This window comes from Mesorhizobium sp. M0968, from assembly GCF_040319065.1.
Taxonomy (GTDB): domain Bacteria; phylum Pseudomonadota; class Alphaproteobacteria; order Rhizobiales; family Rhizobiaceae; genus Mesorhizobium.
In genome coordinates, this window is the sequence record NZ_JAMYNL010000008.1 from 166,585 (window position 1) to 220,750 (window position 54,166).

59 protein-coding genes and 1 tRNA gene (2 of these 60 running past the window's edge) are annotated in these 54,166 nt (G+C 64.0%); 20 read left to right on the forward strand and 40 right to left on the reverse strand.

The genetic code is table 11. The annotated features are described in order from the left end of the window. The 4 genes in view from NKH67_RS16900 to NKH67_RS16915 are tightly spaced (each overlapping or abutting the next) and all read right to left on the reverse strand, a layout consistent with a single transcriptional unit that may run on beyond the window. On the reverse strand, positions 1-470 hold the 5' portion of the coding sequence (locus NKH67_RS16900; RefSeq protein WP_353031350.1) for a UPF0280 family protein. Its footprint begins 406 nt before the window's first position; the window shows 470 of its 876 coding nt (coding positions 1-470); it begins with the start codon at positions 468-470; its stop codon lies off the left edge, out of view. Further along, positions 467-2,011 carry a 6-hydroxynicotinate reductase gene (locus NKH67_RS16905; RefSeq protein WP_352769453.1) on the reverse strand — a complete coding sequence of 515 codons (1,545 nt, stop codon included), beginning with the start codon at positions 2,009-2,011 and terminating at the stop codon, positions 467-469. The genes NKH67_RS16900 and NKH67_RS16905 overlap by 4 nt, the downstream gene beginning before the upstream one ends. Continuing rightward, the gene (locus tag NKH67_RS16910) at positions 2,008-4,764 is read right to left on the reverse strand and encodes a molybdopterin-dependent oxidoreductase (RefSeq protein WP_353031352.1); all 2,757 of its coding nucleotides are present in this window, start codon (positions 4,762-4,764) and stop codon (positions 2,008-2,010) included. The genes NKH67_RS16905 and NKH67_RS16910 overlap by 4 nt, the downstream gene beginning before the upstream one ends. Further along, a complete protein-coding gene (locus tag NKH67_RS16915) occupies positions 4,764-5,624 on the reverse strand; it encodes an FAD binding domain-containing protein (RefSeq protein WP_352539932.1) in 861 nt (286 codons plus the stop codon). The genes NKH67_RS16910 and NKH67_RS16915 overlap by 1 nt, the downstream gene beginning before the upstream one ends. 272 nt (positions 5,625-5,896) lie before the next feature. Here NKH67_RS16915 and pncA point away from each other — a divergent pair, with 272 nt between their 5' ends. Then, entirely contained in the window at positions 5,897-6,496 is a 600-nt protein-coding gene (pncA, locus tag NKH67_RS16920; protein WP_023676971.1) for a bifunctional nicotinamidase/pyrazinamidase, read from the forward strand. Between the two features lie 40 nt (positions 6,497-6,536). Then, a complete protein-coding gene (locus NKH67_RS16925; protein WP_353031354.1) occupies positions 6,537-7,964 on the forward strand; it encodes a sodium:proton antiporter in 1,428 nt (475 codons plus the stop codon). Here NKH67_RS16925 and NKH67_RS16930 read toward each other — a convergent pair whose 3' ends face one another. The 8 genes from NKH67_RS16930 to gcvA (NKH67_RS16965) all read right to left on the reverse strand — a co-directional run bounded on the left by NKH67_RS16930 (position 7,965) and on the right by gcvA (NKH67_RS16965) (position 16,870). Then, positions 7,965-8,684: an ABC transporter ATP-binding protein gene (locus NKH67_RS16930; protein ID WP_353031356.1), complete on the reverse strand. Its 720-nt coding sequence runs from the start codon at positions 8,682-8,684 to the stop codon at positions 7,965-7,967. After that, positions 8,677-9,405 (reverse strand): ABC transporter ATP-binding protein, encoded by a 729-nt coding sequence (locus tag NKH67_RS16935; RefSeq protein ID WP_353031358.1) that lies wholly within the window; start codon positions 9,403-9,405, stop codon positions 8,677-8,679. Before NKH67_RS16935 ends, NKH67_RS16930 begins: the two co-directional genes overlap by 8 nt. Next, entirely contained in the window at positions 9,402-10,364 is a 963-nt protein-coding gene (locus NKH67_RS16940; RefSeq protein ID WP_353031360.1) for a branched-chain amino acid ABC transporter permease, read from the reverse strand. Before NKH67_RS16940 ends, NKH67_RS16935 begins: the two co-directional genes overlap by 4 nt. Continuing rightward, the gene (locus NKH67_RS16945) at positions 10,361-11,242 is read right to left on the reverse strand and encodes a branched-chain amino acid ABC transporter permease (RefSeq protein ID WP_352539929.1); all 882 of its coding nucleotides are present in this window, start codon (positions 11,240-11,242) and stop codon (positions 10,361-10,363) included. The genes NKH67_RS16940 and NKH67_RS16945 overlap by 4 nt, the downstream gene beginning before the upstream one ends. Before the next feature lie 86 nt (positions 11,243-11,328). After that, positions 11,329-12,633 carry an ABC transporter substrate-binding protein gene (locus NKH67_RS16950; RefSeq protein ID WP_353031362.1) on the reverse strand — a complete coding sequence of 435 codons (1,305 nt, stop codon included), beginning with the start codon at positions 12,631-12,633 and terminating at the stop codon, positions 11,329-11,331. A gap of 162 nt (positions 12,634-12,795) precedes the next feature. Beyond that, entirely contained in the window at positions 12,796-14,235 is a 1,440-nt protein-coding gene (locus NKH67_RS16955) for a hypothetical protein (RefSeq protein WP_353031364.1), read from the reverse strand. Between the two features lie 163 nt (positions 14,236-14,398). Beyond that, positions 14,399-15,703 (reverse strand): nicotinate phosphoribosyltransferase, encoded by a 1,305-nt coding sequence (pncB, locus tag NKH67_RS16960; RefSeq protein ID WP_353031366.1) that lies wholly within the window; start codon positions 15,701-15,703, stop codon positions 14,399-14,401. A 192-nt stretch (positions 15,704-15,895) separates the two neighbouring features. Beyond that, the gene (gene gcvA / locus NKH67_RS16965; protein WP_023676980.1) at positions 15,896-16,870 is read right to left on the reverse strand and encodes a transcriptional regulator GcvA; all 975 of its coding nucleotides are present in this window, start codon (positions 16,868-16,870) and stop codon (positions 15,896-15,898) included. A 183-nt stretch (positions 16,871-17,053) separates the two neighbouring features. Between gcvA (NKH67_RS16965) and speB the strand changes: the two genes are divergently transcribed. The 4 genes from speB to NKH67_RS16985 all read left to right on the forward strand — a co-directional run bounded on the left by speB (position 17,054) and on the right by NKH67_RS16985 (position 20,380). Beyond that, positions 17,054-18,115 carry an agmatinase gene (gene speB, locus NKH67_RS16970; RefSeq protein WP_023676981.1) on the forward strand — a complete coding sequence of 354 codons (1,062 nt, stop codon included), beginning with the start codon at positions 17,054-17,056 and terminating at the stop codon, positions 18,113-18,115. Positions 18,116-18,251: 136 nt separating this feature from the next. Beyond that, the gene (locus tag NKH67_RS16975; protein WP_353022204.1) at positions 18,252-19,061 is read left to right on the forward strand and encodes a transporter substrate-binding domain-containing protein; all 810 of its coding nucleotides are present in this window, start codon (positions 18,252-18,254) and stop codon (positions 19,059-19,061) included. Positions 19,062-19,067: 6 nt separating this feature from the next. Further along, a complete protein-coding gene (locus tag NKH67_RS16980; RefSeq protein WP_352539925.1) occupies positions 19,068-19,736 on the forward strand; it encodes an amino acid ABC transporter permease in 669 nt (222 codons plus the stop codon). Then, positions 19,733-20,380 carry an amino acid ABC transporter permease gene (locus NKH67_RS16985; RefSeq protein ID WP_352539924.1) on the forward strand — a complete coding sequence of 216 codons (648 nt, stop codon included), beginning with the start codon at positions 19,733-19,735 and terminating at the stop codon, positions 20,378-20,380. The genes NKH67_RS16980 and NKH67_RS16985 overlap by 4 nt, the downstream gene beginning before the upstream one ends. Before the next feature lie 16 nt (positions 20,381-20,396). Here NKH67_RS16985 and NKH67_RS16990 read toward each other — a convergent pair whose 3' ends face one another. Beyond that, complete coding sequence (locus tag NKH67_RS16990) at positions 20,397-21,800, reverse strand: MATE family efflux transporter (protein WP_352615069.1); 1,404 nt, start codon at positions 21,798-21,800, stop codon at positions 20,397-20,399. 232 nt (positions 21,801-22,032) lie between these two features. Between NKH67_RS16990 and NKH67_RS16995 the strand changes: the two genes are divergently transcribed. Continuing rightward, positions 22,033-22,614, forward strand: a complete 582-nt coding sequence (locus tag NKH67_RS16995; protein ID WP_352682424.1) for a histidine phosphatase family protein — start codon at positions 22,033-22,035, stop codon at positions 22,612-22,614. Positions 22,615-22,627: 13 nt separating this feature from the next. Here NKH67_RS16995 and NKH67_RS17000 read toward each other — a convergent pair whose 3' ends face one another. The 9 genes from NKH67_RS17000 to gcvA (NKH67_RS17040) form a co-directional block, all read right to left on the reverse strand. Next, positions 22,628-24,214 (reverse strand): FGGY-family carbohydrate kinase, encoded by a 1,587-nt coding sequence (locus NKH67_RS17000; protein ID WP_353031368.1) that lies wholly within the window; start codon positions 24,212-24,214, stop codon positions 22,628-22,630. Further along, the gene (locus NKH67_RS17005) at positions 24,211-24,894 is read right to left on the reverse strand and encodes an HAD family hydrolase (protein ID WP_352472386.1); all 684 of its coding nucleotides are present in this window, start codon (positions 24,892-24,894) and stop codon (positions 24,211-24,213) included. The genes NKH67_RS17000 and NKH67_RS17005 overlap by 4 nt, the downstream gene beginning before the upstream one ends. Positions 24,895-24,909: 15 nt before the next feature. Further along, the gene (locus NKH67_RS17010) at positions 24,910-26,388 is read right to left on the reverse strand and encodes a mannitol dehydrogenase family protein (protein ID WP_353031370.1); all 1,479 of its coding nucleotides are present in this window, start codon (positions 26,386-26,388) and stop codon (positions 24,910-24,912) included. Between the two features lie 71 nt (positions 26,389-26,459). Beyond that, entirely contained in the window at positions 26,460-27,230 is a 771-nt protein-coding gene (locus tag NKH67_RS17015) for an L-iditol 2-dehydrogenase (RefSeq protein ID WP_352769561.1), read from the reverse strand. Then, on the reverse strand, positions 27,227-28,231 hold the full coding sequence (locus NKH67_RS17020) for an ABC transporter ATP-binding protein (RefSeq protein ID WP_023676991.1): 1,005 nt from the start codon (positions 28,229-28,231) through the stop codon (positions 27,227-27,229). Before NKH67_RS17020 ends, NKH67_RS17015 begins: the two co-directional genes overlap by 4 nt. Before the next feature lie 51 nt (positions 28,232-28,282). Next, complete coding sequence (locus NKH67_RS17025; protein ID WP_023676992.1) at positions 28,283-29,107, reverse strand: carbohydrate ABC transporter permease; 825 nt, start codon at positions 29,105-29,107, stop codon at positions 28,283-28,285. Positions 29,108-29,314: 207 nt separating this feature from the next. Further along, positions 29,315-30,187 (reverse strand): carbohydrate ABC transporter permease, encoded by an 873-nt coding sequence (locus NKH67_RS17030; RefSeq protein ID WP_031195183.1) that lies wholly within the window; start codon positions 30,185-30,187, stop codon positions 29,315-29,317. A gap of 114 nt (positions 30,188-30,301) precedes the next feature. Continuing rightward, positions 30,302-31,612: an ABC transporter substrate-binding protein gene (locus NKH67_RS17035; protein WP_353031372.1), complete on the reverse strand. Its 1,311-nt coding sequence runs from the start codon at positions 31,610-31,612 to the stop codon at positions 30,302-30,304. 212 nt (positions 31,613-31,824) lie between these two features. Continuing rightward, on the reverse strand, positions 31,825-32,736 hold the full coding sequence (gene gcvA / locus NKH67_RS17040; RefSeq protein WP_292662413.1) for a transcriptional regulator GcvA: 912 nt from the start codon (positions 32,734-32,736) through the stop codon (positions 31,825-31,827). Between the two features lie 110 nt (positions 32,737-32,846). Between gcvA (NKH67_RS17040) and NKH67_RS17045 the strand changes: the two genes are divergently transcribed. Continuing rightward, a complete protein-coding gene (locus NKH67_RS17045; protein ID WP_352996095.1) occupies positions 32,847-33,032 on the forward strand; it encodes a hypothetical protein in 186 nt (61 codons plus the stop codon). Between the two features lie 75 nt (positions 33,033-33,107). Here the strand turns inward: NKH67_RS17045 and NKH67_RS17050 are convergent, their stop codons facing one another. Then, on the reverse strand, positions 33,108-34,067 hold the full coding sequence (locus tag NKH67_RS17050) for a sugar-binding transcriptional regulator (protein ID WP_352701860.1): 960 nt from the start codon (positions 34,065-34,067) through the stop codon (positions 33,108-33,110). A 361-nt stretch (positions 34,068-34,428) separates the two neighbouring features. Here NKH67_RS17050 and NKH67_RS17055 point away from each other — a divergent pair, with 361 nt between their 5' ends. Then, positions 34,429-35,061 carry an HAD family hydrolase gene (locus NKH67_RS17055; protein WP_352997695.1) on the forward strand — a complete coding sequence of 211 codons (633 nt, stop codon included), beginning with the start codon at positions 34,429-34,431 and terminating at the stop codon, positions 35,059-35,061. Positions 35,062-35,083: 22 nt separating this feature from the next. Here NKH67_RS17055 and NKH67_RS17060 read toward each other — a convergent pair whose 3' ends face one another. The 7 genes from NKH67_RS17060 to ureC form a co-directional block, all read right to left on the reverse strand. Further along, on the reverse strand, positions 35,084-35,851 hold the full coding sequence (locus NKH67_RS17060; protein ID WP_352997694.1) for a class II aldolase and adducin N-terminal domain-containing protein: 768 nt from the start codon (positions 35,849-35,851) through the stop codon (positions 35,084-35,086). A gap of 81 nt (positions 35,852-35,932) precedes the next feature. Beyond that, positions 35,933-36,574, reverse strand: a complete 642-nt coding sequence (gene ureG, locus NKH67_RS17065; protein ID WP_353031374.1) for an urease accessory protein UreG — start codon at positions 36,572-36,574, stop codon at positions 35,933-35,935. After that, the gene (locus tag NKH67_RS17070) at positions 36,571-37,011 is read right to left on the reverse strand and encodes a DUF3995 domain-containing protein (RefSeq protein WP_353031376.1); all 441 of its coding nucleotides are present in this window, start codon (positions 37,009-37,011) and stop codon (positions 36,571-36,573) included. The genes ureG and NKH67_RS17070 overlap by 4 nt, the downstream gene beginning before the upstream one ends. After that, positions 37,008-37,703: an urease accessory protein UreF gene (locus NKH67_RS17075; RefSeq protein ID WP_352709118.1), complete on the reverse strand. Its 696-nt coding sequence runs from the start codon at positions 37,701-37,703 to the stop codon at positions 37,008-37,010. The genes NKH67_RS17070 and NKH67_RS17075 overlap by 4 nt, the downstream gene beginning before the upstream one ends. Continuing rightward, a complete protein-coding gene (locus tag NKH67_RS17080; RefSeq protein WP_352474741.1) occupies positions 37,690-38,265 on the reverse strand; it encodes an urease accessory protein UreE in 576 nt (191 codons plus the stop codon). The genes NKH67_RS17075 and NKH67_RS17080 overlap by 14 nt, the downstream gene beginning before the upstream one ends. A 57-nt stretch (positions 38,266-38,322) precedes the next feature. Then, complete coding sequence (locus NKH67_RS17085) at positions 38,323-38,916, reverse strand: hypothetical protein (protein ID WP_352970245.1); 594 nt, start codon at positions 38,914-38,916, stop codon at positions 38,323-38,325. A 47-nt stretch (positions 38,917-38,963) separates the two neighbouring features. Beyond that, positions 38,964-40,676, reverse strand: coding sequence for an urease subunit alpha (ureC, locus tag NKH67_RS17090; protein ID WP_502893760.1), 1,713 nt, complete (start codon positions 40,674-40,676; stop codon positions 38,964-38,966). A gap of 179 nt (positions 40,677-40,855) precedes the next feature. On the opposite strand from ureC, the gene NKH67_RS17095 reads away from it, so the two are divergent. Both NKH67_RS17095 and NKH67_RS17100 read left to right on the forward strand, forming a co-directional pair. Beyond that, on the forward strand, positions 40,856-41,239 hold the full coding sequence (locus NKH67_RS17095) for a hypothetical protein (protein ID WP_023677006.1): 384 nt from the start codon (positions 40,856-40,858) through the stop codon (positions 41,237-41,239). A gap of 126 nt (positions 41,240-41,365) precedes the next feature. After that, positions 41,366-41,860 carry a hypothetical protein gene (locus NKH67_RS17100; protein WP_352449488.1) on the forward strand — a complete coding sequence of 165 codons (495 nt, stop codon included), beginning with the start codon at positions 41,366-41,368 and terminating at the stop codon, positions 41,858-41,860. A gap of 26 nt (positions 41,861-41,886) precedes the next feature. Here NKH67_RS17100 and NKH67_RS17105 read toward each other — a convergent pair whose 3' ends face one another. From NKH67_RS17105 to NKH67_RS17125, 5 genes are read right to left on the reverse strand one after another with little or no spacing between them, the layout of a single operon-like run. Further along, complete coding sequence (locus NKH67_RS17105; protein ID WP_023677008.1) at positions 41,887-42,192, reverse strand: urease subunit beta; 306 nt, start codon at positions 42,190-42,192, stop codon at positions 41,887-41,889. 7 nt (positions 42,193-42,199) lie between these two features. Next, positions 42,200-42,793, reverse strand: a complete 594-nt coding sequence (locus NKH67_RS17110) for a HupE/UreJ family protein (RefSeq protein WP_353031412.1) — start codon at positions 42,791-42,793, stop codon at positions 42,200-42,202. Between the two features lie 28 nt (positions 42,794-42,821). Next, positions 42,822-43,079, reverse strand: a complete 258-nt coding sequence (locus tag NKH67_RS17115) for a DUF1272 domain-containing protein (RefSeq protein WP_353031378.1) — start codon at positions 43,077-43,079, stop codon at positions 42,822-42,824. 19 nt (positions 43,080-43,098) lie between these two features. Next, the gene (locus NKH67_RS17120; RefSeq protein WP_023677011.1) at positions 43,099-43,401 is read right to left on the reverse strand and encodes an urease subunit gamma; all 303 of its coding nucleotides are present in this window, start codon (positions 43,399-43,401) and stop codon (positions 43,099-43,101) included. 28 nt (positions 43,402-43,429) lie between these two features. Beyond that, positions 43,430-44,272 carry an urease accessory protein UreD gene (locus NKH67_RS17125; protein ID WP_353031380.1) on the reverse strand — a complete coding sequence of 281 codons (843 nt, stop codon included), beginning with the start codon at positions 44,270-44,272 and terminating at the stop codon, positions 43,430-43,432. 202 nt (positions 44,273-44,474) lie between these two features. On the opposite strand from NKH67_RS17125, the gene NKH67_RS17130 reads away from it, so the two are divergent. From NKH67_RS17130 to NKH67_RS17140, 3 genes are all read left to right on the forward strand, one after another. After that, on the forward strand, positions 44,475-44,729 hold the full coding sequence (locus NKH67_RS17130; protein WP_353031382.1) for an acyl carrier protein: 255 nt from the start codon (positions 44,475-44,477) through the stop codon (positions 44,727-44,729). A 4-nt stretch (positions 44,730-44,733) separates the two neighbouring features. Continuing rightward, positions 44,734-45,942 carry a beta-ketoacyl-[acyl-carrier-protein] synthase family protein gene (locus tag NKH67_RS17135; RefSeq protein WP_353031384.1) on the forward strand — a complete coding sequence of 403 codons (1,209 nt, stop codon included), beginning with the start codon at positions 44,734-44,736 and terminating at the stop codon, positions 45,940-45,942. 135 nt (positions 45,943-46,077) lie between these two features. Further along, a complete protein-coding gene (locus NKH67_RS17140) occupies positions 46,078-46,782 on the forward strand; it encodes a glutathione S-transferase family protein (RefSeq protein WP_353031386.1) in 705 nt (234 codons plus the stop codon). Positions 46,783-46,803: 21 nt separating this feature from the next. Here the strand turns inward: NKH67_RS17140 and NKH67_RS17145 are convergent, their stop codons facing one another. The 4 genes from NKH67_RS17145 to NKH67_RS17160 form a co-directional block, all read right to left on the reverse strand. After that, positions 46,804-46,932 (reverse strand): hypothetical protein, encoded by a 129-nt coding sequence (locus NKH67_RS17145; RefSeq protein ID WP_302893450.1) that lies wholly within the window; start codon positions 46,930-46,932, stop codon positions 46,804-46,806. Continuing rightward, positions 46,919-47,179, reverse strand: coding sequence for a hypothetical protein (locus tag NKH67_RS17150; RefSeq protein ID WP_352750554.1), 261 nt, complete (start codon positions 47,177-47,179; stop codon positions 46,919-46,921). The genes NKH67_RS17145 and NKH67_RS17150 overlap by 14 nt, the downstream gene beginning before the upstream one ends. 70 nt (positions 47,180-47,249) lie before the next feature. Beyond that, on the reverse strand, positions 47,250-47,870 hold the full coding sequence (locus NKH67_RS17155; protein WP_352682349.1) for a nucleoside triphosphate hydrolase: 621 nt from the start codon (positions 47,868-47,870) through the stop codon (positions 47,250-47,252). 76 nt (positions 47,871-47,946) lie between these two features. Beyond that, positions 47,947-49,053 (reverse strand): hypothetical protein, encoded by a 1,107-nt coding sequence (locus NKH67_RS17160; RefSeq protein WP_352682351.1) that lies wholly within the window; start codon positions 49,051-49,053, stop codon positions 47,947-47,949. Between the two features lie 237 nt (positions 49,054-49,290). Between NKH67_RS17160 and NKH67_RS17165 the strand changes: the two genes are divergently transcribed. After that, complete coding sequence (locus NKH67_RS17165) at positions 49,291-50,181, forward strand: D-alanyl-D-alanine carboxypeptidase family protein (RefSeq protein ID WP_352682353.1); 891 nt, start codon at positions 49,291-49,293, stop codon at positions 50,179-50,181. 33 nt (positions 50,182-50,214) lie between these two features. Here the strand turns inward: NKH67_RS17165 and NKH67_RS17170 are convergent, their stop codons facing one another. Beyond that, on the reverse strand, positions 50,215-51,021 hold the full coding sequence (locus NKH67_RS17170; protein ID WP_352682355.1) for an AraC family transcriptional regulator: 807 nt from the start codon (positions 51,019-51,021) through the stop codon (positions 50,215-50,217). 198 nt (positions 51,022-51,219) lie between these two features. On the opposite strand from NKH67_RS17170, the gene NKH67_RS17175 reads away from it, so the two are divergent. The 5 genes from NKH67_RS17175 to NKH67_RS17195 all read left to right on the forward strand — a co-directional run. Continuing rightward, positions 51,220-52,140 carry a zinc-binding dehydrogenase gene (locus NKH67_RS17175; RefSeq protein WP_352682358.1) on the forward strand — a complete coding sequence of 307 codons (921 nt, stop codon included), beginning with the start codon at positions 51,220-51,222 and terminating at the stop codon, positions 52,138-52,140. 163 nt (positions 52,141-52,303) lie between these two features. Then, positions 52,304-52,380, forward strand: a tRNA-Arg gene (locus NKH67_RS17180). Positions 52,381-52,627: 247 nt separating this feature from the next. Next, positions 52,628-53,617: a DUF2332 domain-containing protein gene (locus NKH67_RS17185; protein WP_352682361.1), complete on the forward strand. Its 990-nt coding sequence runs from the start codon at positions 52,628-52,630 to the stop codon at positions 53,615-53,617. A gap of 226 nt (positions 53,618-53,843) precedes the next feature. Further along, entirely contained in the window at positions 53,844-54,053 is a 210-nt protein-coding gene (locus NKH67_RS17190; RefSeq protein WP_352474763.1) for a hypothetical protein, read from the forward strand. A 38-nt stretch (positions 54,054-54,091) separates the two neighbouring features. Next, positions 54,092-54,166, forward strand: the 5' portion of a protein-coding gene (locus tag NKH67_RS17195) for a hypothetical protein (protein ID WP_352474765.1). Its footprint extends 159 nt past the window's final position; only the first 75 of its 234 coding nucleotides appear in the window; its start codon is at positions 54,092-54,094; its stop codon lies off the right edge, out of view.

Genomic DNA, 54,166 nt, shown 5'->3' on the forward strand with positions numbered 1-54,166 from the left:
TCTTCGGGGCGGATCGTGAGACGATCTGCCAACCCATGACCTGTCCCGGCAATGGCAAGCATCATCGACTGCCCGTGGCCGAGATAGATCGCGCTGTCGCCGCCATTATTGACATAGGCGCGCTCGAGCCGGCGGCCGGCAAGCAGCGCGCCAAGCACTTCGTCGGCTACCGAGCCGGCGACGGCCGCCATCGGCGTGATGAATTGTTTCGCTAGCGGAACGACCGCCACTTCCATGCGGCGCGCCGTCGGGCCAGCGAAAGCACGTGGCCGCGAGGCGGCCGGGCGCCGCAGTTCGGGCAACTCTTCGACCAGTTCAACCAGGATTGTCTGGAAGCGCGCCACTGCCTGGCGATATGCGGCGCTGCATTCACTCGCATCGCCGAATGCCTCGACGATCAGATCGATCGGCCCATGATTGAGGTGAAGCCTCCGGCCGTCCTCGAGCCAATGCGCCTGCGGGCCGTTCATCGCCCGGCCCCGTTTGCGGTCGCGCGACGCAACTGCGCCAGCGGCGGCCAGGGATTGTCACGGGGTGCGGCCGTGCCGCGGCGCGGATTGAGATATTCGCCGCCCTTGGCCAGGATATCGTCGACGCTGCGGATTTCGCCTTCGTAGCCGCCAAGCCTGACATAATCGTCGCGGCGCATGGTGAACTCGATCGGCGCCACCAGCGCCGGCGTCGGCACATAGCCGAAGGCGCCTTCCGGGACGCGGGTGACGTCGACCATCAGCGTGATGCCGCCGCCCGGCCAGACATAGACCGGCGCGCCGCCGACCGTCACGTAGGTCGTCAAGCCCTGCACCGAGCGGGTCAGATTGACCGGGTTCTCGGTGACGCCGGCGCGCAGCGAGCCGCCGGCGCCGCCGACGAAAAGCACGGTGCAGAGCGCCGGCTCGCAATTGTCCTCGATCAGTTCGACCGACTTCCGCAGCCGCTCCGGGAACGGTTTCTGGACCGGCTTCAATTCGTCGTCGAGCTCGTAATAGGCGAATTGCTCACCGGTGGTCGAGACCATCAGCAGCGACATGCCGGGGCGCGCACCCTTTTTGGCGTTCCATTCACCAAGGATCGACAGCGGGTCGGAAATGCTGGTGCCGCCCCAGCCGAGGCCGGGCTCCGACACCTTGAAATAACGGCCCGGCGTCGAACGGCGGCCGATGATCTTGATGCCGGTATCCTGCCAGCCAAGCACCTTGCCGGCCTGATGCTCGGAGACGACGCCGGTGATGTGGTCATCGACCACCACCACCTCGTCGACAAGGCCGCGCCATTGGGTCGCGAACATGCCTATGGTAGCCGAACCGCAGCCGACGCGCATGCGCTGCTCGAGCTTGCCGTCGATGACCGGCGGCTTGCCGGCTTCGACGATGACGGTGGCGCCGCCGTCGATGACGAGTTCAACCGGTTTGCGGTTGCACAGGGCGAGCATGGCGTCGCAGGTGGCGCGCCCTTCAGCCTTCGAGCCGCCGGTCAGATGATGTACGCCGCCCAGCGACAGCATCTGCGAGCCGTATTCGCCGGTCGTGACATGGCCGATCGCCTCGCCTTGGGCACGGACCGTAGCCGTTTCGGGGCCGATATGACGGTCGGTGTCGATCTTCACCTTGACGCCGCAATAGGAGAAGATGCCCTCGGTGACGACGGTGACCAGATCGACGCCCTCGACCTCCTGGCTGACGATGAAGGGCGCCGGCTTGTAATCGGGATAGGTGGTGCCGGCGCCGATGGCGGTGACGAAGCGGCGGCCGGTGTTGACCAGTTCGCCGTCCCATGCCTCGCCTTCTTCGGCAAAGGGTACGATTGCGGCGCCGGTCTCGGCCGCGTGGTCGAGGATGGTCAGTGGATCCATCCGCACGATCCTGCCGCCAACATTGCCGTAGCGGTCGCAGGCGCCGGTGCGGCCATCGGCGATGTAGCACATGACTGGACAGGCATCGCAGCGGATCTTCTCGGCCACCAGCTTCTCGCCGGGATCGTGGGTCTCGAAGCGTTCGGCAAGCTCGCTCATCGGCGCGCCTCCTTGTCGAGGATGGCGGCGCGGATGCGGGTCGGCGTCGCCGGAATTTTGGTGACCAGCACACCGGTGGCGTGGCGGATGGCGTTGAGGATCGCCGGCGCCGTCGGGATCAGCACATGCTCGCCCAAACCCTTGGCGCCGAAGGGTCCTTCCGGATCCGGAACTTCTATCAGGATGGTCTCGATCGGTGGCACGTCGCCGATCGTCGGGATCAGATAATCGTGCAGGTTTTCGGTGCGCCCGGGGATGAATTCCTCCATCAGCGCCATGCCGATGCCCTGGGCGATGCCACCCTCGATCTGGCCCTCTGCCAGTAAAGGGTTGATGGCCTTGCCGACATCGTGAGCGGCGGTGATTTTTATAAGCTTCACGGTGCCGAGCCTGAGGTCGACCTCCAGTTCGGCGATCTGCGCGCCATAGCCATAGACGGCATAAGGCTTGCCCTGGCCCTTGGCATCGAGCGGCAGCGTCGGCGGGTCGTAGCTTTCCTCGGCGCGAAAGACAAAGCCTTCGGGGTCTGCCTTCAGCGAGGAAAGATCGACGCGGCGGGTCGCTTCGCCTTCCCTGATGCTCAGGCTTGTGCCGTCCAGCGCAATCGCCGCCTTTTCCGAGACATTGGCGAAACGCAAGATCTCCTCGCGCAAGGCGCGGCCGGCCTTTTCGGCGGCCTTGCCGGTGACGAAGGTCTGGCGCGAGGCCGAGGTCTTGCCGGCGTCGGGGGTGATCGCCGTGTCGGCGCCTTTCAGCATGAATTTTTCGAGCGGAAGACCCAACGCATCGGCGCAGATCTGCGCGATGACAGTGTTCGAGCCTTGCCCGATATCGACCGCACCCTGATGCAGGACGACTGCGCCCGATGCCAAGATGCCGACCTTGATGGTCGACGGATTGGGCAGCGAGGTGTTGCCGCAGCCGTACCAGCAAGAGGCGACGCCGACGCCGCGTTTTCTTTCGCTGCTGCTACGGGCGTTGAACGCGTCGGCGTCAGTTAGGGCACGCTGCCAATGTGAACGGAGGGCCTCGAGGCAGTCGGCGATGCCGACGCCCGACTCGAGCCGCTGCCCGGTGACTGTTTCGGATCCGTTTCGAAGGCAGTTCTTCAGGCGAACGTCGAGCCGATCCATGCCGAGCTTGTCGGCCAGGTCGTCATAGAGGGTCTCCTGCATGATCGTCGCCTGCGGCACGCCGAAACCGCGAAAGGCGCCGGCAATCGGGCCGTTGGTGTGGATGGCGCGGCCTTCGGCGCGATAGTTCGGCGTGGCATAGGGGCCGGAGGCGTGCACCGGCACGCGGTTGGCGACCGTCGGCCCCCAGCTGGCATAGGCGCCGGTGTTGAAATCGCCGGCGAAGACCATGCCGGTGACGCGGCCGTCGGCATCGGCGCCGATGCTCGCTCTCATCAGAGCCGGATGGCGCTTGGTGGTCGAGATCATCGATTCGGTACGGCTGTAGGCGAGCGCCGCCGGCCGGCCGGTTTTCATGGCGACGAGGCCGATGAGCGGTTGCAGCGAGACGTCGAGTTTGGAGCCGAAGCCGCCGCCGGTGGCGGTCGGCACGATGCGCACCCTTTCCGGGGCAAGGCCGAGCACTTTTGCCGTGTCGTCGCGGTCCATATAGGGCGCCTGCGTGCAGGCGACGACCACCAGCGTGTCGCCGTCCATGAAGGCATAGCCGGCTTCCGGTTCGATATAGGCGTGCTCGACATAGGAGGTGTCGATGGCGCCGGAAACGACGAAAGCCGCACCGGCAAGCGCGGATTCCGGGTCGCCACGCTCGACGAAGCCGGAGGTGAGCAGGTTGGAGGGCCGGTTTTCATGGACCAGTTGCGCACCGCCGGCCTGCGCTTCGCCAGTTTCCAGAAAATGCGGCAACTCGGTCCAACTGACAGGAAAATCGGCAAGGTCGAGATCGAGGATAGCCTCGCGTTCGCCGGCAACCAGGGCCACCGCCTCACCGCGAAAGCGCGAAACCCCTTCGGCCAGCGCCGGCTGGTCGGCGAAGGGCGCGATGACGCCGAAACAATTCTTTCCCGGAATGTCGGCGGCGGTGAAGACGCCGGCAATGCCAGGACGGGATTTCACCCAGCTGCCGAGATCGCCAAAAGTGAAAGCGGCATGATAATGCGGCGAGCGGACCACCAGCACCGACAACGCGTCGGCCGGGAATGAATCACCGCCGAATTTTTCGTCGCCGGTGACTTTCGGCAGGCCATCGAGGCGGATCGGGGAGGAGCCGACGGCATGACCAGAGGATGGCATGCGCTGATCGAGGCCGTCGGTGTGGCGCCAAGCATCCATCACCGCGGTGACGATCTTGCGGTAGCCGGTACAGCGGCAGAGCACGCCGCCCAGTGCATCCTGCGTTTCGGCCTCGCTCGGGCAAGGCGTCCTGTCCAGGAGTGCCGTTGCCGCGACCAGCAGGCCGGGCGTGCAGGCGCCGCATTGCGCTGCGCCATGGCTGAGGAACGAAGCCTGCAGCGCCGACAACCGGCCATTGGCGAGGCCTTCGACTGTCGTCACCACGGTGCCGGAGGCGGAAGCCGCGGGCATCAAGCAGGCGCAGACCGGCTCGCCGTCGACCAGCACCGTGCAGGCGCCGCAATCGCCGGCATCACAGCCGATCTTGGTGCCGGTCAGCCGCAACTCGTCGCGCAGCACCGCGGACAGCCGCCGCACCGGCGGCACACAAACGCTGACGTCGGCGCCGTTGACTTCGAAGGCGATGTCGGCGCGCTCCATGCCCATCAGGCCGCCGCCCTTTCGTCGGGAACAGCGCCCATCGCACCAAGCACGGCGCGGGCGACGATCTCGCGCGCAGCGTCCAGTCGATATTCGGCGCTGCCGCGCACGTCGCCGATCGGCGACAGCTCGTCCATCGGTGCGGATTGGATCGCAGTGGCCAGCGCGTGGCCGACGGGCCGGCCGCGTAGCGCCGCCTCGACACCCGCCAGGCGCCTGGCGACAACCGAGCAGGAACCGACGGCGACGGCCGCGTTCCTGACCATACCATCTTCGACGGCCAGGCGTGCGGCGGCCATGGCGATGGAGATGACGAGATAACGCCGCGCGCCGAGTTTCACGAAGGCGGAGCTGCCGGCGGTCGCGGGTTTGGGAATGCGGATTGCCGTGACCATTTCGCCGGGCTGCAGTGCGGTGCGACGGTTGCCGAGGATGAATTCTGCAAGGGGCAGATGCCGGGTCGCCACAGCGGAACGCAGTTCGACTTCGGCATCGAGCACCAGCAGCGCCGGCACGCCGTCGGCGGCCGGCGAGGCGTTGCAGAGATTGCCGGCAATCGAGGCAACGTTCTGGATCTGCACCGAGCCGACTTCCCGCGCCGCCTGCTTCAGCGCGTCGAAAGCCGCCGGCAGAGGATGGCGGACGAGATCGGTCCAGGTGGTGCGCGCGCCGACGAGCCAATGGTTTTCGGCTTCGGCAATGCCGCGCAATGCCACCAGGCCATTGATATCGAGGACATTGTCGCGGAAAGGCTTGCTGCCCTGTGCCGGATAGAAGTCGGTGCCGCCGGCGAGGATGCGCCATTGCCCTTCGCCCAGCAAAGCGAGGGCGTCGTCGACCGTGGTGGGTTTTGCGTAACGGATCACGCTTTGCCTTCCCAGAATGGGCTTCCCGAGAGGGGATCCTGCCGAAAGATTTTCCCGAGCATTCAAGGCAGGAAATTCATTCGTATGCAAATGATATCAAGCCGGCAGGAATTGTCAAAGCCAGAGTTTGCACGGCTGTTGGCCCCGGTGCACCCGGAACGCATTTGTTATGCCATGAGAGGTTGACGCAGCCGGCCATCTGGTCAAGTTTCTGCGTCCGGTCGCGTTTTCATTGGAGCCTAAGCTCAAGACCAAGAAAATAAGGAGGCTCCATGGCCGACGAAGCGCTTGTCGTTATCGACCTGCAGAACGATTTCTGCCCGGGTGGCGCCCTTGAAGTGGCCGGTGGCGACGAAATCGTGCCGTTGGTCAATGACCTAATCCGGCGGACCGAGCACGTCCTGCTGACGCAGGACTGGCACCCTGCCGGCCATTCGAGCTTTGCCTCCAGCCACCCCGGCAAGCACCCGTTCGAAACGATCGACGTGCCTTATGGCCACCAGACGCTGTGGCCGGATCACTGCATCCAGGGCAGCCTGGGATCGGATTTCCATTCGGGCCTCGCCTGGAGCAAGGCCGAGTTGGTGATCCGCAAGGGGTTCCGTCCTGCGATCGACAGCTATTCCGCATTCTTCGAGAACGACCGGACGACGCCGACCGGCCTTGCCGGCTATCTCCGGGATCGGAACATCGAGACGCTGACCCTGGTCGGCCTGGCGACGGATTTCTGCGTCGCCTTTTCGGCGCTCGACGCGGTCAAGCTCGGTTTTGAGACGTCCGTGCGGCTCGACGCCTGCCGCGGCATCGATCTCAACGGCTCTGTGGAGAGGATGCTGGGCCGGATGCGCGATGCCGGCGTGACACTGATTTGAACGTCATCCAGCCGAACCTGACAGACTTTTGAGGGGCTTCATGCGGTTTGCGGCGTTGACGGCAAGTGCTGCACTTATTGCAGCAATCTTTTCTCCGAATGCGGTTCTCGCGGCCGAAGCGCACGAATTGCCGGGCGCCGCCATGTCGCTTTGGTGGGTGCTGCCGTTTGCCGGGCTATTGCTTTGCATCGCGACCGGCCCGCTGCTGTTCCATCATGCTTGGGAGCACCATTACGGCAAGATCGCTGCCTTCTGGGCAGCGTTGGTGATCGGGCCGCTGGCCATCGCCTTCGGCATCCCGTCCGCCACGCAGGCAGTGCTGCATGCGCTGCTCACCGAATACATGCCGTTCATCATCCTGCTGTTTGCGCTGTTCACCATTTCGGGCGGTATCTTCGTTGCCGGCAACATACACGGCACGCCGCTGGTCAATGCCGGGCTGTTGCTGGGAGGGGCGCTGCTTGCCTCGATCATTGGCACAACCGGCGCCTCGATGATCCTGATCCGGCCGCTCATCCGCGCCAACGACAACCGGCGCTTCAACGCCCATGTCGTCATCTTTTTCATCTTCCTGGTGTCCAACATCGGCGGGTCGCTAACGCCGCTGGGCGATCCGCCGCTGTTCGTCGGCTTTCTGCGCGGCGTCGATTTCTTCTGGACGACAGTTCACCTGCTGCCCGAGACGCTGTTCGTCGCCGGCGTGGTGCTGGCTGTTTTCCTGGCGATCGACATCATCATGCATCGCCGGGAGGAAGGCGCGCCGAAGATCAAGGATCCGACGCCCGACAGCAAGGTGCGCATTCGCGGCCTGGCCAACATCCCGCTGCTGGCCGGCGTAATCGCCGCGATCCTGATTTCCGCTGCCTGGAAGCCGGGAGTGAGTTTCTCTTTTCAGGGCGTCAGCCTCGAGCTGCAGAATCTGGTGCGCGACGCCGCCATCCTGATACTGGCCTTCACGTCGCTTGTCGTCTCGCCGAAGGAGTTTCGCGGCGCAAATGCCTTCAACTGGGGGCCGATTGCCGAGGTAGCGAAGCTGTTCGCTAGCATCTTCATCTGCATCGTGCCGGTCGTCGCGATATTGCGGGCCGGGCTCGACGGCGCGCTGGCGCCGTTGGTGCTGCTGGTCAGTTCGCCGACCGGCGCGCCGGACAACCTTGCCTATTTCTGGCTGACCGGAGCGCTGTCGTCCTTCCTCGACAATGCGCCGACCTATCTGGTGTTCTTCGTGCTGGCTGGCGACGATGCGCAGCATCTGATGACCGAGCTCGCCTCGACGCTGGCGGCGATCTCGGCAGGCGCGGTGTTCATGGGCGCCAACACCTATGTCGGCAATGCGCCGAATTTCATGGTCTATGCCATTGCCAGGCATCGCGGCATCAAGATGCCAAGCTTCTTTGGCTACATGGCGTGGTCGGGCGCCGTGCTGATCCCGACTTTCCTGCTCGCCGGTTTGCTGTTCTTTGCCTGATCAGCCGACGCCGACATAGCGGCGGACCGCCGAGGGATCGGCACGCAGCTCCTCAACGTCGACCGTCTCGCGGTTGCGGCCGTTTTCGATGAAACAAACGCGGTCTGCGACCGAGAGCACGGCATCGACGCGCTGCTCGACAAGAATTGTCGACACGCCAAGCGCACGCAGCTTCGACACGGTTTCGCGGATCTTGGCGATCATTGACGGCATCAGCCCTTCGGTCGGTTCGTCGAGCAGGAGCACCTGCGGTTCCAGACACAGGGCGCGGGCCATGGCCAGCATCTGCTGCTCGCCGCCGGATAGCGTGCCCGAACGCTGCCTGAGGCGCTGGCGCAACAGCGGGAAGAGATCGAGCACGTTTTCGCGCGTCGCCTTGCCCTTGTTGCGGGCCATCAGGCCGATATCGATATTTTCCGCCACCGTCATCTCGGCGAACAGCCGCCGGCCCTGCGGCACGTAGGCGACGCCGGCCTTGGGCACCTCGTGCGCCGGCAAGCCGCTCAATTCCCGCCCTTCGAGCCTGATCGAGCCGGAGCTTACCGGCACCAGGCCCATGATTGCCTTCAGCGTCGTCGTCTTGCCGGCGCCGTTGCGGCCGAACAGGCAGAGCACTTCGCCCTCGTTCAAGACAAGATCGAGGCCATAGAGCACCTGGACCTCGCCATAGAAGCAGTCGACCCCGGAGATCGTCAGTGCCTTGGACTGGGCCTCAGACATGGGTCGTCCCCAGATAGGCGTCCTGCACCGCGGCATTGGCGCGGATCTGCTCGGGCGTGCCTTCAGCCAAGATCCTGCCGGCGTTGAAGACGGTGATGCGGTCGGCGAGCCGCATGACCACCGGCATGTTGTGCTCGATCAAAAGCACGGTGGCGCTATCGGCGATCTCGCGCACCAGCTCGATGAAATTGTCGATCTCGCTGTCGGCAAGCCCTTGCGTCGGTTCGTCGAGGATCAGCAGCCGCGGCTTCAGTGCCAGTCCCATTGCCACTTCCAGCAACCGCTGGTGACCGTAGGACAATTGCCCGGCAGGCATTTGCGCCCGGTCGGCAAGGCCGGTGCGCTCGAGAGCCGCCATGACGCCGGTGTGAACCGCGCCCTTCGAGCGGCCGTCGGTCAGCGTGCGCTGCACCGGCAGGGCAACATTGTCGTAGGCGCTGAGATTGGCAAAGACGCTGGTGATCTGGAACGTATAGGCGATGCCGAGGCGAACCCGGGCGTAGGCAGGCAGGCTGGTGATGTCGGCGCCGTCGAAGACGATCATGCCCGACGAGGGCTGGATGCGGCCGCTGACCAGGCTGACGAAGGTGGTCTTGCCGGCACCGTTGGGGCCGATAATGGCGCGAATCTCGCCCGGTATCAGCGCGAAGTCGACGCCGTCGACGGCACGCAAGCCGCCGAAACTGCGCGACAGGCCTTTGGTGGTGAGCAGCGGCATCATGGCAACCACCCGAGCCAGCGCTGGCGGATGCTGCCGAGAATGCCTCTCGGGAAGAACAGCACCAGCAGGATGAGCGCTATGCCGACGACCAGCAGATAGGCCGAGGTGTAGCCGCTGGCGACGTCGATGACATAATACATGAACAGCGTGCCGATCAGCGGACCGAGCGTGGTGGCGGCACCGCCCAGCAGCACCCAGAGCAGCGGCAGGATGGAGTATTGCACCGAGGCGAAGCTCGAGCCGACATAGCCGAACAGCAGCGCATAGGCCGCGCCGGAAGCCGCGCAGATGCTGCCGGAGATGACGACGGCGGCGAGCTTGCTGGAGAACGTGTCGTAGCCAAGCATCTTGGTCCGCTCCTCGTTCTCGCGGATGGCGACCAGCACGCGACCGCAGCCGGAGCGGACTATCGCCAGGCTTATGAGCAGCACGATCGAGAACAGTGCCAGCGCGCTCATATAGCGCACGGTCGGGTTGGTGAGGTCGAGTGACGTGCTGCCCAGGACAAGGACACGCATCGGCTGCGGCACGACCATGCCCTGGTCGCCACCGGTCCAGGCAGCGAAATAAAGAATGACGAGATAAAATACCTGAGCGAACATCATGGTGACGATCATGAAGGCGACGCCGGAGGTGCGCAGCGCCAGCAGCCCGATCACCAGCGCGAGAAGCGCGCCGCAGGCAAGCCCGGCTGCGAAGGCGGCCGGCACGCTCCAGCCGAGATGGATGACGGCAAGGCCGGCGCCATAGAGCCCGGCTGAAAAGAACATGGCATGGCCGAGGCTGAGCAGCCCGACATAGCCGAACAGCAGATTGTAGCCCATGGCGAAGACCGCCAGCACCATGATGCGGGCGAGCAGGCCGTGATGGTATTCCGGCAGGACGAAGCTAAGCCCGAAAAGCAGGGCGATGACGCCGAGGTGCAGCGCATATGGCTTTGCCGGCGAAGCATCCTTCATCGTGATGTCGTCCCGAACAGGCCCTGCGGCCGGAACACCAGCACCATGGCGACGAGCAAGGTGGCGATGATCTTGGCCAGCGTCGGTGAGAAGAACACCGAGATGATGCCGTCGGAAAGGCCGATCAGCACCGCGGCGACGACCGTGCCGCGCAGCGAGCCGAGGCCGCCGATGATGACGACGATGAACGACAGCAACAGCGGGTCCTGTCCCATCAGATAGTGGGCCTGGCTGATCGGCACGATCAGCACCGCGGCGACAGCAGCCAGCATGGCGCCGAGCGCGAAAACACTGGCATAGACTCTGGTCACCGGAATGCCGAAGGCCTGCGCCGTCTCGCTGTCATATTGCGTGGCGCGCATGACGAGGCCGATTTTCGTGCGCGTCAGCACCAGCCAGGTCGCGACCAGCAGCAGCGCCGACGCGGCGATGATCGACAGCTTGTAGCCGGAATAGCCGAACCACGGCAGGAGGATGCGGTAGCTGAACGGCGGCTCCACCGGCCGCGCCTCCGGGCCGTAGAAGGTCAGCGCCAGTTGCTGGATGATGTAGAGCATGCCGATGGTGGCGACGATGGTGGCTTCCGGATTGTAGTTGAGCCGGCGCAGCACCAGCCGTTCGGCGAGCAGCGCGATCAGGCCGACGATCAGCGGCGCCAGCACCAGGGCGGCCAGGAAGCCGAGCGCCGGATGGCCAGATACCGCCGTTGAGATCGCCCAGGCAAGCACCGCGCCCAGCATGAAGAACTCGCCATGCGCGACATTGACGACGCGCATGACGCCGAACACCAGCGACAGCCCAAGCGCCGTCAGCGCCAGCACGGCGGAGGTGACGAGGCCTTCGAGAGCGGCGAGGAGCAGGTGAGGTCCGAAGTGCATCGGCTAAGCACCGGCGGATGCGCGAAGCACCCCCCTCTGGCCAGAGGGGGGTATCTTGGCGCTCACGCTTGCTGCAGCAGCCAAGCTCACAGCGTCTGCGTCGTGTAATCCCCCTCAGGCTCGTAGAGGCCGTCCTCGATCTTGGTCTTGTGGACGACATTCAGCCGGCCGCCTTCAACCTTGGAGATGTTCTGGATGCCAAAGCACTGGTGGATCTTGCCGTTGAAGGTTTTCGGCCCCTGCGGATGCTCCGGCCCCTCGGCGAACTCGGTCAACGCCTCGGTCGCCTCGACCAGCTTGGCGCGGTCTTCCGGGCCCTTGTAGCCGGCATCCTCCATCGCCTTCTTGACGACGTAGAGCGTTTCCCAGCAGCCGAACATATGCGCGGCGGTGGAGACGTCCTTGGGGTCGCCGACGGCGGCACCATTGTCGTCGATGCCGACGGCGGCGCGGTAGGCTTTCTGCGCAGGGGAGTCATCGGGCTGCGCATAACGCGGCGAGCCTTCCCAGAAATGGCTGCCGTCGAGGAATTCGAGGCCGGGGCTGTTGATGTCGGTGGCTTCGAGCGAATCGATGAAGCCGAACAATTGCGGCCGATTGGAGCCGTAGAACTCGCCGAGCTCCTTGACGAAGGTGAGCACCGCCGGGCCGACCATGACGTGGTAGATCACGTCGGTCTCCGCGGGGATCTGCGGGAAATATTTAGTGAAGGAGGATTCCGTCGGGGGGATGGCGATCTGGGCGATAACCTCGGCGCCTTGCGCTTTCAGGGCCGGCGGCAGGTAGTCGCGATGGTCGTAGCCGAAGGCGAAATCGGGAAATATCTGCGTCACCTTCTTGCCGGCATTGGCGGCAATCCACGGCGCCATCGACTGGATCTGGCTCTTCACATCGGTGATGCCGGGCTGGAAGACGTAGCGGTTCAATTTGGTCGACGCGACATGGTGGCCTTCGCTGACAACAAAATAGGGCATCTTGGCCTCGCCGGCGGCCGGCGCCGAGCCGATGACGACATGCGAAAACAGCGTGCCGTAGACGATATCGGTCTTGTGCTGAGACGCGAACTTGCCGACGACTTCGGCGCCCCGGCCGGGATCGGTGCCGTCATCCTCGATGATCACCTCGACGGGTCGGCCGTTGATGCCGCCGGCATCGTTGATCGCCTTGACGGCAGCCGCTGTGGTCTTCTCGTACCAGCGGCCATAGGCGGCGCCGATGCCGGTGCGGTGCGACTGGAAGCCGATCTTGATCGGCGCCGAGCTCTGCGCCTGGCTGTAACGCACGAAACCCGGCGCGACGGCAAGACCGGCGCCGGCGGCAAGGCCCTTCAGCGCAGTGCGGCGGGTGAGAGCGGATCTGGAGAGATCGAAAAACCCATTGTTGTCAGTCACGGCAGTTCCCCTTGTTTTTGAGCTTTGACCAATGGCTGTAGCAGGCAGGCCACTCTTGTTAAGAGGGGCGAAAATTGCATGTGTACAAACTAAATCACCAAAGCTCTGACGTGGCAAGCGAGCTTTCCCCAAGGTTCGATTGACGGCCATCGCACACCTCGTTCATCCGGCGCTCGGCGTCGCAAGCAGCCATAAGCCGAGGACGGTGTAGGCGATCATCAGCACGGTGAGCGGGAACTGGCTGAGCGCGGCGCGAGCCGGAATGGCGTGCAGCCGCCAGGCCAAGCCATGGGCGACAAGCACAGCAAGCATGTGGCCGCCAATGATGACGCCGGCCTGGAGGTTCCACAGCCACCACGCCGAGCCGGCGCCGGCGACAACGCCGGCTTGAATTGACATGTCTGCGGTACCGAACAGGTTCCAGCCAAGCGCAAACGGGTCTGAGAGAGCGGCAATCGCATATTGGTCGTCGACCAGCAGCGCCGTCAGATAATGCGCGAAGTGGTAGGCGAGCGCGATCGGTACGATCGACCAGGCCAAAAGCCCGGCGGCGTGACCGAGCGAATGGTTGCTGCCGGCAAGGTGCTGGCCAAGAAAGACGGCGAGCGCGAACACGGCCGCAAGCACGGCAAAGCTCAGCACAAGACCGAAACTGCCGATGCCGATCAAAGCGGTGCGTCCCGGAAATTCCAGCGGATTGATGCCGAACCAGCCTAGCCAGAAGAAGGTTTTCGACAGGCCGTCGAAGGACACCGACGACAGCGCAAGCAGCAGGAAAGCGATGCCGCTGAGCGGTACCGGCGAGCCACCGAGCAGCTTGGCACCCGGCCAGCAGAGTTTGAGCCGGCCGTCTTCGTTGCGCTCGACGATGGCGAAGTGCGCTACCATGGAAAAGAACACCGTCAGGAACTCACCGCGCAGGCTCCAGTCGCGGTATCCGACGACCTGCATAGCGGCAAAGGTCAGCAGCCAATAGGCGCCGGCGGCCCAGGCCAGCCGCGCCGGATCGTCTGGCGCAGGGTCGATCAGCTCGAACCAGGCGAAGGCGAAGAACAGCAGGAAAGCCGGCCAATAGCCGAGCCGTTGGGGGAGCAGATTCGGCTGCGTTCTGCCGGACAGGCGCGAGGCGACGCGGCATGGCCCGTACCAGGGGTTGAGCCACGACCAGAGATCGCCGGCGAGCCCCTGCAACAGAGCCAGGCCAACCCAGAGCAGCGTCCACACGGTCAGCGGCAGCGGATTGGAAAGCGGATCGCGGCTGCCGAACAGGCCGGCGGCAATCAGAATTGCAAAGCCGACAAAGGATACCAGGCTGACGGCAGTCCGCGCGCCGTCGCCGAAGGTAAAAAGCGGCAGGCGTTTGCGCCAGAAGCGGTCGAGGGAGTCCGGCGGCAGTAGAGCCAGGACAAGGAAGCTGGCGGCAACCGCGAGCGCGCCACCGACGACGTAGTAGCCGGTGGGAAGCAGCAGGACATGGCCGCGGTCGGAGGCGTGGGCGAAGGCGGGCGTGGATGGGAATGCCAAGGAAGCGACGAGGCCGGGAAAGGGCCTGATTGCCGAAATGCAGCGCTCTACAGCGCCCCCCTCTGTCCTGCCGGACATCTCAAGCGGGGAGATCGGCGGTTCCGCCGTCGGCTCTCCTTCTGCAACTTCAGCAATTGGCGAAAGCAGCAATGAGGGCGCAATCTCCCCCCTCGCGGGGAAGATGTCCGGCAGGACAGAGGGGGGCGCGAAGGAACTCATACTACGCAAGAGTTCCCCTACTTCACACCTTCACCAACTGCTCCACGCGGTCCTTCTGGCCGAAGATGCGCAAATAGCGCTCGATCTCTTTCTCGTCGCCTGTCGACTTGGCCGGATTGTCGGAAAGCTTGACCGCCGGCCTGCCGTTGGCTTCGGTGACCTTGCAGACCAGCGAGATGGCGTCTAGCCGGTTGGTCTCGGTCGGCGCGCAGCCCTCGAAATCGTTGGTCAGGTTGGTGCCCCAGCCGAAGGACATGCGCACCTTGCCGCGGAAATGGCGATAGGTTTCCTCGATGGTCTCGACCTCCAGCCCATCCGAGAAGATGAGCAGCTTCTGCTTGGGGTCCTTGCCCTTTTCGCGCCACCAGGAAATGATTTTCTCGCCGCCTTCGATCGGCGGCGCGCTGTCGGGGCGGAAGCCGGTCCAGTCGGCGACCCAGTCCGGTGCATCGCGCAGGAACGCCGCGGTGCCGAAGGTGTCCGGCAGTACGATCAGCAGGTTGCCGCCGTAGTAGCGCTGCCAGTCCTGCAGCACGTTGTAGGGCGACCGTTTCAATACCTTTTCCGAATTGGTGAGCGCGGCGAACACCATCGGCAGCTCATGCGCGTTGGTGCCGAGCGCCTCGAGATCGTTGTCCATGGCGAGCAGCACGTTGGAGGTGCCAGTGAAGGCCTCGCCGATGCCCTCCTTCAACGCTTCGACGCACCAGCGCTGCCACAGGAAAGAATGACGGCGGCGGGTGCCGAAATCCGAGATGCGGATGCCGGGCAGCGCCTTCAGCCGCTCGGTCTTGGCCCACATCTTGGCCTTGGCGCGGGCATAGAGCACGTCGAGCGCGAACGGCCCGAACGCCCGCATGGCCGCGCGAGATCGAAGTTCATTGATAATTGCCAGCGCCGGGATCTCCCACAGCGTCGTGTACATCCACGGACCGCTGAAGGCGAGTTCGTATTGGCCGTCGCGCTTGGAAAGCTCGTATTCGGGCAGCCGGAAATTTTCCAGCCAGGCGAGGAATTCCGGTTCGAATATCTGCTTGCGGCCATAGAAGGTGTTGCCGCCGAGCCAGATCATCTCTTTCTTAGAGAAGCGCAAGGTGCGGGCATGGTCGAGCTGCTCGCGCAGCTCCGTCTCATCGATCTCCTCGGCAAGGCGGACCGAGGTGGTGCGGTTGATCAGCGAGAAGGTGGCGTCGACCTTGGGATACATGCCCCAGATCATCTGCAGCATCAGAAGCTTGTAGAAATCGGTGTCGAGCAAGCTGCGGACGATCGGGTCGAGCTTCCAGGTGTGATTGTAGACGCGCCGCGCTATATCGGTCTTTGCCATCGCTTAATGCGCCTTCGTTGCTCGCTCTAGCTTTTGTCTAGCGCAATTCCGGACGGAAAACCGCTGCGCACTTTTCCTGGAATTGCTCCAAATGCCTCTTAGCATCGAATTTTTGAACGCGCCTCCCGCTTTGCGGGCTGGCCCGACAAAAAGAAGCCCCTGCTGCAAGCGGCGCCTACGGCAGTTTCGGCCTCAGGATGCGGTCTTGGCGCCGACCACCTTGAGCGCCGGACGCTTGCGGCGAATGCCGATGCGGCCTGCCACCGGTGCGTCAGCGCGGCGGTCGGCCTGTTCTTTCTCGGCAAACAGCCAGTCGATGAACAATTGCACGATCGGCGCCGACCGCATCTCGTTGCGGCAGACGACGTAGAAATCGTCGACGGCCGGCACGGAAAGACTGAACGGGGCGACAAGCAGGCCCCTGGCGAGCAGTCCGCTTGCCGTCACCGTATCGCCGAGCGCCACGCCATGGCCGTGAACCGCGGCCTCGGTCGCCATCCGCGCATCGCCGAGATGATGGCGACGGCCGCGCTCGAGGTCCAGCGCGTCGGCGGCGGCCAGCCAGGTATGCCATTCGCGGCCGTCGTCGCCATGCAGGAAGACGTGATCGGCGAGGTCGCGGACGGTGCGGATCGGGCGGTTGTTGATCAGCGTCGGGCTGACCACCGGGAACAGTTCGAGGCCCGACCATTTGCGCATCCAGCAGTCGGTCCAGCTGCCGTCACCATAGTGCACGCAGACATCGATGTGCGGTGCGCGGACGTCCTTGGCATCATTGGATGGGATCAGCGTCAGCCTGATATCCGGATATTGCGAGGTGAAGCTGCCCAGCCGCGGGATCATCCACAGCAACAGTAGCGCCGGCACGCAGGATACAGAGAGAACGCCGGTGCTGGCCGGTCTCGTCATGCGCTGCGTGGCGGCGGCAATGCCGTCGAAGGCGGTCGACACCGCCGGCAGCAACTCGGCGCCGTGCGGCGTCAGCTTCACCCGCTGACCGGCACGCTCGAACAGCTTGACACCCAACGATTGCTCGAGCGCCTTGATCTGATGGCTGATGGCGCCGTGGGTGACGTTGAGCTCAGCCGCCGCCTTGCTCAGCGAGGCGTGGCGCGCCGTCGCCTCGAAGGCGCGCAGCGGGTTGAGCGGTGGCAAACGCTTGGCCATTTGGACCCTGGGCTCTGTGAGATTTTCTCACAGATAACACACTAACAATATCAATTGATTTTTCAATGCAGCTACGGGACACTTTGCCCAGGCATTGCATCAAGACGTGAAATCTGCAGGCAGCCGGCGGCTGCGGCTATCGAGGCCGCCGCCCGCGCGCCGCACCAGCCATGGAGGACCGACATGGGTTACGACCGCGGCAAGCTCGAAGCATTGCGCCGCAAATACGGCGAGAGCCATGGCGGCGAAATGTTCGACCCGAAATTCCAGCGTGTCGCCGACAAGATCTTCTCCAAGACCGGCACGCGACTGGCGCCCTATTCCGGCATCCCGACCTTCCTCGCGGCGCCCTATCGTGAAATCGCCGCCGACAATCCGGATTTCGGCGATCTGCAGGTGGCGATGATCGGTGTGCCGATGGATCTGGGCGTCACCAACCGGCCGGGCGCCCGTTTCGGGCCAAGGGCACTGCGCGCCATCGAGCGCATCGGCCCCTACAATCATGTGCTGGAATGCGCACCGACGCATGAGCTGAAGGTCGCCGACATCGGCGACGTGCCGTTCCAGAGCCGCTACCGGCTGGAGACCAGCCATGACGACATCGAACGCCGCACCAACCAGATCGTCGACGCCGGCGTCCTGCCCTTGTCTGTCGGCGGCGACCATTCGATCAGCCACCCGATCCTGAAGGCTGTCGGCAAGAGGGCGCCGGTGGGCATGATCCATATCGACGCCCATTGCGATACCAGCGGCCTGTTCGACATGACCAAGTTCCACCATGGCGGGCCGTTCCGCAACGCGGTGCTGGACGGCGTGCTCGACCCGAGCCGCACCATCCAGATCGGCATTCGCGGCTCGGCCGAATATCTGTGGGAGTTCACCTATGAGTCCGGCATGACCGTCGTGCATGCCGAAGAGGTGACCGGCCTCGGCATTCCCGCCATTATCGAGAAGGCGCGCAGGATAGTCGGCGACGGCCCGACCTATGTCTCCTTCGACATCGACAGCATCGATCCGGCCTTCGCGCCGGGCACCGGCACACCGGAAGTCGGCGGGCTGACGACGCGCGAAGTGCTCGAGCTGCTGCGCGGCCTGAAGGGACTCAACATCGTCGGCGGCGACGTGGTCGAGGTGGCACCGCAGTACGACGCGACCACCAACACGGCGCACGCCGGCGCGCAGGTGCTGTTCGAGATCCTCAGCCTGATGGTCTTCAGCCCGGCAATCACCGGCAAGGCGGGCTGACACGCTCGACCATGATCCCGAAAGTGGGAACTGGTTTTCGGAGAAGATCATGGTCCACTAGAGAATCCAAAGGCGACCGCCGCGCTGGAGCCGGCGGTTGCACTCAAACAAACAAGCTTCCAGCAGGGGAATGACAATGACACTTCACATGAAACTCAAATCGTCCATCGCCGCCGTGCTGATGCTCGGCGCGACGGGTCTTGCTTTCACCATCCAGGCCGCCAATGCCGACGCGATCGATGACATAGCCAAGGCCGGCGCCATCAATGTCGGCATCTTTTCCGACTTCCCGCCCTTCTCCTCGGCCAGCGCCGACATGAGCATCAAGGGCTACGACATCGACGTGGCGCAATCCATCGCCGACCAGCTCAAGGTCAAGCTCAATCTGGTCAGCGTGACCGGCCAGAACCGCATTCCGTACCTGACCGACAAGCGCGTCGACCTGCTGATGAGCGTCGGCTACTCCAAGGAGCGAGAGCAGGTAATCGATTTCGCCGCCGCCTACGCACCCTACTACATCGCCGTCATCGGCCCGGCAGCACTCTCGGTCAAAGGCAAGGAAGACCTTGCCGACAAGTCGATCGCCGTCAATCGCGGCACGCTGGAGGACACCTCGCTGACCGAGGCGGCACCCGCCTCGGCCGACATCCGCCGTTTCGACAACTATAATTCCGTCATCCAGGCGTTCATCTCGGGCCAGACCCAACTGATGGTGGTCGGCAACGATGTCGGCGCCCAGGTGCTCGCCCGGCAGGAGGAACTGAAGCCGGAGCAGAAATTCCAGCTTCTCACCTCGCCCTCGCATATCGGCCTCAACAAGAAGGAAGACCGCCTCAAGCAAGCGGTCAACGATGCGGTCGCCAAGATGCTGGCCGACGGCAAACTGGACGAAAGCTCGAAGGCCTGGCTGAAGACACCGCTCGATCCCGCCAATCTCAAGGATTGACGGCCAGTGACCTATAGCCTCGACTTCGGCTGGCTTGCCGGGGCAACAGGGGCGATCGCGCGCGGCGCGGCCACGACGATCCTGCTGATCGCCGTGACCACGCTGGCGGGAACGTTGCTCAGCATCCTCGGCGCGGCAGGGCGGCGGAACGGTCCGCTGCTGCTCAAGCGGGCGATCGGCGTCTATGTCGAGATGATCCGCAACACGCCGTTCCTGGTGCAGCTGTTCTTCATCTTCTTCGGGCTGCCCAGCATCGGCGTCAGGCTCGATCCGGTGCTGGCAGCCATGTTGGCGATGACGCTCAACATGGCCGCCTACACGATCGAGATCGTTGGCGCCGGGCTCGACGCGGTGCCGCCCGGGCAGACGGAAGCGGCACTGGCGCTTGGGCTCAGGCCGCGCCAGGTCTTCATCAAGATCGTGCTGCCGCAGGCGCTCAAGGTGATCTATCCGGCGCTGACCAGCCAGATCGTCATCATGATGCTGGAATCCGCCGTGGTATCGCAGATCGCCGTTCGCGAGCTGACCTATGAAGCCGACATGCTGCAGGCGCGCACGTTCCGGGCTTTCGAGACCTATTTCGTGGTGACGATGGTCTACCTCGCCCTGTCGATTGGGCTGCGCCGGCTGCTGGTCGGCGGCGGCCGCCGGCTTCTCGGAGCCGGCGTGTCATGATCGAATTCACCTTCTGGGACATTCTGCGCAACCTGCTGCTGGCGGCGCGCTGGACGGTGCTCTTGTCGCTGGCCGCGTTTGTCGGCGGGGCCGTGGTCGGCATGATCGTGCTGTTCTTCCGGATCGCCAAGAATAAATGGGCGCGCCGGTTTGCCTCCGGCTACATCGCGCTTTTCCAGGGCACGCCGCTGCTGATGCAGCTCTTCCTGATGTTCTTCGGCTTGCCGATGCTGGGCCTGCGCATCGAGCCGTGGACCGCGGCGGTGCTTGGCCTGACCTTCTTCGCCAGCGCCTATCTCGCCGAGATCTGGCGCGGCGGCGTCGATGCGCTGCCGCGCGGCCAGTGGGACGCCGGCGCCAGCCTCGGCCTGCACTATCTGCATGAACTCCGGCTGATCATCCTGCCGCAGGCGTTTTCGATCACCCGCGCACCGACCGTCGGCTTCCTGGTGCAGCTGATCAAGTCGACCGCGCTGACCTCGATCATCGGTTTCGAGGAGCTGGTGAGGACATCCAACGCGATCAACAATGCGACCTTCGAACCGTTCAAAGTCTATGGGCTGGTAGCGCTGATCTTCTTCGTCATGTGCTTTCCGCTGACGCAATACGCACGTTCGCTCGAGCAACGGGCGGCGGCCCGCTGAGCGGGCGACCAGCAATTCAACGCCCGAATACCAGCGGCGGCGCGATCCTGTCACGCCGCAGCCAGCGCACCAGCAGGAGTGCCGCAACCACCGCCAGTCCCGACGACAGGCCGATCCAGATGCCGACGCCGTTGAAGCCGAAACGAAAGGCCAGCAGCACGCCGAGCGGCAGCCCGATGCCCCAATAGCCGATCGCGGCATAGATCATCGGCACCTTGGTGTCGTGCAGGCCGCGCAGCATGCCGCTGGCGACCGCCTGCGCACCGTCAAAAACCTGGAACAGCGCAGCAAAGGCGAGGAACGAGACGGCAAGCGCCACCACCTCGGCATTAGCCGGATTGCCCAGATCGATGAAGGCGCCGATCAAGAGATGCGGCCACAGGATCATCACCAGCCCCATCAGCGCCATGAAGGAGACACCGACGACATAGGCGGTCCAGCCAGCCCGGCTGACACCTTCCGGATTGCCGGCGCCGTGGGCAAGTCCGACGCGCACCGTCACCGCCTGGTTGAGGCCGAGCGGCACCATAAAGGTGACCGAGGCGATCTGGATGGCGATCGCATGGGCGGCAAGCGAAGCCGCATCGATCAGGCCCATGAGAAAGGCGGCCGCGTTGAAGATCGTCACCTCGAACGCCAGCAGGCCGGCGATCGGCAGGCCGAGCCGCAGCAGGCCCTTGAAGCGCGGCCAGTCGGCGCGCCAGAAGCGTCCGAACAGACGATAGCGCCGGAACTTCTTCTCAAGCATCACCACCATCGCCATGCCGGCGAACATCAGCGTGCTGGACAGAGTGGTGGCAAGGCCGGAGCCGGCGATGCCCATCGAAGGGATGCCGAGATTGCCGAACATGAACAGCCAGTTGAAGAAGGCATTGCAGGCGACGGCAACGAAAACGATGATCAGTGCCCAGCCCGGCCGCTCCAGCGCCGAAATGAACGAGCGCAGGACGATGTAGCCGAAAAAGGGCAGCACCGCCCATTCGAGCCAGCGCAGATAGATGCCGGCCTGGTGCGCCAACGCCGGTTCCTGACCCATGGCCAGCAACACGCTCTCGCCGTGCCAGAGAAGGGCCCATATCGGAATGCAAATGAGGATCGCCAGCCACAGACCCTGGCGCACGGTGCGGCGCAGGTCGCGCACCGAGTGCCGACGGCGGCCGAGCTCGGTCGCCATCATCGGCGAGGTCGCCAGCATCAGGCCGAGCCCGAAGATGAGCGGCATGAAGTAGAGGTTGGCACCAAGCGCACCACTGGCCAGCGTGTCCGGCCCCAGCCGTCCCATCATCATGACGTCGGTAGCGGTCATCGCGGTCTGGCCGAGATTGGTCAGCACCATCGGCCAGGCGAGCGCCAGCATCGCCCTGATTTCCCGACGCCAAAGGTTTTCCGGCGCGCGAGCGTCGGCTTCGATCGCAGACATTCTAGTTTTCCGCCTATCCGATTGCGGCACGTCGGCAAGAGCCGGAAGCCGCGTCTCAGCGCGGAAACGGCCATGATCGGCCGGATTCCGCATTACGGCGAGTTTGTCTATGAAATAGGCACCGGTGGCAAGAGGCTGACTTGCGGAAGGGTTAAGCCAGTCAGCTCCATGCAGGCTGTTGGAGAGGCTATGGAAGCCGCTATGGTCGCGGCAGATCCATTTGAAAGGCAGCCTGATGAGCACGTTTCCCGAAATCTATCTGGTTCGGCATGGCGAGACGGAATGGAGTGCGTCCGGAAAACATACCGGCCGAACCGACATACCGCTGACGCCGGCCGGCGAGGAAGCGGCAAGGCGGATCGCTGAGCGGCTCAAGGGCCTCTCCGTCTCGGCGGTGTGGTCGAGCCCGTCGCAGCGCGCCTTCAACACCTGTGCGCTGGCCGGCTTCGGCTCGTCAGGCGTGAAGAAGGACGATCTGGCGGAGTGGGATTATGGTGCCTATGAGGGATTGACCACCAAGCAAATCCTCGCCGAGCGCCCCGGCTGGCGTCTTTTTCGCGACGGCTGCCCGAGCGGCGAGTCCGCCACGGATGTCGGCTCGAGGGCGGACCGGATCGTCAGCCGGTTGCGCGAGGTCGGCAGCAATGTCCTGGTCTTCTCAAGCTCGCATTTCCTTAGAGTGCTGGCCGCACGCTGGCTCGGCCTGCCGCCGCAAGCCGGCGCGTTTTTCGTGCTGGATACCGCCAGCATAAGCGTGCTCGGTTATGAGCACGACCTTGACGAGCCGGTCATCCGGCGCTGGAACCAGAGATAGCAACCGATCCGATTTATCGGATCGCGTCCAGCGCCTGCCTTTGCCTGTGCATTTCGAGAAACACGCGGTAGTCGCGATCGAACCGGCCGGCGGCAGCCGGATTGGGCTCTCGCGTCCTGCCGCCCTGTTGCATGGCGACGCAGGCAGCGTTCAAATCGGGAAAAAGCCTAGCCGCGGTGGCGGCAATCATGCCGGTGCCGAGCAGCACCGCCTCGTCCGCCAGCGGCTCGACCACCGTGCAGCCGGTGGCATCGGCATAGAGCTCCATCAACAGCGGGTTCTTGGTGTGGCCGCCGGTGACGTGCAGCGTGTCGATCAGATAGCCGTTCTCGTTCAGCGCTTCCAGCACATGACGGACGCCAAGCGCGACGCTGACGGCGGTGCGCCAGTAGAGCTTGCACAGACTGTCGAAGGAGGCATCCAGCGTCAGCCCGCTGATGACGCCGACGGCATGCGGGTCGGCGAGCGGGGAGCGGTTGCCGTGAAAATCGGGCAGCACGTGCAGCCTTGCGGCGAGGTTGTCGCCCTCGGCGGCGCGCAGCTCGGCGACGCGGTGGGCAATCCTGGCATGCATGGCGGCATCCGGCTCGCCGCCGGCGCCATGCCAGCGGATGATGTGGTCGAGCAGCGCGCCGGTGGCCGACTGGCCACCTTCCGACAGCCACAGGCCGGGAAGGGCTGCGCCATAATATGGGCCCCAGACACCGGCGAAAGGCTGCGGATCGGGCGACATCGCCATGACGCAGCTCGACGTACCGGCAATCAGGGCCAGATGGCGGCCGATGTTCGTCGCGTCACCGGCGAAACCGCCGAGCACGCCAAGCGCGCCGGCATAGGCATCGATGACGCCGGCGCCGACCCGGCATTTTTCGGTGAGGCCAAGCTCCGTCGCGGCTTGCGCGCCGAGCGGGCCGATATCGGCACCGACCGGGCTTGCCTTTTCCGGCAGGTTGCCGTGCTCAAAGATATCGCCGAGCCCGACGGCTTCGAAGAAGTCGCGCCGCCAGCCGGTCGCGTCATGGGCTAGATAGGTCCATTTGGCGGTCAGCGTGCATTGTGAACGGGAGAGCGAGCCGCTTGCCTTCCAGGTGAGGAAGTCGGTGAGGTCGAATAGATAGCCGGCTTCGTTCCATGTTCCGGGCAGGTTGCGCTTCAGCCACATCAGCTTCGGCGTCTCCATTTCCGGCGACATGACGCCGCCGATATAGTCGAGCACAGCGTGGCCGCTTTCAGTGCATTCGTCGGCCTCGGCAATTGCGCGATGGTCGAGCCAGACAATGGTGTCCCAGCGCCTTTCACCAGTGACGGACACGCTGAGCTGGCCGCCATGCCGGTCTCGCACCACCAGCGAGCAGGTGGCATCAAAGGAGATGCCGACGATATCCTCGGCCCGCACGCCCGCCTTTTCGCGGGCAGCGCGGACGGCCATGCACACCGCCGACCATATATCCTGCGAATCGTGCTCGGCATGGTCGGCCTTCGGCTGTTGCATGGCGATCGGGTGCTCGGCGCGGCCGAGCAAGGCGCCACCGGTGTCGAGAATGCCGGCACGAGCGCTTCCGGTGCCGACATCGACCGCGCAAACGAAACTGTTGGTCAAGGTGTTCTTGCTCTCGCTCCCAGGCCTGCAATCAGATCGGGCAATTGCAGCATGTCAGCGAATATAAAGTCCGGCTCACTCGACGCAAGCCGCGCTTTCAATGCCGGGTTGCCGGTGTGCGAGCCGCCGGTGAAGGCAAGGACGCGCATGCCGGCCGCCCGCGCCGCTTCGATGCCGGCCGGGCTGTCCTCGACGACGAGACAGTTTCGCGGGGCCGCTCTCATTTTATCTGCTGCATGGAGAAAGAGATCGGGCGCCGGTTTGCCCCGCGCCACCATGGCGGCGCTGAACAAATGCGGCTCCAGCAGCCCAAGCAACCCGGTGACGTCGAGCGCATAGCGGATGCGTTCCAGGGTGCCGGAGGAGGCGACGCAGCACGGTACGCCGAGCCTCGGCAGGACCTGTGCGATACCTGGCATCGGTTTCAGCTCATCGCGGAATCTGCGCATCAGTTCGGAGCGCATCTCGGTCAGATGCTGCTCGGTGAGATCGAGCCCGAAGTCGATTGCGAGGATTTCGCGGACGCTCTTCATGCTCTTGCCGAGGAAGTGCTCGTAGGCAATGTCCTCGCTGACGTTGCCACCGGCAAGCGCGATCATCTCCAGCAATGCCGAGACGGACAGCATCTCACTGTCCACCAGCACGCCGTCACAGTCGAAAATGACCAGTTCAGGCGTCATCGCGCTGGATCGGCTTCAGAGGTCGCCGGCGAGATAGCGCGTCAGTGTCGCGCGCGCGCCGTCCGCCCACAGCAGTCTCAGCGCTTGGCCGAAGGCTTCAGCGAACGGCGGCGAGCGGCCGACATCGCCATAGATGTCCTCCATGGCAAGCCAGGCGGCAGGCATGTCCCTGGCCGCCTTGGCCGTCGCCTGCAACCGGCCCCAGTTCGGGTCGTTGGGCTCGGTGACGGCACCGGAATCCGTCGTGCCGAAGCAGTAGCGACACCAGAGCGCCGATTCCAGCGCAAGGCCGGTGACACTTTTGCCAGCCTTCAGCCGGTCGGCGATGGTCGGGATGATGAATTTCGGCTGGCGGTTGGAGCCGTCGAGGCAAAGCCGGCGTATGGTGTCGCCGATCTTCGGATTGGAGAAGCGGTGCTCGATGAGCTGGTAGTAATCTTCGAGGTCGGTGTCCGGAACCGGCGGCACGGTCGGGATGATTTCGTCATGCTCGAGCTTGTCGAGGAAGCCGCGGACCAGCGGCTCCTGCATCGCCTCATGGACGAAATGGATGTCCATCAGCCCGGCCGGATAGGCGATGGTCGCATGGCCGCCATTGAGGATGCGGATCTTCATCAGCTCATAGGGCGCGACGTCGCTGACGAACTGCACGCCGACCTTTTCCAGCGGCGGGCGGCCGTCGGTGAAACGGTCCTCCAGCACCCATTGCTTGAACGGTTCGCAAAACACCGGCCAATTGTCGTCGAGGCCGAACTCACTGGAGAGAATGCCGCGCTCGCGGTCGGTGGTGGCCGGCGTGATGCGGTCGACCATGCCATTGGGAAAGGCAACGTTCTCGCTCACCCAGTTTGCCAAACCTTCGTCGATCAGCCGCGCAAGGCCGATGACGCCATCTGAGGTGACGTGGCCGTTATGGGGGATGTTGTCGCAGGACATGATTGTGAAGGGCACGATACCGTCGGCGCGGCGGCGCAGCAGCCCGGCGAGGACGAGGCCGAAGACGGTCTTCGGCGTCGCCCCCGGCTCAGCGTCGGCAACGATGTCGGGATGTGTCGGATTGAAGACGCCGGATGCCGGATCGATGAAATAGCCGCCCTCGGTAATGGTCAGGGAGACGATCTTGATCGCCGGATCGGCAAGCCGCTCGACGATTGCGGCCGCATCGCCCGGCACCAGGAAGTCGATCATGACGCCGGTGACGCGCGCGCTCATATGGCTGCTGTCCTGCTCGACCACGGTGGTCAGCCAGTCCTGCTCCTGCAACTTGCCGCGGCCGACCTTCTCGCCCTCGAAGACGCCGGCGCCAACAATGGCCCAGTCGTGGCCGACACCCGAATTGAACAGGTCGTCGAGATAGACGGCCTGGTGCGAGCGATGGAAATTGCCGACGCCGAAATGCACGATGCCGGCCTTGAGCGCGGCGCGATCATATTTCGGGCCGGCGACCTTGGGCGGCAGCTTGGCGAGGATGGAAGAAGAGAGTTTCACGGTCATCTGCTTTTACCCTTTAGCGGGACGGCTCTTCCCCCCGCGGAGGAGACGGGGGGAAGAGCGCCTTCGCCCCCTCAACTCATCCACTGGCCGCCATCGACATTATAGGTCTGGGCGACGATGTACTCGGCCTCATCGCTGGCCAGGAACACCGCCATGCCGGTGAGGTCTTGCGCCGTGCCCATGCGGCCATAAGGCACGGCTTCGCCGACCAGCCTCTTCTTCTCGCCCCTCGGCCGGTTCTCGAACTTCGCGAACAATGCATCGACATGGTCCCAATGCTCGCCGTCGACGACACCCGGGGCGATGGCATTGACGTTGATGCGGTGTTTGATCAGGTCGAGCCCTGCCGACTGGGTGAGTGAGATGATCGCCGCCTTGGTGGCGCAGTAGACGGCGACCAGCGCCTCGCCGCGGCGCCCGGCCTGGCTTGCCATGTTGATGATCTTGCCGCCCTTGCCCCGGGCAATCATCGAACGGGCGGCGGCCTGCAGCGTAAACAGCGTGCCGGCGACGTTGACCGAAAACAATTTGTCGTAGCTTGTCTTGGTGATCTCGACGATCGGCGCCAGGTCGAACAAAGCAGCGTTGTTGATCAAGATATCGAGGCCGCCGGCCCTGGCTTCGACCGCCTTGACGGCCTCATCGATAGACGCGAGATCGGTGACGTCGAGCTTTACCGCGTAGGCGTTGCGGCCGATTTCCGAAGCCGTCTTCTCGGCGGCTTCGAGATTGATGTCGCCAATCGCGACCGTCGCCCCTTCGCGCATGTAGGCTTCGGCAAACGCCCTGCCGATGCCGCGCGCCGATCCGGTAATCAGCGCCGATTTACCCCGGAGCCTCATTGCAGCATCGCCTTCCCGTCGGCGCCGAAACGATGCAGCTTGGCCTTTTCCGGCGTCAGGTAGATTGTGTCGCCGTGATGGGCGGCCAACTCGCCGTCGGCACGCACCGTCAGCTGCCCGACACCATCCGCCTGGACGTGCAAAAACGTGTCGGAGCCGAGATGCTCGGCAACCCCGACCGTCGCCTTCCAGTCGCCTGACGTCTTCGAAATGTTCATATGCTCCGGGCGGATGCCGACTGTCTTGGCGCCATATTTGGCGGCCGGCGCGCCTTCGATCAGGTTCATCTTCGGCGAACCTATGAAGCCGGCGACGAACAGGTTCTTCGGCGTCTTATAGAGCTCCATCGGCGAGCCGACCTGCTCGATATTGCCGGCATTGAGCACGACGATCTTGTCGGCCATGGTCATCGCCTCGATCTGGTCGTGGGTGACGTAGACCATGGTGGTCTTGAGCTGGTGATGCAGCTCGCTGATCTCCAGCCGCATGGTACCGCGCAGCGCCGCGTCGAGATTGGACAAAGGCTCGTCGAACAGGAAGGCCGACGGCTGGCGCACGATGGCGCGGCCGATGGCGACGCGCTGCCGCTGGCCGCCGGAGAGCTGGCCGGGGCGGCGGTCGAGGTAGTTGGTGAGGTTCAGGATCCGCGCGGCGTCCTTCACCTTCTTGTCGATGGTCGCCTGGTCCTCGCCCGCCATCTTCAGCGGGAAGGCGATGTTCTTGGCCACCGTCATGTGCGGGTAGAGCGCATAGGACTGGAACACCATAGCCAGCTTGCGCTTGGCCGGCGCCTCGCCGGTGACGTCGCGACCATCGATGATGATGGTGCCGCCGCTGGTGTCCTCGAGGCCGGCGATCAGACGCAACAGGGTGGATTTGCCGCAGCCCGACGGGCCGACGAAGACGACGAACTCTCCGTCCTCGATGACCAGATCGAGGCCGGGGATGATGGACGTCGCCCCGAAGGATTTGGAGACGTTCTTGAGCGTGATGTTTCCCATGGTTTCCTCCCCCGAAGGGCTATCTTTTCGTTTTGCGTCAGGCAATGCCCGCTACTTTACCGCACCGAATGTCAGGCCTCGAACCAACTGCTTCTGGCTGAACCAGCCCATGATCAGGATCGGCGCGATCGCCAGCGTCGAGGCGGCCGAAAGCTTGGCCCAGAACAGCCCCTGCGGGCTGGAGAAGGAGCTGATGAAAGCGGTGAGCGGCGCGGCCTCGGTGGTGGTCAGCCGGATCGTCCAGAACGCCTCGTTCCAGGCGAGAATGATGTTGAGCAGCATGGTCGAGGCGATGCCGGGGACCGCCATCGGCGTCAGCACGTAAATTATCTCGTTCCACAGCGATGCGCCGTCCATGCGCGCCGCTTCCAGGATCTCGCCCGGGATCTCGCGAAAATAGGTGTAGAGCATCCAGACCACGATCGGCAGGTTGATCAGCATCAGCATGACCATCAGGCCGATGCGGCTGTCGAGCAGACCGGTATCGCGGAAGATCAGATAGATCGGAAACAGAACGGCGACGGCCGGCATCATCTTGGTGGAAAGCATCCACATCAGGATGTCCTTGGTGCGTTTGCCCGGCGAAAACGCCATCGACCATGCCGCCGGTATGGCGACGAGCAGAGCCAGGATGGTCGAGCCGACCGACAGGAACACCGAGTTCAGGAAGAATTTGAAATAGCCGTTCTGCGCCTGGACCTCGGAATAGCTCTCCGTGGTTCCCGACGGGAACAGGTTGAAGCCCTGGATGGCCTCCTGCTCCGACTTGAACGAGGTGATGATCGTATAGAGGATCGGGAAGAAGATCAGCAGCGCGACGATCCAGGCTGCCGCGGTAGCAATCGTCTTGTGTTGGGTGGTGACTGCACGTGCCATGGTCAGGTCCTCCCTATCGGCGATGTTGGCGGCAGGGTCGACCCCCACTCCGGTTTGCTGCGCAAATCACCTCTCCCCCGATCGAGGGGGTAGAGGAAGGGCGCGGTTTCGATGCAGGCCTTTCCTCTACCCCGGGCAGGGGGAGAGGTGTCCCGCGCAGCGGGACGGAGTGGGGGTGGTTCAGCGCACGTGCCATCTTATCCTCCCTTATTTATCCAGGTTCTTGCCGACGGCGCGCATGGCGAAGAAGGCAACGATGTTGGCGAGAATGACGGCAATGATACCGCCGGCGGACGCCTGGCCGATTTTGAACTCCAGCAATGCCTTCTGATAGACGAGGAAGGGCAGGTTGGTGGAGGCGTAACCCGGGCCGCCATTGGTGGTAACGAGGATCTCGGCATAGACCGACAGCAGGAAGATCGTCTGGATCAGGATAACGACGGTTATGGCGCGCGACATATGAGGCAGCGTCAAATAGATGAAGCGGCTGATGAAGCCGGCGCCGTCCATTTCGGCGGCTTCCTTCTGCTCGCCGTCGAGCGACTGAAGCGCGGTCAACAGGATCAGCGTAGCAAACGGCAGCCATTGCCAGGCAACGATGATGATGATCGCCAGGAGCGGGTGCTGCCCGAACCAATCGATCGGCTGCCCGCCGAAGAAGCGCGCAATATCGGCGAAAACCCCGTACTGCGGATGCATGATCATGTTCTTCCAGACCAGTGCTGCCACCGGTGGCATGACGAAGAACGGCGAGATGACAAGGATGCGGACGATGCCCTGTCCCCACATCGGCTGATCGAGCAGAAGGGCGAGCAGAATACCGCCGATCACCGTGATCAAAAGCACGCTGACGACGATGGTGAGCGTGTTGAGGATCGACTGCAGGAATGCCGGGTTGGAATAGAACAGCGCGTAGTTCGAAAACCCGACGAAGCCGTCGCGCATCGGATTGAGCGGGTTGTATTGCTGGAAGGAAAACCACAGCGTGAATGCCAGCGGCACAATCATCCAGACCAGCAGCAGCACCACGGATGGCGCCATCATGAAACGGGCAAGCGAACGGGTCTGCTGAGTAGCCATGACGGTCACCCTTCGAGGTCGGCCAATTTTTTCAGCGGTGTGAAAGCTGGCCGCCCGAACTGGGATTCGGGCGGCCGTTGCCGGTCGCCATTGGCAACCGGCATCGGGAGGAGCTTACTTGATGTAACCGCCCTCGGTCATCGTCGCGGTGGCGGCGTCCTGCGCCTGCTTCAAGGCATCGTCGACGCTCGACTGGCCGGCAAGTGCCGCCGAGAAGAGCTGGCCGACGGTGGTGCCGAGACCCTGGAACTCAGGAATGGCGACGAACTGGACGCCGACATAAGGCACCGGCTTGACGGTTGGGTGCGTCGGATCGGCGGAGTTGATCGAGTCCAGCGTCATCTTGGCGAAAGGTGCTGCCTTCTGGTATTCGGGATTGGCATAGAGCGACGAGCGCGTTCCCGGCGGAACGTTGGCCCAGCCTTCCTTCGAGGCGACGAGCTCGGCATAGTGCTTGCTGGTTGCCCAGGATACGAACTTTTGAGCGGCGTCGGCCTTCTGCGTGCCGGCGGGGATGGCTAGCGACCATGCCCACAGCCAATTGCCGCGCTTGCCGAGGCCATTGTCCGGCGCCAGCGCATAGCCGACCTTGTCGGCGACGGTGGAATTCTTCGGGTCGGAAACGAAGGAGGCAGCGACGGTAGCGTCGATCCACATGCCGCATTTGCCCTGCTGGAACAACGCAAGGTTTTCGTTGAAGCCGTTGGACGACGCGCCCTCGGGGCCGTCGGCCTTCATCAGGTCGACATAGAACTGCAGCGTGTTCTTCCATTCGGGCTGGTCGAATTGCGGCTTCCAGTTCTCGTCGAACCAGCGCGCGCCGAATGAGTTCGACATGGCGGTCAGGAAGGCCATGTTCTCGCCCCAGCCGGCCTTGCCGCGCAGGCAGACGCCGTTCACGCCGTTGGCGCGGTCGGTCATCTTGTCGGCGGCCTGCTTGATGAAGTCCCAGGTCGGTGCATCGGGCATCTTGAGCCCGGCCTTGTCCATCAGGTCCTTGCGGTACATGACGAAGGAGCTTTCGCCGTAGAACGGGGCTGCGTAGAGCTTGCCGTCGACCGACAGGCCGCCGGCTATGGCCGGGATGATGTCCTTGACGTCGTAATCGTCGCCGAGCTTGTCGAGCGGCAAGAGCCAGTTCTGCTTGGCCCAGATCGGCACTTCATAGGTGCCGATGGTCATCACGTCGTACTGGCCACCCTTGGTGGCGATGTCGGTGGTGACGCGCTCGCGCAGGACGTTTTCCTCGAGCGTGACCCACTGCAGCTGGACGTCGGGATTCTTGGCGGTGAAGTCGTCGGTCAGCTTCTGCATGCGGACCATGTCGCCATTGTTGACCGTGGCGATGGTGATGGATTCGGCATGCGCGGCGAAAGCGAGGGCGCTGGCCGAGAACAGGCCTAGGGTGAACGTGCGAAGTTTCATCAAAATTCCTCCCATAAACCAAGATGAGCATTTGCCTTGGCTGTGAGCAATTACTCACTTGCGATGAATTATGTCAAGACGGATTCGTTGCTGCAGCGCAGCACGCCGGGTCTTGTGCAGCGGCAAGCCTGGGACGTTTGCGGCATGTCTGACGAAGGATTCGGCCGGGCTGATTGGGCCCGGCGCTTTGCTCGGGCTTGCTGGGATTCAGCCTACTGGCAAGCGATCTCGCTCAGGATCCAATCGCGGAAGGCGCGGATCTTCGGCACGTTGCGTCGTGCCGTCGGATAGACCAGCCAATAGGCGTGGCCGTCGTCACCGACCAGATCAAAGGGCTGGATCAGGCGGCCGTCGGCAAGTTCGGTCTTGAACAGCGCCTTGGTAACGATCGCCACGCCGTGGCCGGCAATCGCGGCATTGGCCTCGTAGGCCTGCGCGCCCATGCTGGTGCCGGGACGCTTGGCCAGCTCTTCGACCGGCAGGCCGGCGGCGGCAAACCAGTCCCGCCACCAGATGTCACCCGGGTCGAGGATCGGCAGCCGCAGCAGGTCGGCCGGCTCCTTGACGCCGCCGATGCTTGCCGCGAGCTTTGGACTAAGGACCGGCGTGAAATCGGCCCTGAAAAGCATATGGGTCTCGACGCCCGGCCAGTTGCCGCCGCCGGAGCGGATGGCGATGTCGATATCCTCTCTGGCAAAGTCGACGACCCTGTTCGAAGTATCGACGCGCACCGCCAGCGACGGATGCGCGACCTGGAATGAACCGAGATGCTGCGCCAGCCAATTGGAGGCAAATGTCAGCAGCGTCGAAACGCAAAGCACGCCATCGGCGCCGGTGCGCGCGGCGGCATAGGCGCCGCTCAACAGCGCGAACGCCTCGCTGACCGCGGGCGCCAGGCGCTGGCCGGGTTCGGTCAGCACGATCTGTTTTGGCTGGCGCAAGAACAGGGGCGCGCCGATGCGCTCCTCCAGAAGCTTGATCTGATAGCTTGCCGCCGCCTGCGTCATCCCAAGCTCCTGGGCGGCCTTGGTGAACGAGAGATGCCGCGCCACCGCCTCGAACACCCGGATCGCCTGAAGCGGAGGAAGCTGCGAAACCAGCTGTCGTGAATTGAGCTCCGGCATAAGCCCTCCTTATGGGCAGTGATCGATGTTTGATTGGCGGCACCGGCCGGTCCTACCGATATTCCGTATTGAAGATCAATTACGCCTAGAGATAGCGAAGGCTGACGATCATGACCACAATACAGGAAAAGCTGCTTCTTGCTCCAGCCCATGGCTGGTTTTCACGGCTGGCGCGGGGATTGGCAAGCCACGCGGCGCGGAAACGGGCCTATCTCGACGTCCGGGAGCTGCCGCCGCATCTGCAGCGCGACATGGGCTTTCTCGACGGCAACGATCCTTGCGGCCGGCACCAGTAGTGACGCTCGCTTTATCGGGGATTCAGATGCGTTTCGATTTCACGTGATCGTTTCCGACCGCCAGCGGCTCGGAGATCATGCGCCCGCCAGCAAGGCGGCGGCGGTCCGCTCATCGGTGATGAGGCCGTTGACCAGCCGCCGGTTGACGGCGGCGAAGATGCCCGGCAGCTTGCGGTCGCCCATGGCAAGCGCGATCACCAGCGACTTTTCGCGCGACGGCAGCGGTGCCGACGACACTCGATCATTGGTGATGCCCTCGATCATGCGGCCGTCACGATCGAATACCCAGCCGACGATCTCGGCGACGCCGCCGGCCTTCTGCAGCGCCTTTAATTCACCCTCCGAAATGAAGCCGTCCTCGTAAAGCGGCGCCTTCGGGCCGAGATCGCCGATGCCGACAAAGGTGACGTCGGCCTCGGCCGCAAGCGCCAGCGTCGGCTGGATCATCGGCTGGCTGAGCAGCATCTCGCGCTCCTCGGGCGAGGAAGCGATGACCGGCAAAGGCATCGGAAACGAACGCGCCTTGACCCTGTCGGCCATGGTGAAGATAACGTTGTAGAAGGCCGCCGAGCCGTCCGGCGAGATGTTGCCGGTCAGTGACACCACTTTGTGCTGCGGGCATTCCATCGGCGGCAGTTGCTCGATCGCGGCCTTCAGTGTGCGGCCGGTGCCGATCGCCATGACGATCGGCCCCCGCGACCGCAGCCGCCGTTCGATCTCGGCCGCCGCCGCCTCGGCGACGCCGATGACGGTGGAGGAAGAAGAAGGGTCGCTCGGCACCACCTCGACCAGATCAAGCGCAAAGCGCGATTTCAGCCGTGCCGCAAGGTCGAGGCAATTGGCGATCGGGTGGTCGACGCGCACCTTGATCAGCCCTTCGGAGACTGCGAGCGACACCAGCCGCTGCGCCGTCTGCCGCGAGATGCCAAGCGTGGCGGCGATCTGGTCCTGGGTGTTGCCTGCGACATAATAGAGCCAGCCGGCACGCGCCGCGTCGTCCAGCCTGTTGCCGCCGCTGTCCTGCCGCGAATTCAAGTTCCTGCCTCCCAACCCCGCCGAGCATAAGAGGCGGAGCGCAGTAGTTTCGCAGGGAATGAACTTGCGCGCAATTGCCTATTGTAAGAGCAATTGCTTAGTGATGAAACTTGGGTGTTTGGAGCGAAGTGACAGGTCGACCCAGTCTCGTTGCAACAGCAAGGCTGTCGAGGTCGCACCAATCCCGGTTCTAAAGCGCGTTGCGTTCGATCGGCCTCATGCGACGCGTTTTAGGTTCCTTTTTATGCATGTCGTCATCGCAAAACCGCTGCACACTTTGCGCGACATGGATTAGCGGGGACACGGCGGTTTATCTCGCGCGCTAAACGCTTTAAGGAATTTTTTGAGAATGGAGCCTTGCATGACACCGAAAGCGGTTTTCTGGGATATGGACGGCACGCTGGTCGACAGCGAGCCGCTGCACGAGGCGGCGCTGATTGCGGCGCTGCACAGCGTCGGCATCGCGCCGCCGGCCGACCTGCATGAGCGCGTGCTCGGCATCGCCGCATGGCCGGTCTACGAAATGCTGCGCGACGAGTTCGGCCTCGACCTGCCTTTCGACGACTGGATCGTGCGCAAATACGATCACTATCTGCCGATGGCCGAAACGCTGACGCCACGCACCGGCGCGATCGAGATTTTCAATGAGCTGCGCGCGCTTGGCGTGCCGCAAGCGGTGGTGTCCAACTCGGACAGACTGATCGTCGATGCCAATCTGCGCGCCGTAGGCCTCGTATATCCCGGCATGAAGACGGTCAGCCGCAACGACGTGCGTGAAGGCAAGCCGCATGCCGAACCTTTCCTGCGCGCCGCCTGGTTGGCCGACGTCGATCCCGCCGAGGCCGTGGCGGTCGACGACAGCGTGACCGGCGCCACGGCCGGGCTGGCGGCAAGGATGAGGACGATCTTCTGGCCGGAGGCGCCGATGGAGGGGCCGCCCGGCGCGATCGTCATTAACAGCGCCGCTGAATTGCGGGCCGAACTCGGGCTTTAAGCCAGCCCCGGCGGGACCGCCCTCAACTCCGGTAGGCAGGCTCCTGCTCGTCGAGGATCGCCTTCAGTTCGGAAAGGTGGCGCTCGGCCTGGCCGGGATAGTCTTCCTGTTCCGTTGCCGCTTTCTCCGCGATCTCATCCGACAGTACCCGCAGCGGCCGGCCGGTCCACAGCGCCTTGATATAGGTTTCGGCGGCGCGCTCGAAATAGAACATGCGGTTGAAGGTGTCGGCGACGCTGTCGCCGATGACCAGCACGCCATGGTTGCCCATCACCATCACCTTGACCTTCGGGTCGACAAGAAGCTGGGAGCAGCGCTCGCCCTCTTCCTCGAAGGCCAGCCCGCCATAATGAGCGTCGACGACATGGCGGTTGAAGAAGATCGCCGAGTTCTGGTCGACCGGCGGCAGCGTCGAGTCGGCGAGCGAGGCAAGCACGGTGGCGTGGATCGAGTGAACATGCATGACGCAGCGCGCATGACGCACGTTGCGATGGATGGCACCATGCAGGCCCCACGCCGTCGGGTCAGGCGCATTCGGGCCGACCAGCGTGTCGGGATCATTGGCGTCGATCAGAAGCAGATCGCTCGCCTTGATGCGCGAGAAATGCACCTGGTTAGGGTTCATCAGGAATTGCGAGCCATCGTCGTTGACCGCCAGCGAAAAATGATTGGCCACCGCCTCATGCATGTTAAGCCGCGCCGTCCAGCGGAAGGCGCAAGCCAGATCGACGCGCTCCTCATAGAACGCCAGGTTGGTCAGCACTTCCTTCTGCAGGCGCGTGATGCTCATCGTAAACCTCCGTGAAAGAAGCAAGGATGCCGCGCGGCTGGAACACGCGCAACCGGTTTCGTTTGGTGCAGGCGAGCGCCGTTATGCCGCCGTGCTGGTGGCCGTGCCGACCCTCAGCCCGCCATGTTCGACGATGAAATCTATCACCTCCTGAAGCCCTTTGCCGCGCGACAGGTCGGTGAATCCGAACGGCCGTTTGCCGCGCATGCGGGCAGCGTCGCTTTCCATCACGTCGAGATTGACGTTCACATAGGGCGCAAGGTCGCTCTTGTTGATGACCAGGAAATCCGACCGTGTGATTGCCGGCCCGCCCTTGCGCGGGATCTCCTCGCCCTGGCAAACCGAGATGACATAAAGCGTCAGGTCGGCCAGGTCCGGCGAGAAGGTGGCGGCGAGGTTGTCGCCGCCCGATTCGATGAAGACGATGTCGAGATCCGGGAATTTTTTGGTCATCTCGGCGATCGCCTGCAGATTGATCGAGGCGTCCTCGCGAATGGCGGTGTGCGGGCAGCCGCCGGTCTCGACGCCGATGATGCGATCCTCAGGGAGCGCCTGCAGCCGGGCCAGCATCATGGCGTCTTCCTTGGTGTAGATGTCGTTGGTGACGACGGCGATGGAAAACTCGTCGCGCAGCGCCTTGCAGAGCTTTTCGGTGAGCGTCGTCTTGCCCGAGCCGACCGGACCGCCGATGCCGACGCGAAGAGGACCGTTGGCCTGTGTCATCTAGGGAACTCCGTGATCGCAAGAACGGCGAAGCCTGCCCCAATCAAAAGGCAGAGCGGCGAATAGTAGCGGACATCGAGCCGCGCGAAAGGCTGTTCGGGCGCCAGCCGGCGCCACCACGGCGTGAAGCCGGCAATGCCGCGCGCCAGGAAAACCAGCGCGATGAGCAGCGCCGTGGCGGCCAGCCCGGCCTTGGGAAAGGGCGTGGCGAACACGCCTTCGAGCGCCATCGGCCACAGTGTCGCAAGGCCAAGGCAGGCGGCAACGGCGAAGCTGGCGAAGGGTGCCGGCATCTCGTCGACGCCGCGAAAGCCGATAATTGCCTGAGCGCAGGAGGCGGCGTCCCTGCCCGGCCACATGCCGCCAATGCCCCAATAGACATGCAGTGCTGTGATCAACAACAGGACGAGCGAGAGGGCGAAAGCGAGAATGATCATGAGCGGAACAGCCGCGAATACTGGGCCTCGTGCTTCATCGCCGTGACGTCGGAGATGAAAGCGCACCCGCCGAGATCATCGAGGGTCGAGCCGGCAGCGCGGTCGGCCGTGGCCAGGGCAAGCGGTTCGAAGGCGGCCAGTAGCGTCATCGCGGCACTCTGGCCAACGATGCCAAGCCGGATCGCAGCCTGGACGAGATTGGAGAAGAAGGCCTGCAGAAAGGCCGCCAGGGCGTCCCGCAGCGCAATGCCGTGACCGCCGGCAACGGCGCCGACGGCAACGCAATAGGCACATTCGGCCGGCAGGCGATCCAGCACCTGGCAGGGCCAGGCGAAGGCCGCCTTCAGGAAAGCAGCGCCCTGCAGCATGGTCTCGGCATGGCGCTCGCGCGAGCCTGCCAGAGCTTCGGCAAGGGCGACGATTTCATCGAGATCGCCGGTTTCGCGCGCCCTGCGCCAGCTTTCGGCAAACAGCACCGCATCATTCCAGCCCGAACCCATCTCGACCAGCGTTTCCAGCCACGCGGCGAGCTCTTTGCTGTCGGCAACCAGCCCGGCATGCACGGCTTGCTCGAGACCATGGCTGTAGGAAAAGCCGCCGACCGGGAAGGAAGGCGACAGCCACGCCATCAGCCGCAACAAAGCAATATTGGAAGGCTGGGCAACGTTGGAAGGCTGGTCAGTCATGGTCATGGTCGTGCGAATGGCTATGGGAATGCGATTCGCTATGGGTATGGGAGTGCGCTTCGGCATGGCTGTGCGCATGCGCCTCGGCGTGAGAATGGCCATGGCCGGAATAAGCGCCGCGCACCGGCTTGAATGGCTCGGAGACGTCGCTCACCGTGGCGCCCAGCCCTTCCAGCATCGCCTTGATGACATGGTCGCGCAGAATGAGGATTCGGTCAGCCTCGATGCTTGCCGCGAGATGACGGTTGCCGATATGCCAGGCAAGTTCGGCCAGATGGACAGGGCCGCCGGCACGGATATCGTAGAGCGGCTCCTCGGCCGCGATGATCTCGATGTGGCGGCCATCCTCCAGCACCAGCCGGTCACCATGGTTCAAGGTCACCGGTTCGGGCAGGTCGACCAGCACCTTGTCGTTACGCACCGTTTCGATGGCGCGACGGCGCAGATGCCGCTCGTCATGGGCAAGCACCGCACTGTCGTATGGCGTGGTGGTTCCGGCTTCGCCTGCGGCCAGGACGGAGACGGCGCGCGGGAATTTGGTGAAGTCGGTGCGAATATCGAGCTTCATGTAAAAACTGCCTCTCCCAAAAAGCCTAGCCTATCGCATCCGCCGCCCCAATGGGGCTCAGACGATCGTGTCGAAGAGCCGCAGGATGAACGATATCTGATAGACGAGCGCGCCGGCGACAAAGGCGATATGGAAACGGCGGTCGCGCATCAGGATCGCAATGACGCAAAGCGCAACGAAAACCGGGGTGCGGATCAGATATTCGACGCCGAAATGGGCGAAATGCTCCGGCCCTTTCAGCAGCGTGTCGATCACGTCGAGCAGATAGGTCGCCGCCAGCAGGCCGAAGAACCAGGCCCGGCGCGAATAGAAGAAATCCTCATAGCTGGTGTAGTCCAGCATCGAATCCGGAAACAGCAGCGCGCAGAGCAGGAACAGCGTGACGGCGTAGAAGATGATGAACAGGTATTTGCCGAAGGTCCAATTCTCGATCTGGAACAGGCCGAACTCCCACCACCAGAAATGCACCAGCATCAAAAGCACCGACGCAACCCAGGCGAGGTGCACGGGATAGAGCCGGTATTGGCCGGGATGCTGGACGATGCGGGCGACCCCCGACAAGAGGCGGGTGACGCCGAGCCCGATCACCATGCCCAGGACGATGCGGATATGCGGGAAAATGTCGTGGGCGTAGGGGAGTTGCTGGTCCATAAGCCTGGCGCGGCGTGTTCTACATCGGTCGTTCTAACGCCTATGGTTCAGAACAGGAAGTAGCGTTGCGCCATCGGTAGCACGGTTGCTGGCTCGCAGGTCAAGAGTTCGCCGTCGGCGCGGACCTCATAGGTTTCGGGGTCGACCTCGACATGCGGCGTGGCGTCATTGAGCACCATCGAATGCTTGCCGATGCCGCCGCGGGTGTTTTCGACCGCGACCATCTGCTTGTCCACGCCGAGCCTGCCGCGCAGGCCGGCGTCGAGCGCGGCCTTCGAGACGAAGGTCACCGACGAATTGGTCATCGCCTTGCCGTAGGCCCCGAACATCGGCCGGTAATGCATCGGCTGCGGCGTCGGGATCGAGGCGTTGGGATCGCCCATCGGGGCGGCGGCGATCATGCCGCCGATCAGCACCATGTCCGGCTTGACGCCGAAAAAGGCCGGATTCCACAGCACGAGGTCGGCGCGTTTTCCCACCGCCACCGAGCCGATGTCCTTCGACAGGCCATGGGCGATGGCCGGATTGATGGTGTATTTGGCGATGTAGCGGCGGACGCGGAAATTGTCGTTGTCGCCGGTCTCCTGCGGCAGCGAACCGCGCTGCCGCTTCATCTTGTCGGCGGTCTGCCAGCAGCGGATCGCCACTTCGCCGACACGGCCCATGGCCTGGCTATCCGACGAGATGATCGAGAAGGCGCCGATGTCGTGCAGAATGTCTTCGGCGGCGATGGTTTCCTTGCGGATGCGGCTCTCGGCAAAGGCGATGTCTTCGGGGATCGACGGCGACAGATGGTGACAGACCATCAGCATGTCGAGGTGTTCGGCCAGCGTGTTGACCGTGTAGGGGCGGGTCGGATTGGTCGAGGACGGAATGACGTTGGGCAGGCCGCAGACCTTGATGATATCAGGTGCGTGGCCGCCGCCGGCGCCTTCGGTGTGGAAGGCATGGATGGTGCGGCCCTTGATCGCCGCGACCGTGTTTTCGACGAAGCCGGACTCGTTCAGCGTGTCGGTGTGGATCATCACCTGCACGTCGTAATCGTCGGCGACCGACAGGCAGCAGTCGATTGCAGCCGGCGTCGTGCCCCAGTCCTCGTGCAGCTTCAGCGAGCAGGCGCCGGCGAGCACCATCTCCTCGAGCGCGGCAGGCAGGGACGCGTTGCCCTTGCCCGACAGGCCGATATTCATAGGGAAGGCGTCGAAAGACTGGATCATGCGCGCCAGATGCCACGGCCCAGGCGTGCAGGTGGTCGCCAGCGTGCCGTGCGCCGGGCCGGTGCCGCCGCCGAGCATGGTGGTGATGCCCGACATCAGCGCTTCCTCGATCTGCTGCGGGCAGATGAAGTGGATATGCGCGTCGAAGCCGCCGGCGGTCAGGATCTTGCCCTCGCCGGCGATGATCTCGGTGCCGGGACCGATAATGATGGTGACGCCGCCTTGGGTATCCGGATTGCCGGCCTTGCCGATCGCGGCGATACGGCCGTCCCTGAGGCCGATATCTGCCTTGACGATACCGGCGGTGGCATCGACGACCAGCGCATTGGTGATGACGGTGTCGACCGCGCCTTGCGCGCGCGACACCTGGCTCTGGCCCATGCCGTCGCGGATGACCTTGCCGCCACCGAACTTCACCTCCTCGCCGTAAAGAGTGAGATCCCTTTCGACCTCGATGAACAGCTCGGTGTCGGCGAGCCGGACCTTGTCGCCGACGGTCGGGCCGTACATCTGCGCATAGGCGGCGCGGGTGATTTTAGCCATCAGCAATTGCTCCCGAAATACAGCCCGAAAATACCGCTTGTCGAAGCCGGGCCCCACATTGCCGCCATCCTATGGTCACGCAATGACCCGCTGAGCGACACTTTCCGATCCCATTTAGCGTTTGAGGTGGCCGGGCCACCCCAAAACCACAATTTGCCAATCGATGGAAAGGAACATCCATGCGCAAAACGACCCTTCTGGCAGCCGCCGCCACGCTGGTGCTCGCAACCGCCGCCAGCGCCCAGCAACAGCCCGCGCAGCAGCCCAGTCCGGCGCCGGCTGCGCCTGCTCCTGCCGCGCCCGGGGCGCAGCCGCAGGCGCCCACCATCCAGGCGATCAACGTCGTCGATATTAAGGATCTGCCCGCGGACACTCAAGCCAAGGTCAACGAGGTGATCGCCAAGCGCAGCGATGCCGACCTGCAGAAACTGCGCGGCTCGATCGACGCGACACCGCAGGTCAAATCCGCGCTCGAAGCCAAGGGGCTCACCTCGGCGCAGGTGATCGCCGCCAGCATGAGCACCAATGGCGCGCTGACGCTGATCACCAAGAAAGCGAGCTGACGAGACGAGGCGGCGGGCCGGCGCCCGGCCAGCCCGCCGCATCGCAAAGGGAACCTTCACGGGGGACGTTACGTTTCGGTCCTGTCGCCCTGACACGAGCCTCGAAAAGGACCCTGAGAACGAGCGATGGCGATCACCACCTTCTCCGACACCAGATGGCTGCATGGGATTGCCGCGACCGCGTTTCTGGCAGCCAGCATTCCGCACGCCGCGCTGAACGCGCAGAGCCTCGACAGCGCCGAGACCGTCAACCGGATCGTCGGCTCGGAGGTCGGCCAGGAAGAGGCCCAGACAAATGCGGAAGCCGGCAAGGTCAGTTCGGCGATCGACCGCACGCGTGAAAACATCGCCGCCGTGCGCAAGACATCCAAGCTCGACAAGGTCGATATCGTGTTTCTTACCGATGCCGCGCGCACCGAAGGCGGCCCGCCGCCGGCGATCGAAAACAAGGTCAGGCAACATCGGGACGACATCGCCGAGCTGCGCAAGGAGATCGAAGCGAACGCATTGCTGTTCAACGCCATCGATTCGCGGCGAGTGCAAACCGAGGACGTTCTGGCGGTGGAATTCGACGATCCGGGAAAGGTCGTCATCTATGCGGCGGCCAAGCCGCCCGGCTGAGCCGAAACTGCTCGACGCCTTCGATCTCACAGCGCGCCCATGATCTTCTGCTGAAATCCGTAGACCTCGCGCTTGCCGCCGAACGGCACCAGGGTAACGTCGCGCTCTTGGCCGGGCTCGAAACGCATGGCGGTGCCGGCAGCGATGTCGAGGCGCATGCCGCGGGCCTTGTCGCGATCGAATCTCAGTCCCTCATTGGTCTCGAAGAAATGATAATGGCTGCCTACCTGGATCGGCCGGTCGCCGCTGTTGGCTACCTTCAAGGTGACCGTCGCCAGACCCTTGTTCAGTTCGATCTCGCCGCTTGCCGTGATGATTTCACCTGGGATCATCGCGGCCTCACACGACGCCGAAAGCGAGGCCGGCGCCAATCGCGGCACAAGCGGCGCCAGCGGCGCGGGCAAGCCCGCGGAAGCGCCAGCCGAGGCCGAGACCGGCCGCGATGCCGACGGCGTGGAGCAGTGCCGTGGCAACGGCAAAGCCCGCCATATAGCCGAGTCCGCCGACATTTTCAGGCACCTCGGTGCCATGGGCATAGCCGTGGAACAGAGCGAACAGGCCGATGACGGCGACGCCGGCCGAGACAGGAAGATCGACGGCGAGCGCAACCAGCAGCCCGAGTGCCACGACGGACGCCAGTATCGCCGGCTCGACGAAAGGCATCGGCACATGCAGCATGCCGAGCACGCCGCCGGCCAGCATGACGCTTACGAAGGCCAGCGGCCATGCCCAGATCGCTTTGTCGCCCTTGAGCGCGGCCCATAGCCCGACGGCAATCATCGCCGTCATGTGATCGAGGCCGGAGAGCGGGTGGGAGAAGCCGGCGGTGAAGGACCAAACCGTGCCGACGCCGACATGGGCATAGGCTGGCATTGCTGCCGCCAGCAGCAGGACCGCCGACAGCGTTGAGCGTTTCATCGTAGCGGGGATCATCGGCGTAGCTTCCATCTTCGAGTACCTCTCACGCCGCCTTGCGGGCCGGAGCGCAGCCCTCTGCCTTGAGGACGCGCCTGGTGGAGGCCGGATATTTCTTCAGCAGCGCTGCCGGACGGATCGGGCGGGCCGAGAAGTTGCCGCCGCAATTCGGACAGGCGCCGCCGAGCACGTTTTGTGCGCAGTCGGCGCAAAAGGTGCATTCGAAGGTGCAGATCACCCCATCCGTCGCATCGGGCGGCAGATCCTTGTCGCAGCACTCGCAGTTGGGACGCAGCTCAAGCATTTTCCTCTCCTTGGCGGTGTTATCTGATCGGCTCGTGCACGGTCACCAGCTTGGTGCCGTCTGGAAACGTCGCCTCGACCTGCACATCGTGGATCATTTCTGCAATGCCTTCCATCACCTGGGCCCGGGTGACGACATGGGCGCCGGCCTCCATCAGCTCGGCGACCGCGCGGCCGTCGCGGGCACCCTCGACGACGAAATCGGTGATCAGCGCGATCGCTTCCGGATGATTGAGCTTGACGCCGCGTTCGAGCCGCTTGCGGGCCACGATCGCCGCCATGGCGATCAGCAGCTTGTCTTTCTCCCTCGGCGTCAGATTCATGCTTTTTCCTGCGGTGGCACAATCGAAATCAGAGTGACCATAATTTGGGCAGGCCCGCCCGTCCGTTGAGCAATTCGACAAGCGGCACCAGCCGCTTGCGGAGCTGGTAGCCGTCCTCGGCGAACAGCCTCGCAAGAAGCTTGCCAGATTTCCGCACGCTCCAGAAACTGACGCCGCCCTGGCCGCCGACTATGCCCCGGGCCGGCTCGAGCAAAGCCTCTGCCCGTGGCGACACCATCAGCAGCGTCGCCACGGCGACGGCACCGCCGGCCGCTGCGGGACGGTTCAAGGCGGCCGCAATGTCCGGCCCGATGCGGAACTCCTCTGCATGGACCAGCGCCCCGTCCTGGCGGACGCGCCAGCGGTCGTGGAAATGGCCTTGCGTGGCCCGTTCACCCATGGCCAGGCGGCCGAAGACGGTGGCCTCCAGGATCAGCGCCTCGGCTCCGGTGGCAAGCTCCACGTCAAGGCTGCGGGCAAAGGCCGAGCGGTCGAAGACGATGGTTTCCTGTGGCAGCCAGGCAATGTGGCCTTCTTCCCCGACAGTTAGCTGCACCCGCACTTCGGCGCGGTCGGATGCGGCGCGATAGATTTTCTCGCAGGCCTGCGTTGTTATGGTTGCGGAGGCGCCGGCACCGACATCGACCTCCCAGGCGAGACGGTCGCCACCGGTCAGCCCACCGGCGGTGTTGATCAGGACGGCTTCGAGCGGATCGGCCGAGACCGCCGGCATGCGGATCTTGGCTGAACCGTCCTGGTACAGACGCCGAAGACGCGTGCGGCCTCCGTTCCAGTCGCAGCCAAGCCGCGCGACGCCGGCAACACGCTGGGCCGCCGGCACTGAAGTCAAGCTATATGCGATCGTATCCACGACACCAACGTTAAGCACTGCGGCGGCTTTGTCGATATATAGCTTGTTGCTTGACAGCGTTTCGGTTTCTATAGAGGGAGCCACCTTGGTACGGTCACCGGCGCCTGGCGGGGGTAAAAGGCGACGATGACGACGTAATCGAGGACAAAAGGGGCGCTGATCAGTTGGCGTCGGGAAACGACAGAGTTGGGGAAGAAACCGAATGGCTGACCAGCTGGCAAACGATATCATCGCCAAGATCAAGGCTCATGCCGAGCCGGGCGGCGAGGAAATCACCACCAGTACCGAACTGACCGCCCTTGGCATCCATTCGCTGGAACTGACGGAGATCATCTTCGATCTCGAGGAAGAGTACGGCATCGAAATCGAGATGAACACTGTCGATGCCTGGAGCGATCTGAAGAATGTCGGCGACATGGTCGAGGCGGTTCGCGCGCTGATCGCGAAAAAAGCCTGACTGAATGCACAAGCGCGTCGTCATCACGGGCATCGGCGGATTATGCGGGCTCGGCACCAACGCACCGGCAATCTGGAATGAAATGCGCGCCGGCCGTTCGGCAATCGGCGCGATCGACAATCCGCTGCTGCATGATCTGAAGGTCAAGGTCGGCTGCGAAATCAAGGCGCTTCCCGAGCACGGCATCGACCGCAAGCAGGTCGTGTCGATGGACCGCTTCAGCCTTCTGGCGACGATCGCCGCGCGGGAGGCGGCACAGCAGGCGGGATTGAACCCGCACGCCGCCAACACCTACCGGATGGGCACCGTCGTCGGCGTCGGCGTCTGCGGCTGGGAGGCGATCGAAGAGAACTATCGCGCCATCCTGCTCGAAGGCAAGAACCGCGCCGGCATCTTCACCGTCCCGAAAGTAATGCCGGGCGCTGCAGCCGGCCATGTCAGCATGAATCTTGGTCTGCGCGGGCCGGTGTTCGGCATCACCTCTGCCTGCTCGTCATCCAACCACGCCATTGCCTCGGCGGTCGATCAGATCAGGCTCGGCCGGGCCGACGTCATGGTCGCCGGCGGCACCGATGCGCCGCTGGTCTGGGGCATCCTCAAGGGCTGGGAGGCCCTGCGGGTATTGTCGCCGGACACCTGCCGGCCGTTTTCGGGCGACCGCCAGGGGCTCGTGCTCGGCGAAGGCGCCGGCATGGTGGTGCTGGAAACATATGAGCATGCCATGGCGCGCGGCGCCGCCATCCTTGCCGAAATCGCCGGCGTCGGCCTTTCCGCCGACGCCTCCGATATCGTCGCGCCAACCATCGAAGGGCCTGAGGCGGCGATGCGCTTCTGCCTCGTCGATGCCGGGCTCAATCCCGAGGACGTCGACTATCTCAACGCGCATGGCACCGGCACCAAGGCCAACGATCAGATCGAGACGGCGGCGATCAAACGCGTGTTCGGCGGCCATGCCTACAAGCTTTCGGTGTCCTCGACCAAATCGATGCACGCCCACTGCCTCGGCGCCTCCGGCGCGCTGGAAATGATCGCCTGCGTGATGGCGATCCGCGAAGGCATCGTGCCGCCGACCGCCAATTATCGGGAAGCCGACGCCGACTGCGATCTCGACATCACGCCGAACGTGGCGCGCGAACGCACTGTGCGCACCGCGATCAGCAACAGCTTCGCCTTCGGCGGCACCAATGCGGTGCTGGCGGTAAAGGCCGTGTGACCGCACCCCTTGCGGGTCCTTCACCGGGGCCGGCGAAACTTTCCATGCGCATATTGATCGCGCCAGGCGTCGCGCCTAACTCTCTGCGACCCGCCATGACCGTGCCGCTCGGCGCGGTCCCTACCAGGAGTTTCGATGACCGATCTGTCCGCGTTTCCGATTGCCAGGCGCTGGCCGGCGAGCCACCCCGACCGCATCCAGCTTTATTCGTTTCCGACGCCGAACGGGGTGAAGATATCGATCGCGCTGGAGGAACTTGGCCTGCCTTACGAGCCGCATGCCGTCGATATCGGCAAGAACGAGAGCTGGACCCCGGAATTCCTGTCTTTGAACCCGAACGGCAAGATACCGGCGATGATCGATCCGGACGGCCCGGGCGGCAAGCCGATCGGCTTGTTCGAATCCGGTGCCATCCTGCTTTACCTCAGCGACAAGACCGGCAAGCTGGTCCCGGCAGACGCGACGCTGCGTTATGAGACGATCCAGTGGGTGTTCTTCCAGATGGCTTCGATCGGGCCGATGTTCGGCCAAGTCGGATTCTTCCACAAATTCGCTGGGCGCGAAATCGCCGACAAGCGCCCGCTGGAACGTTATCGCGACGAGTCGCGACGGCTGATCGGCGTCCTCGAAACGAGGCTCAAGGGCCGCAGCTGGATCATGGGCGACGATTACACCATCGCCGATATTTCGATGCTTGGGTGGGTGCGCAATCTGATCGGCTTCTACGAGGCGCGGGAACTCGTCAGTTTCGACGATTTCCCCAGCGTGGGCGCATGGCTGGAGCGTGGCCTCGCCCGGCCGGCGGTGCAGAGGGGCCTCACCATTCCGGCCAGAAGCTGATCTTACGTCGATTCCGCTCGGCTATTTTGCCTTGGTCCGGGGTTTTGAGCCGCCCTTGCCGACTACGGAAGCAGCAAGCGACGCCGCACCTTTGGCGGTGGCAAGCACGGCACCGGCGGCGACATTGGCCGTTGCTTTAACAGTGCGCATTGCGCTGCCTGCGATCGATCCTCTGCTGCTTGCCGATCTTTTGGGCTTGGGTGCAGCGGCTTTGGCCGCGGCAGGCATCACCTTTTTCGGCGCCGCCTTGCCAAAGCTGGGCTTTGCCGCATCCTTGGAGCGGGCCGCCGCTGCCGGGCCGGCGCTGGTTTTCACTCGAGTGGCTTTTGATCGTGTTGCCCTGCCCTTGGCGGGCGCAGGCTTTCTTGCCATGGTTTCCATCGAACGGTTCCCTCATGGGCACAATTGCCGTGTCCGGGATAACGGCCTGAAACTGTCAAGGTTCCGGCCGGGCGGTTCCTTGCAAGTCAGGCCAGGTCGCCGACCACCAGGTCGGCGGGCCGCCGACGGGCAAGCACGCGGTCGATGTTCGGCATATCGTTAGAGGCGATCCAGGCGCGCGCGTCCTCGTCGGAGCGGCCGTGCTCGTGCCATCGCGCCAGCAGTCGGCGCTCGAGCTCGGCGCGCGGCACATCGACGAAGATCGAGAAGTCGAACAGCGGCGCCAGCCGCGTCCAGGGTTCCTCGTCGAGCAGGAGATAATTGCCTTCGACCAGAATGAATTTGGTGTCGGCGGCGATGATCGCAGCGGCGGCGCGCGACAGCTCCATGCTGCGGTCGAAGACCGGGATGGCGATATCCGGCTCGCCGGCGCGGATGCGCTTCAGCAGCGCTTCGAAGCCGGCAAAATCAAAGGTTTCCGGAGCACCTTTTCGCGCGCGAAGGCCGCGTCGATCGAGCACGACGTCATCGTAATGGAAGCCATCCATCGGCACGACTTCCGCCGTGCCTTCCGGCAGCAGGTCGTGCAAGCCTGCCGACAATGTCGACTTGCCGGCGCCGGGCGGACCGGCAATGGCAACGATGAAGCGCGGCGCCTTGCCGGCGCGCTTGAAAATGGCAGCAGCGATATGGGCGATTTCTGACATTGGCCCCCTTACGGTGGTTCTGGCGCATTTTGGCGGCAGTTTTCGAAAATTTCAAACGCCGGATTGTGCCAAGCCTTCAATCGGGCCTGGATTGACCGATCCGCAGGAAATCGCCGTCGAAGCCGATGTCGCGCACGGCACCGTCAGCCGCCAGGATGCGCATGCCGCCCGGCGAGGTCGTGACGTCGTGCGGCGGCTCGCCGGATGGCCATGGCAGTGCGCCGATGACATGGCGGAACGAAAAGCGGCGCCCTTCGGAAAGGGCAAAGGCGGTCGCCACGCCTTCGCGCTTCAGCCAATTGTCGCCGAGCGATGCGGCGTGGCCGACGGCCGTGCGGCCGTCCTCGATGCCGAGCACGCCGCGGTGGCGGCCACTCCAGGGCGCATAATCGCGCCCGCCATTGCTGACCCACAGCATGGTGACCGGCAGTTCGGCCGGGTTCTTCAGCACCAGCAAGAGATCGGCTTCCGCCTGGCGCGCCAGCGCGGTCCAGCCCGGCCCGCCATGATCGGCCTCGACCAGCGTCACGAAGTCCTCACGCAGCTGGTCCATGCGATAGGTGGTCAGGTCGATCGTGCCGCCGTTGGCGGCGGGAAAGCGCGTCAGGTCGGCGGTTCGCGCCGGGTAGGCGAGCAACGAGCGGCCGCGGGCCGGATCGGGCTCCGGCGCCTCACTCGGCGTTGCGGCAAGGCGTTTGGGCGAGAAGGCCAGCCTGCCGCCGGCCGTCATCACCGTCATCGGGTGGTGGGCGACGGGAATGGCGCCGGCGCCGCCGGAAAAGACGTGTTCCTGATAGAGAAAGGGATGATCGTCGCGCAAGGTCAGGATCTTGTCGACGGTTGCGCCCATGACCGGGCGCTGCAGGCGGAAGACGGCGCGCCAGCCGTCGGCGGTTGCCGCGCTGTCGACGACGTCCCAGCGACTATTTGCCGGCCAGCCATGCAAAGGTGCCGCTTCGACGTCGCTGATCGAGAACGGCGCGCAGAGGAAATCGCCGGACAGGTGGACCGTCCCTTCAGGCAGGTCTTTCGGCAGCATCTCGCGCGGCTCGCCGACCCAGGGTGCGCGATGCAGCGGCTTCAGCCGGCGGCCATCGATATCGACTGTCATGTCGGCGAGATGGCCGACGGCAAGATCGGCCGATACCGAAATGCCCTTCGCCGTGATCGTGACCGTATCCATGTGCACCTACCGATTCTGCCAGCCCGATTCCGGCTGCCCGATTCTGCCGGCGCCAGCAAAGCCCACTCGCCGCCGGTTGCGCAAGCGCGGTGGCCGGCAATTCACATCAGGCGGCGCCACGTCGGCATGTGGACAGGGCACCGTTCGAGGGCCAGACCGATATTAACCAAATGGACTGTGCCTTTGCGTTAAGATAGCTTCGCGTCGTCTCAGAAACTGCCTGCCTTCGGAATTGACTTGTCCGCCTTCCGGTTCTTTTCGTCCATCCACAAATGCGTCGCTGTGCTGGCGCTGCTGCTGTTTGCTGCCGGCTGCACGACTGTCACGCCGCCCGACAGCGTGCTGGCGGTACCGGCGCCACCGCAGAAATATGCCGCCATGGTCATCGATGCCGGCACCGGCAATACGCTGTTCGAGGTCAATTCGACGGCGCCGCGTTATCCGGCGTCGTTGACCAAGATGATGACGCTCTACCTTCTGTTCGAGGCGCTGGATTCTGGCCGCATCAGCAAGGAGACACAAATCCCGGTGTCGGACAATGCCGCCCGGCAGCCGCCGACCAAGCTGCGGTTCAGGCGCGGCGAGACCATCGACGTCGATTCGGCGATCCGCGCCGTCGTCGTCAAATCGGCCAATGACGTGGCGGTCGCAATTGCCGAATATCTCGGCGGCAGCGAAGAGGCGTTCGCCGGCATGATGACCGCCAAGGCGCGCCAGATCGGCATGAGCAGCACCGTGTTCCGCAACGCCTCGGGCCTGCCGGACGGCGACCAGCATACCAGCGCGCGCGACATGGCGGTGCTCGGCATGGCGCTGCACGCCCGCTTCCCGCAGCATTTCCACTATTTCTCCGAAAGCGACTTCATGTTCCGCGGCAGGCTGGTGCGCGGCCACAACGACATGCTCGGCCGGGTGCGCGGCGTCGACGGCATCAAGACCGGCTACATCAGGGCTTCGGGCTTCAACATCGTCACCTCCTATAATGCAGACGGGCACAGGCTGATCATCGTGGTGATGGGCGCCGACAGCGCGCGCCAGCGCAACGACCACGTCGAGGCGCTGATCCAGCGCAGCCTGTTGCCGACCTCCGAGGCAAAGACGCGGCTGCTGTACGCCGAGGAGCAGTGAGAGGTGACGTCCGAGTGTTGACCGCGTACGGGTTCAGGCGACAAACGCAGAGCCGCCGTTTTGCGCGACACTGCTGAGATACTTTGCCGGCGGCTTGCCAAGCGCTTTCTTGAACATGGTGATGAAGGCGGTGACCGATTCGTAACCGAGATCGGCCGAAACCTGCTGCACGCTGGCGCCGGAGGCCAGCTCGCGCATTGCGACGATCAGGTGCAGTTGCTGGCGCCAGCGCCCGAAGGTCAGCCCTATCTCTTTCACCACGAGACGTGCGAGACTGCTCTCGCTGAGCGCGACGCGACTGGCCCATTCCGCCAGGGTGCTGCGATCGGCAGGATCTTGCGCCAACGCCGCCGCGATGCGCCTCAAGCGCGGCTCGGACGAGATCGGCAAATGCAGCTGCTGGACAGGCATGCGCGGCAGTTCGGTGAGCAGAGCCCTGGTCAGGAGCTCGCCCCTCGCGTCATCGTCCTCAACGCGATCCGTCAGCTCTATGATGAGCTCGCGCAACAACGGCGTGATCGAAAGCGTGCAGCACCGGTCCGGCAAGTCGGTAGCTCCCGGTTCGATATAGACGAAGAAAATCCGGGCATTGGCGGTCGCGATATTGCTGTGCTCCATGTCGCCGGGAATCCACACCGCGCAATGCGGCGGCACCATCCACAGGCCGCTGGGGACGCGACATGTGACGCCACCGCCCAGCGCGAAGACGAGTTGCCCTTTGCGGTGGTGGTGGTCCGGCACCTCCGCCCTGGTTTCGGTAACGTCAACGCGCACGGCGATTGCCGGGGCGAGGACATCATCCGGATCGAAAGGCCAGGGGTAGCGGAGAGGCTGCCTCATATTGACTGATTTTAGCGATCGACTGCCAAGATATCTAAATTACTCACACAGGAAAGTCGATAGTTTAGGGATGAGCTACTCAGAAGCCGACAGGCGGGCTTCCAGTCATGCCCTGCTTGCGTTCTGAACGTCGGACCAACAAGCCCGGCGCACGAAAACAGGCTGGCGTCCGCCACGCAGCAAGAAGGGACGATACCGATGCTCGCCTTGGTCACATCTTCCGACAGCGCCACCGGGTTGCGGCTCGCCGAGCTTGGTGAGCCCGAGCCCGCCCCGCATGAGGCGCTGGTCTCGGTCCGGGCAGTCTCGCTGAACCGCGGCGAACTGCGCCTGCTCAACATCCGTCCGAACGGCTGGGTGCCTGGCCAGGACGTCGCCGGAATTGTCGAGCGCGCCGCGGCCGACGGCTCCGGGCCGGCCGTCGGCGCCCGGGTTGCGGCTCTGGTCGACGAGGCCGGGTGGGCCGAACGGGTCGCCGTTCCGACCGACCACCTCGCCGTCCTGCCGGACGACGTCAGCTTCGTCTCCGCCGCCACTGTTCCGGTCGCGGGCACGACCGCGCTGCGGACCCTGCGCCTCGGCGGTGACCTGGCCGGCCAGCGGGTCCTGATTACCGGCGCAAGCGGCGCGGTCGGCCGTTTCCAGATCCAGATCGCCCGCCAGCAGGACGCGTCGGTGGTGGCCGTCGCCGCTGAGCGGCATGCCGACGATCTCCGCGGTCTCGGAGCCGAGCGGGTCGTCGAAACGATCGAGCTGGCCGAAGGACTGTTCTCGCTGATCACCGAATCGGTGGGCGGCGATAGCCTCGCCCACGCGATCGAACGGATCGCGCCCGGCGGGACAGTCGTCATGTTCGGCTCGAGCAGCGGCGAACTCACGCCCATCGGCTTCCGCCAGTTCGTTCCGGGGCACGAAGGCGCTCGGCTGCAGACCTTCGCCTACTACGCCTCCGGTCCGGAGGTTGGCGCTGACATCGCCTCGCTGCTCGCGCTGATCGCAGCCGGCCGGCTCGAAACGCGTGTGGTCCTGACCGTGCCGTGGCGGGACGTCGGCCAAGCCCTCGACGCGCTGCGGCAGCGCAGCATCAGCGGCAAGGCAGTGCTTACCGTGACAGAATGAGCAGGCGGTGGCGCCGGACGGGACGATGTCTGTCTCCTCCGGACTGCTACGGCAACTTGAGCCCGCTGGCGATTGCCCGTTGAAGCCGGCGCCTGCTTCCGCTAAGAAGCCGTGGCTGGCCGGTTTACCGGCTGGTTCGTTTTTGGGATCACCGATCCTGAAGGCACCCGTAGCTCAGCTGGATAGAGCGCTGCCCTCCGAAGGCAGAGGTCACAGGTTCGAATCCTGTCGGGTGCGCCAAATCTCAAATTGTCCAACCCGGAGACATGGGTTGCGGTTTATACCGGAGACATGGTGGACCGCACCCCTGGGCGAGACACCAGTTCCCCAGATTTTGGATTGCGCACAGCCTCCTAGCGCAACGGTTAAGCAGGCGACCGCGGCAAGTCCGCGGGGGTCAAGCCTGTGTAAAAACGCCGGGCCTGGCTCCAATCAGATCCGTGGATCGTGTACTGTGATGAGACGTTGGGACCGAGGATCAGCGGATATGGACGAGGAGGGCTTGGCCGAGATCTCAGCCCGATATATTCGCTTCGCCGATACGGAAGCTCGCGGTCGCTCGCCGCTCTACGAGGAGTTGGCTCGGGCAGTCGCTGGGGATCGGGAGGCGCTCGGTTTCCTGTCGACTCTTCCGGACCTAAAGCGGCAACCGAACCTTCTACTTGCAGCGGTGCGTCACCTGTTCGGCACGCCGACAGGGTGGACCGAGCTTCGCCAGGCGCTTCAGGCTAATCCCGACGCTATCCGCTCGCTCATGCTCGAGCGCTCAACGCAAACCAACGAGCCGGGAAGATGCGCCACCCTGCTCCCCGTCCTGGCGCGTTTGCCGCAGCCGCTGGCCCTCATCGAGGTCGGGACCTCCGCAGGGCTCTGCCTCATGCCCGACCTCTACGGCTATGACTACGGACGCAAGGCGATCCGCGCACCTGCGATGGCCTTGGAGCCGCCTGTTTTCCGATGCCTCGCCAGCGAAACAACGCCATTGCCGACGGCCTTGCCGCAAGTCGTCTGGCGGGCGGGATTGGACCTGAGCCCGATAGATGCTTCGGACGACTCGCAAGTCGCATGGCTTGAGACACTGGTCTGGCCGGAACAGACAGCACGGCTTGCCAATCTCCGGGCGGCCCTAAAGATAGCTGCCACAGTCAAGCCTCGGGTGGTGAAGGGCGACCTGCGCGGGAGCGACCTCGTGCAACTCTGCAACGAAGCGCCAAATGACGCTACACTCGTCATCTTTCACACAGCCGTCCTCGACTATGTCTCCGACCTTGGTGACAGAGAAGCTTTCGCCGAGCAGGCGATGCGTCTCGCGCCTTATTGGGTATCGAACGAGTTCCCTCGTGTCTTCCCGTCCATCGCCACACGCGCCGGAACAAGCTGGCCGCCTGGCCGCTTCCTCCTATCTGCGAACGGCTCCCCTGTAGCTTGGACTGACCCGCATGGCGCCTCGCTCGAATGGATCGCGGACGAGGCGTAGGCTATAGGTCGATGCTCGTCTGCCACTGCTTGCGTCTTGAATTCGCGGCAAGCGCCCTTCGGACTTGCTACCGGGCGGTTGAACCCAGGAACAGCGCGTTGGGCGCGCGAAGACCGCATCCGCAGTCGGGAACCACAGCTATCGGCAAGCCGTTTACGCTGCAAACCCGCCTGTCGATCCTCAGAGCCGGGCGAGTTCTCCGAGATCCACAAATTGGAGATTGATCATGACTAGCGCTGCCGACCGCGATCCGCGCCACCACACGCAGAAAATGCAGAAAAAGTTGGAGGAGGTGAAGCAGCACCTTCGCGAGGACATCGAGAAGGTCGATGAGCCGCAGCTGAAGGCGATGTTCGAGACGTCCGCCGAGGTGATCGGCGGTCTCCAGAAGGCGTTCCAGGACTATGAACAGAAGAATGAACCCGCTTGGCGTTAAACGGCTTCTTTGCGGGTAGGTTTCAAAGGAGCGCCCCCGTGCCTGCACCACCTGAAATGGATGTCGTCCTCGAAAAGCTGCCTTTGAGGATCGGCGCCTATATCCCCGACGAC

Excerpts from the sequence above, each read along its gene's own strand:
- NKH67_RS17025 (WP_023676992.1), bottom strand. The coding sequence starts at position 29,107 with ATGGCACGTGCAGTCACCACCCAACACAAGACGATTGCTACCGCGGCA.
- NKH67_RS17060 (WP_352997694.1), bottom strand. The coding sequence starts at position 35,851 with ATGAGCATCACGCGCCTGCAGAAGGAAGTGCTGACCAACCTGGCGTTC.
- NKH67_RS17170 (WP_352682355.1), bottom strand. The coding sequence starts at position 51,021 with ATGAGGCAGCCTCTCCGCTACCCCTGGCCTTTCGATCCGGATGATGTC.
- NKH67_RS17080 (WP_352474741.1), bottom strand. The coding sequence starts at position 38,265 with ATGAAGCTCGATATTCGCACCGACTTCACCAAATTCCCGCGCGCCGTC.
- NKH67_RS17035 (WP_353031372.1), bottom strand. The coding sequence starts at position 31,612 with ATGAAACTTCGCACGTTCACCCTAGGCCTGTTCTCGGCCAGCGCCCTC.
- NKH67_RS17005 (WP_352472386.1), bottom strand. The coding sequence starts at position 24,894 with ATGACGCCTGAACTGGTCATTTTCGACTGTGACGGCGTGCTGGTGGAC.
- NKH67_RS16990 (WP_352615069.1), bottom strand. The coding sequence starts at position 21,800 with ATGTCTGCGATCGAAGCCGACGCTCGCGCGCCGGAAAACCTTTGGCGT.
- NKH67_RS17155 (WP_352682349.1), bottom strand. The coding sequence starts at position 47,870 with ATGTCAGAAATCGCCCATATCGCTGCTGCCATTTTCAAGCGCGCCGGC.
- ureC (WP_502893760.1), bottom strand. The coding sequence starts at position 40,676 with ATGGCTAAAATCACCCGCGCCGCCTATGCGCAGATGTACGGCCCGACC.
- NKH67_RS17120 (WP_023677011.1), bottom strand. The coding sequence starts at position 43,401 with ATGAATCTGACGCCGAGGGAGAAAGACAAGCTGCTGATCGCCATGGCG.
- NKH67_RS17070 (WP_353031376.1), bottom strand. The coding sequence starts at position 37,011 with ATGATCATTCTCGCTTTCGCCCTCTCGCTCGTCCTGTTGTTGATCACA.
- NKH67_RS17145 (WP_302893450.1), bottom strand. The coding sequence starts at position 46,932 with ATGCGCACTGTTAAAGCAACGGCCAATGTCGCCGCCGGTGCCGTGCTT.
- NKH67_RS17115 (WP_353031378.1), bottom strand. The coding sequence starts at position 43,079 with ATGCTTGAGCTGCGTCCCAACTGCGAGTGCTGCGACAAGGATCTGCCG.
- NKH67_RS17130 (WP_353031382.1), top strand. The coding sequence starts at position 44,475 with ATGGCTGACCAGCTGGCAAACGATATCATCGCCAAGATCAAGGCTCAT.
- NKH67_RS17020 (WP_023676991.1), bottom strand. The coding sequence starts at position 28,231 with ATGGGAAACATCACGCTCAAGAACGTCTCCAAATCCTTCGGGGCGACG.
- speB (WP_023676981.1), top strand. The coding sequence starts at position 17,054 with ATGGGTTACGACCGCGGCAAGCTCGAAGCATTGCGCCGCAAATACGGC.
- pncB (WP_353031366.1), bottom strand. The coding sequence starts at position 15,703 with ATGGCAAAGACCGATATAGCGCGGCGCGTCTACAATCACACCTGGAAG.
- NKH67_RS16940 (WP_353031360.1), bottom strand. The coding sequence starts at position 10,364 with ATGAAGGATGCTTCGCCGGCAAAGCCATATGCGCTGCACCTCGGCGTC.
- pncA (WP_023676971.1), top strand. The coding sequence starts at position 5,897 with ATGGCCGACGAAGCGCTTGTCGTTATCGACCTGCAGAACGATTTCTGC.
- NKH67_RS16945 (WP_352539929.1), bottom strand. The coding sequence starts at position 11,242 with ATGCACTTCGGACCTCACCTGCTCCTCGCCGCTCTCGAAGGCCTCGTC.
- NKH67_RS17190 (WP_352474763.1), top strand. The coding sequence starts at position 53,844 with ATGACTAGCGCTGCCGACCGCGATCCGCGCCACCACACGCAGAAAATG.
- NKH67_RS17150 (WP_352750554.1), bottom strand. The coding sequence starts at position 47,179 with ATGAGGGAACCGTTCGATGGAAACCATGGCAAGAAAGCCTGCGCCCGC.
- NKH67_RS17095 (WP_023677006.1), top strand. The coding sequence starts at position 40,856 with ATGCGCAAAACGACCCTTCTGGCAGCCGCCGCCACGCTGGTGCTCGCA.
- NKH67_RS17140 (WP_353031386.1), top strand. The coding sequence starts at position 46,078 with ATGACCGATCTGTCCGCGTTTCCGATTGCCAGGCGCTGGCCGGCGAGC.
- NKH67_RS16955 (WP_353031364.1), bottom strand. The coding sequence starts at position 14,235 with ATGTCCGGCAGGACAGAGGGGGGCGCTGTAGAGCGCTGCATTTCGGCA.
- NKH67_RS17105 (WP_023677008.1), bottom strand. The coding sequence starts at position 42,192 with ATGATCCCAGGTGAAATCATCACGGCAAGCGGCGAGATCGAACTGAAC.
- NKH67_RS17085 (WP_352970245.1), bottom strand. The coding sequence starts at position 38,916 with ATGGACCAGCAACTCCCCTACGCCCACGACATTTTCCCGCATATCCGC.
- gcvA (WP_292662413.1), bottom strand. The coding sequence starts at position 32,736 with ATGCCGGAGCTCAATTCACGACAGCTGGTTTCGCAGCTTCCTCCGCTT.
- NKH67_RS17010 (WP_353031370.1), bottom strand. The coding sequence starts at position 26,388 with ATGACCGTGAAACTCTCTTCTTCCATCCTCGCCAAGCTGCCGCCCAAG.
- NKH67_RS17030 (WP_031195183.1), bottom strand. The coding sequence starts at position 30,187 with ATGGCTACTCAGCAGACCCGTTCGCTTGCCCGTTTCATGATGGCGCCA.
- NKH67_RS17175 (WP_352682358.1), top strand. The coding sequence starts at position 51,220 with ATGCTCGCCTTGGTCACATCTTCCGACAGCGCCACCGGGTTGCGGCTC.
- NKH67_RS17110 (WP_353031412.1), bottom strand. The coding sequence starts at position 42,793 with ATGATCCCCGCTACGATGAAACGCTCAACGCTGTCGGCGGTCCTGCTG.
- NKH67_RS17185 (WP_352682361.1), top strand. The coding sequence starts at position 52,628 with ATGGACGAGGAGGGCTTGGCCGAGATCTCAGCCCGATATATTCGCTTC.
- NKH67_RS16930 (WP_353031356.1), bottom strand. The coding sequence starts at position 8,684 with ATGTCTGAGGCCCAGTCCAAGGCACTGACGATCTCCGGGGTCGACTGC.
- gcvA (WP_023676980.1), bottom strand. The coding sequence starts at position 16,870 with ATGGCCAAGCGTTTGCCACCGCTCAACCCGCTGCGCGCCTTCGAGGCG.
- NKH67_RS17055 (WP_352997695.1), top strand. The coding sequence starts at position 34,429 with ATGACACCGAAAGCGGTTTTCTGGGATATGGACGGCACGCTGGTCGAC.
- NKH67_RS17100 (WP_352449488.1), top strand. The coding sequence starts at position 41,366 with ATGGCGATCACCACCTTCTCCGACACCAGATGGCTGCATGGGATTGCC.
- ureG (WP_353031374.1), bottom strand. The coding sequence starts at position 36,574 with ATGACACAGGCCAACGGTCCTCTTCGCGTCGGCATCGGCGGTCCGGTC.
- NKH67_RS17045 (WP_352996095.1), top strand. The coding sequence starts at position 32,847 with ATGACCACAATACAGGAAAAGCTGCTTCTTGCTCCAGCCCATGGCTGG.
- NKH67_RS17135 (WP_353031384.1), top strand. The coding sequence starts at position 44,734 with ATGCACAAGCGCGTCGTCATCACGGGCATCGGCGGATTATGCGGGCTC.
- NKH67_RS17160 (WP_352682351.1), bottom strand. The coding sequence starts at position 49,053 with ATGGATACGGTCACGATCACGGCGAAGGGCATTTCGGTATCGGCCGAT.
- NKH67_RS16925 (WP_353031354.1), top strand. The coding sequence starts at position 6,537 with ATGCGGTTTGCGGCGTTGACGGCAAGTGCTGCACTTATTGCAGCAATC.
- NKH67_RS17015 (WP_352769561.1), bottom strand. The coding sequence starts at position 27,230 with ATGAGGCTCCGGGGTAAATCGGCGCTGATTACCGGATCGGCGCGCGGC.
- NKH67_RS17075 (WP_352709118.1), bottom strand. The coding sequence starts at position 37,703 with ATGACCATGACTGACCAGCCTTCCAACGTTGCCCAGCCTTCCAATATT.
- NKH67_RS16910 (WP_353031352.1), bottom strand. The coding sequence starts at position 4,764 with ATGGGCATGGAGCGCGCCGACATCGCCTTCGAAGTCAACGGCGCCGAC.
- NKH67_RS16985 (WP_352539924.1), top strand. The coding sequence starts at position 19,733 with ATGATCGAATTCACCTTCTGGGACATTCTGCGCAACCTGCTGCTGGCG.
- NKH67_RS16935 (WP_353031358.1), bottom strand. The coding sequence starts at position 9,405 with ATGATGCCGCTGCTCACCACCAAAGGCCTGTCGCGCAGTTTCGGCGGC.
- NKH67_RS16905 (WP_352769453.1), bottom strand. The coding sequence starts at position 2,011 with ATGAGCGAGCTTGCCGAACGCTTCGAGACCCACGATCCCGGCGAGAAG.
- NKH67_RS16975 (WP_353022204.1), top strand. The coding sequence starts at position 18,252 with ATGACACTTCACATGAAACTCAAATCGTCCATCGCCGCCGTGCTGATG.